The 57671-nt window shown below is 56.4% G+C and carries 56 protein-coding genes and 2 pseudogenes (1 of these 58 cut by a window edge); 24 read left to right on the plus strand and 34 right to left on the minus strand.

All coding sequences use genetic code 11. The features are described from left to right. Positions 1-170, minus strand: partial view of a hypothetical protein gene (locus tag U5A67_RS29090; RefSeq protein ID WP_321817004.1) — the beginning only. 295 nt of this gene lie to the left of the window's left edge; only the first 170 of its 465 coding nucleotides appear in the window; it begins with the start codon at positions 168-170; the stop codon falls past the left edge of the window. Positions 171-446: 276 nt separating this feature from the next. Here U5A67_RS29090 and U5A67_RS29095 point away from each other — a divergent pair, with 276 nt between their 5' ends. Next, complete coding sequence (locus U5A67_RS29095) at positions 447-2480, plus strand: AAA family ATPase (RefSeq protein WP_321817005.1); 2034 nt, start codon at positions 447-449, stop codon at positions 2478-2480. A gap of 109 nt (positions 2481-2589) precedes the next feature. After that, complete coding sequence (locus tag U5A67_RS29100; RefSeq protein WP_321817006.1) at positions 2590-3330, plus strand: hypothetical protein; 741 nt, start codon at positions 2590-2592, stop codon at positions 3328-3330. A 5-nt stretch (positions 3331-3335) separates the two neighbouring features. Here U5A67_RS29100 and U5A67_RS29105 read toward each other — a convergent pair whose 3' ends face one another. Further along, complete coding sequence (locus tag U5A67_RS29105) at positions 3336-4010, minus strand: thioredoxin domain-containing protein (RefSeq protein WP_321817007.1); 675 nt, start codon at positions 4008-4010, stop codon at positions 3336-3338. Positions 4011-5024: 1014 nt separating this feature from the next. Here U5A67_RS29105 and U5A67_RS29110 point away from each other — a divergent pair. After that, a complete protein-coding gene (locus U5A67_RS29110; protein WP_321817008.1) occupies positions 5025-5498 on the plus strand; it encodes a hypothetical protein in 474 nt (157 codons plus the stop codon). Between the two features lie 436 nt (positions 5499-5934). Here the strand turns inward: U5A67_RS29110 and U5A67_RS29115 are convergent, their stop codons facing one another. Further along, positions 5935-6618 (minus strand): sigma-70 family RNA polymerase sigma factor, encoded by a 684-nt coding sequence (locus U5A67_RS29115; protein ID WP_321817009.1) that lies wholly within the window; start codon positions 6616-6618, stop codon positions 5935-5937. Positions 6619-7269: 651 nt separating this feature from the next. Between U5A67_RS29115 and U5A67_RS29120 the strand changes: the two genes are divergently transcribed. Next, complete coding sequence (locus U5A67_RS29120; RefSeq protein ID WP_321817010.1) at positions 7270-7620, plus strand: hypothetical protein; 351 nt, start codon at positions 7270-7272, stop codon at positions 7618-7620. 55 nt (positions 7621-7675) lie between these two features. Here the strand turns inward: U5A67_RS29120 and U5A67_RS29125 are convergent, their stop codons facing one another. From U5A67_RS29125 to U5A67_RS29135, 3 genes are all read right to left on the minus strand, one after another. Further along, the gene (locus U5A67_RS29125) at positions 7676-8122 is read right to left on the minus strand and encodes a hypothetical protein (protein WP_321817011.1); all 447 of its coding nucleotides are present in this window, start codon (positions 8120-8122) and stop codon (positions 7676-7678) included. A gap of 29 nt (positions 8123-8151) precedes the next feature. Further along, positions 8152-8361, minus strand: a complete 210-nt coding sequence (locus U5A67_RS29130) for a hypothetical protein (protein WP_321817012.1) — start codon at positions 8359-8361, stop codon at positions 8152-8154. 481 nt (positions 8362-8842) lie between these two features. Next, complete coding sequence (locus U5A67_RS29135; protein ID WP_321959764.1) at positions 8843-9070, minus strand: hypothetical protein; 228 nt, start codon at positions 9068-9070, stop codon at positions 8843-8845. 1302 nt (positions 9071-10372) lie between these two features. On the opposite strand from U5A67_RS29135, the gene rnc reads away from it, so the two are divergent. Beyond that, entirely contained in the window at positions 10373-11080 is a 708-nt protein-coding gene (gene rnc / locus U5A67_RS29140; RefSeq protein ID WP_321817013.1) for a ribonuclease III, read from the plus strand. Positions 11081-11332: 252 nt separating this feature from the next. Here rnc and U5A67_RS29145 read toward each other — a convergent pair whose 3' ends face one another. From U5A67_RS29145 to U5A67_RS29155, 3 genes are all read right to left on the minus strand, one after another. Further along, positions 11333-11764 carry a hypothetical protein gene (locus U5A67_RS29145; protein ID WP_321817014.1) on the minus strand — a complete coding sequence of 144 codons (432 nt, stop codon included), beginning with the start codon at positions 11762-11764 and terminating at the stop codon, positions 11333-11335. Positions 11765-12967: 1203 nt separating this feature from the next. Then, positions 12968-13411, minus strand: coding sequence for a DUF3828 domain-containing protein (locus tag U5A67_RS29150; protein WP_321817015.1), 444 nt, complete (start codon positions 13409-13411; stop codon positions 12968-12970). Between the two features lie 347 nt (positions 13412-13758). Next, a protein-coding gene (locus U5A67_RS29155; RefSeq protein ID WP_321817016.1) for an IS5 family transposase occupies positions 13759-14564 on the minus strand; the annotation gives its coding sequence in 2 pieces (ribosomal slippage) (positions 13759-14234 and positions 14234-14564; 807 coding nt in all). Between the two features lie 414 nt (positions 14565-14978). Between U5A67_RS29155 and U5A67_RS29160 the strand changes: the two genes are divergently transcribed. Continuing rightward, positions 14979-15335: a hypothetical protein gene (locus U5A67_RS29160; protein WP_321817017.1), complete on the plus strand. Its 357-nt coding sequence runs from the start codon at positions 14979-14981 to the stop codon at positions 15333-15335. A gap of 36 nt (positions 15336-15371) precedes the next feature. Here the strand turns inward: U5A67_RS29160 and U5A67_RS29165 are convergent, their stop codons facing one another. Together U5A67_RS29165 and U5A67_RS29170 are read right to left on the minus strand one after the other, a co-directional pair. Next, the gene (locus U5A67_RS29165; protein ID WP_321817018.1) at positions 15372-15752 is read right to left on the minus strand and encodes a hypothetical protein; all 381 of its coding nucleotides are present in this window, start codon (positions 15750-15752) and stop codon (positions 15372-15374) included. A 298-nt stretch (positions 15753-16050) separates the two neighbouring features. Beyond that, positions 16051-16527: a hypothetical protein gene (locus U5A67_RS29170; protein ID WP_321817019.1), complete on the minus strand. Its 477-nt coding sequence runs from the start codon at positions 16525-16527 to the stop codon at positions 16051-16053. Positions 16528-16748: 221 nt separating this feature from the next. Between U5A67_RS29170 and U5A67_RS29175 the strand changes: the two genes are divergently transcribed. After that, a complete protein-coding gene (locus U5A67_RS29175; protein ID WP_415767960.1) occupies positions 16749-17513 on the plus strand; it encodes a PLP-dependent aminotransferase family protein in 765 nt (254 codons plus the stop codon). 617 nt (positions 17514-18130) lie between these two features. Here U5A67_RS29175 and U5A67_RS29180 read toward each other — a convergent pair. The 5 genes from U5A67_RS29180 to U5A67_RS29200 form a co-directional block, all read right to left on the minus strand. Beyond that, on the minus strand, positions 18131-18412 hold the full coding sequence (locus tag U5A67_RS29180) for a PAAR domain-containing protein (protein WP_321817020.1): 282 nt from the start codon (positions 18410-18412) through the stop codon (positions 18131-18133). Between the two features lie 46 nt (positions 18413-18458). Next, complete coding sequence (locus tag U5A67_RS29185) at positions 18459-20573, minus strand: DUF2235 domain-containing protein (RefSeq protein ID WP_321817021.1); 2115 nt, start codon at positions 20571-20573, stop codon at positions 18459-18461. Beyond that, complete coding sequence (locus U5A67_RS29190; RefSeq protein WP_321817022.1) at positions 20570-21265, minus strand: DUF3304 domain-containing protein; 696 nt, start codon at positions 21263-21265, stop codon at positions 20570-20572. Before U5A67_RS29190 ends, U5A67_RS29185 begins: the two co-directional genes overlap by 4 nt. A gap of 94 nt (positions 21266-21359) precedes the next feature. After that, entirely contained in the window at positions 21360-22259 is a 900-nt protein-coding gene (locus U5A67_RS29195) for a DUF4123 domain-containing protein (protein ID WP_321817023.1), read from the minus strand. Between the two features lie 15 nt (positions 22260-22274). Then, positions 22275-24788 carry a type VI secretion system Vgr family protein gene (locus U5A67_RS29200; protein WP_321817024.1) on the minus strand — a complete coding sequence of 838 codons (2514 nt, stop codon included), beginning with the start codon at positions 24786-24788 and terminating at the stop codon, positions 22275-22277. A gap of 560 nt (positions 24789-25348) precedes the next feature. On the opposite strand from U5A67_RS29200, the gene U5A67_RS29205 reads away from it, so the two are divergent. The 3 genes and pseudogenes from U5A67_RS29205 (at position 25349) to U5A67_RS29215 (ending at position 26222) form a co-directional block, all read left to right on the plus strand. Then, positions 25349-25501 (plus strand): aminotransferase class I/II-fold pyridoxal phosphate-dependent enzyme, encoded by a 153-nt coding sequence (locus U5A67_RS29205; protein WP_321817115.1) that lies wholly within the window; start codon positions 25349-25351, stop codon positions 25499-25501. Positions 25502-25762: 261 nt separating this feature from the next. Continuing rightward, positions 25763-25966: pseudogene (locus U5A67_RS29210) on the plus strand (IS5/IS1182 family transposase); the annotation flags it as partial. A gap of 4 nt (positions 25967-25970) precedes the next feature. Continuing rightward, positions 25971-26222, plus strand: a complete 252-nt coding sequence (locus tag U5A67_RS29215) for a hypothetical protein (RefSeq protein WP_321959766.1) — start codon at positions 25971-25973, stop codon at positions 26220-26222. An 821-nt stretch (positions 26223-27043) separates the two neighbouring features. Here the strand turns inward: U5A67_RS29215 and U5A67_RS29220 are convergent. The 7 genes from U5A67_RS29220 to U5A67_RS29250 all read right to left on the minus strand — a co-directional run bounded on the left by U5A67_RS29220 (position 27044) and on the right by U5A67_RS29250 (position 34240). After that, positions 27044-27592 (minus strand): hypothetical protein, encoded by a 549-nt coding sequence (locus tag U5A67_RS29220; protein ID WP_321817025.1) that lies wholly within the window; start codon positions 27590-27592, stop codon positions 27044-27046. A 1443-nt stretch (positions 27593-29035) separates the two neighbouring features. Further along, positions 29036-30163, minus strand: coding sequence for a hypothetical protein (locus U5A67_RS29225; RefSeq protein ID WP_321817027.1), 1128 nt, complete (start codon positions 30161-30163; stop codon positions 29036-29038). 195 nt (positions 30164-30358) lie between these two features. Beyond that, positions 30359-31078 (minus strand): hypothetical protein, encoded by a 720-nt coding sequence (locus tag U5A67_RS29230; RefSeq protein WP_321817028.1) that lies wholly within the window; start codon positions 31076-31078, stop codon positions 30359-30361. Positions 31079-31180: 102 nt separating this feature from the next. Further along, complete coding sequence (locus tag U5A67_RS29235; protein ID WP_321817029.1) at positions 31181-31624, minus strand: hypothetical protein; 444 nt, start codon at positions 31622-31624, stop codon at positions 31181-31183. A 507-nt stretch (positions 31625-32131) separates the two neighbouring features. Continuing rightward, on the minus strand, positions 32132-33064 hold the full coding sequence (locus tag U5A67_RS29240) for a hypothetical protein (RefSeq protein WP_321817030.1): 933 nt from the start codon (positions 33062-33064) through the stop codon (positions 32132-32134). Positions 33065-33180: 116 nt separating this feature from the next. Beyond that, positions 33181-33744, minus strand: a complete 564-nt coding sequence (locus U5A67_RS29245) for a hypothetical protein (RefSeq protein ID WP_321959767.1) — start codon at positions 33742-33744, stop codon at positions 33181-33183. A gap of 97 nt (positions 33745-33841) precedes the next feature. After that, complete coding sequence (locus U5A67_RS29250) at positions 33842-34240, minus strand: hypothetical protein (RefSeq protein ID WP_321817032.1); 399 nt, start codon at positions 34238-34240, stop codon at positions 33842-33844. A 93-nt stretch (positions 34241-34333) separates the two neighbouring features. Here U5A67_RS29250 and U5A67_RS29255 point away from each other — a divergent pair, with 93 nt between their 5' ends. Both U5A67_RS29255 and U5A67_RS29260 read left to right on the plus strand, forming a co-directional pair. Beyond that, positions 34334-35212, plus strand: a complete 879-nt coding sequence (locus U5A67_RS29255) for a LysR substrate-binding domain-containing protein (protein ID WP_321817033.1) — start codon at positions 34334-34336, stop codon at positions 35210-35212. 175 nt (positions 35213-35387) lie between these two features. After that, positions 35388-35543: pseudogene (locus U5A67_RS29260) on the plus strand (EamA family transporter); the annotation flags it as partial. Between the two features lie 189 nt (positions 35544-35732). Here U5A67_RS29260 and U5A67_RS29265 read toward each other — a convergent pair. Next, entirely contained in the window at positions 35733-35939 is a 207-nt protein-coding gene (locus U5A67_RS29265) for a hypothetical protein (RefSeq protein ID WP_321817034.1), read from the minus strand. 320 nt (positions 35940-36259) lie between these two features. Here U5A67_RS29265 and U5A67_RS29270 point away from each other — a divergent pair, with 320 nt between their 5' ends. The 3 genes from U5A67_RS29270 to U5A67_RS29280 all read left to right on the plus strand — a co-directional run bounded on the left by U5A67_RS29270 (position 36260) and on the right by U5A67_RS29280 (position 39554). Then, positions 36260-36787: a hypothetical protein gene (locus tag U5A67_RS29270; RefSeq protein WP_321959768.1), complete on the plus strand. Its 528-nt coding sequence runs from the start codon at positions 36260-36262 to the stop codon at positions 36785-36787. Positions 36788-36931: 144 nt separating this feature from the next. Then, the gene (locus U5A67_RS29275; RefSeq protein WP_321817036.1) at positions 36932-37933 is read left to right on the plus strand and encodes a DUF1571 domain-containing protein; all 1002 of its coding nucleotides are present in this window, start codon (positions 36932-36934) and stop codon (positions 37931-37933) included. Positions 37934-38516: 583 nt separating this feature from the next. Next, positions 38517-39554 (plus strand): hypothetical protein, encoded by a 1038-nt coding sequence (locus tag U5A67_RS29280; RefSeq protein ID WP_321959769.1) that lies wholly within the window; start codon positions 38517-38519, stop codon positions 39552-39554. 172 nt (positions 39555-39726) lie between these two features. On the opposite strand, the gene U5A67_RS29285 is transcribed toward U5A67_RS29280, so the two are convergent. Genes U5A67_RS29285 through U5A67_RS29310 form a run of 6 tightly spaced genes read right to left on the minus strand, consistent with a single transcriptional unit; the run spans position 39727 to position 45718 of the window. Further along, entirely contained in the window at positions 39727-40614 is an 888-nt protein-coding gene (locus U5A67_RS29285) for an EamA family transporter (RefSeq protein WP_321817038.1), read from the minus strand. Between the two features lie 47 nt (positions 40615-40661). Beyond that, complete coding sequence (locus U5A67_RS29290; protein ID WP_321817039.1) at positions 40662-41912, minus strand: ATP-grasp domain-containing protein; 1251 nt, start codon at positions 41910-41912, stop codon at positions 40662-40664. 12 nt (positions 41913-41924) lie between these two features. Beyond that, positions 41925-43271 carry a biotin carboxylase gene (locus tag U5A67_RS29295; protein WP_321817040.1) on the minus strand — a complete coding sequence of 449 codons (1347 nt, stop codon included), beginning with the start codon at positions 43269-43271 and terminating at the stop codon, positions 41925-41927. After that, positions 43268-44617 (minus strand): ATP-grasp domain-containing protein, encoded by a 1350-nt coding sequence (locus U5A67_RS29300; protein WP_321817041.1) that lies wholly within the window; start codon positions 44615-44617, stop codon positions 43268-43270. Before U5A67_RS29300 ends, U5A67_RS29295 begins: the two co-directional genes overlap by 4 nt. An 18-nt stretch (positions 44618-44635) precedes the next feature. After that, complete coding sequence (locus tag U5A67_RS29305) at positions 44636-45388, minus strand: hypothetical protein (RefSeq protein WP_321817042.1); 753 nt, start codon at positions 45386-45388, stop codon at positions 44636-44638. Between the two features lie 42 nt (positions 45389-45430). Further along, positions 45431-45718: a 2Fe-2S iron-sulfur cluster-binding protein gene (locus tag U5A67_RS29310; protein WP_321817043.1), complete on the minus strand. Its 288-nt coding sequence runs from the start codon at positions 45716-45718 to the stop codon at positions 45431-45433. Between the two features lie 330 nt (positions 45719-46048). On the opposite strand from U5A67_RS29310, the gene U5A67_RS29315 reads away from it, so the two are divergent. Next, positions 46049-47461 (plus strand): PLP-dependent aminotransferase family protein, encoded by a 1413-nt coding sequence (locus U5A67_RS29315; protein ID WP_321817044.1) that lies wholly within the window; start codon positions 46049-46051, stop codon positions 47459-47461. A gap of 1128 nt (positions 47462-48589) precedes the next feature. Here U5A67_RS29315 and U5A67_RS29320 read toward each other — a convergent pair. Both U5A67_RS29320 and U5A67_RS29325 read right to left on the minus strand, forming a co-directional pair. Then, complete coding sequence (locus U5A67_RS29320) at positions 48590-48841, minus strand: PAAR domain-containing protein (RefSeq protein WP_321817045.1); 252 nt, start codon at positions 48839-48841, stop codon at positions 48590-48592. Between the two features lie 56 nt (positions 48842-48897). Continuing rightward, positions 48898-49563, minus strand: coding sequence for a hypothetical protein (locus U5A67_RS29325; RefSeq protein ID WP_321817046.1), 666 nt, complete (start codon positions 49561-49563; stop codon positions 48898-48900). Between the two features lie 180 nt (positions 49564-49743). Here U5A67_RS29325 and U5A67_RS29330 point away from each other — a divergent pair, with 180 nt between their 5' ends. After that, a complete protein-coding gene (locus U5A67_RS29330; RefSeq protein ID WP_321817047.1) occupies positions 49744-49947 on the plus strand; it encodes a hypothetical protein in 204 nt (67 codons plus the stop codon). 239 nt (positions 49948-50186) lie between these two features. On the opposite strand, the gene U5A67_RS29335 is transcribed toward U5A67_RS29330, so the two are convergent. Further along, a complete protein-coding gene (locus U5A67_RS29335; protein WP_321817048.1) occupies positions 50187-50714 on the minus strand; it encodes a hypothetical protein in 528 nt (175 codons plus the stop codon). Positions 50715-51026: 312 nt separating this feature from the next. Between U5A67_RS29335 and U5A67_RS29340 the strand changes: the two genes are divergently transcribed. Continuing rightward, positions 51027-51539 (plus strand): hypothetical protein, encoded by a 513-nt coding sequence (locus U5A67_RS29340; protein ID WP_321817049.1) that lies wholly within the window; start codon positions 51027-51029, stop codon positions 51537-51539. Between the two features lie 320 nt (positions 51540-51859). Here the strand turns inward: U5A67_RS29340 and U5A67_RS29345 are convergent, their stop codons facing one another. After that, positions 51860-52183: an LPD1 domain-containing protein gene (locus U5A67_RS29345; protein WP_321817050.1), complete on the minus strand. Its 324-nt coding sequence runs from the start codon at positions 52181-52183 to the stop codon at positions 51860-51862. A 473-nt stretch (positions 52184-52656) separates the two neighbouring features. On the opposite strand from U5A67_RS29345, the gene U5A67_RS29350 reads away from it, so the two are divergent. The 6 genes from U5A67_RS29350 (at position 52657) to U5A67_RS29375 (ending at position 56790) form a co-directional block, all read left to right on the plus strand. After that, the gene (locus U5A67_RS29350) at positions 52657-53364 is read left to right on the plus strand and encodes a hypothetical protein (protein WP_321817051.1); all 708 of its coding nucleotides are present in this window, start codon (positions 52657-52659) and stop codon (positions 53362-53364) included. A 249-nt stretch (positions 53365-53613) separates the two neighbouring features. Next, the gene (locus tag U5A67_RS29355; RefSeq protein ID WP_321817052.1) at positions 53614-53832 is read left to right on the plus strand and encodes a hypothetical protein; all 219 of its coding nucleotides are present in this window, start codon (positions 53614-53616) and stop codon (positions 53830-53832) included. A 70-nt stretch (positions 53833-53902) separates the two neighbouring features. Continuing rightward, a complete protein-coding gene (locus U5A67_RS29360; RefSeq protein WP_321817053.1) occupies positions 53903-54139 on the plus strand; it encodes a hypothetical protein in 237 nt (78 codons plus the stop codon). Positions 54140-55145: 1006 nt separating this feature from the next. Beyond that, positions 55146-55814, plus strand: a complete 669-nt coding sequence (locus U5A67_RS29365; RefSeq protein ID WP_321817054.1) for a hypothetical protein — start codon at positions 55146-55148, stop codon at positions 55812-55814. A gap of 595 nt (positions 55815-56409) precedes the next feature. Continuing rightward, positions 56410-56592 (plus strand): hypothetical protein, encoded by a 183-nt coding sequence (locus U5A67_RS29370; RefSeq protein ID WP_321817055.1) that lies wholly within the window; start codon positions 56410-56412, stop codon positions 56590-56592. Positions 56593-56637: 45 nt separating this feature from the next. Further along, positions 56638-56790: a hypothetical protein gene (locus tag U5A67_RS29375; protein WP_321817056.1), complete on the plus strand. Its 153-nt coding sequence runs from the start codon at positions 56638-56640 to the stop codon at positions 56788-56790. Positions 56791-57671 lie beyond the last annotated feature (881 nt).

Raw genomic sequence — 57671 nt, forward strand, 5'->3', positions numbered from 1 at the left:
AGCTGCCCGACGTCGAAGGCTAGACCGGGGGCATTGATCGGGTCGCTGAAACGATGCCTCGGCGCCACAAATTTCGTGAGCTGGCCCGGACCAACGACTTCTCTTACTTGAATGACTTTAAGGATTCGCTCGTACGAGCGATTCCCAGTATCAGGAACGGAAATTTCCATTTCGCCCTCTCTTTTTTCACTTGATGCCGCCAACGCGACTGTTTAGAAAGAGGACGCCCATCGCGCAGATGGGGTGACAAATTATACATCGGTCTTTCGCTTTTACGTGTCGAGTAAGGTGCGGAAAAGCGATCCTTCGAAAGGCTCAACGCCCGAATGTTTGGGCAATTTTCGGGTGCATTTGCTTTCGCTAGAATGGCACGACAATTACAGAAGGAAACAGCACGGCAATTGTGCCCTGTGTATTTTTGCGAGGTTATTTTGAGAAATCCGCTTATGCCTATTGTGATGCTCGGGTGGACAATTCGCGCGGTGGGCGTGTTTGTTTGGCTGATAGCCTTCGCTCAACTAATTTACTTACATCACATTACCGGCGCATCCTCAGAGATTGACAAGCTAACGTTTGTGGCCGTCGTTGTGCCGATGCTCTTCGTCTTGCCGGGCTACTTCACTGCATGGAAGTTCTTGCTGGCCTATAGCATGGCCACGGTGGGTGCTTTCATGGTCGTCTTTGTCGCACACGGCCCGTTCCTCGGGATGTTAGGGTACTGGCTTGTCTGGACGCTCCTTCTGTCCGGACACCCGCAAATTTATCCGGTGTTGTTCGGCGATGATGCGGAGGAGCAGGAATCAGGCGCGAAGGGCACTCCAGCGCAGCCCATGGGCGCGGCGGCACAACCTAAAGCGCCAGTTGGCGCCCCGACGCCCGCTGCCGCGAAGACCCAAGCGCCCCAGGGGAACCAGAATCAGCGGCCGCAGCCGCAGCCGCCGACGCCTGCGTATGACTTCGCGGATTGCATGAGCAAGCCCCGGTATAAGTACGCTGACGTTGTGGGGATGGCCGAGACCAAACAGCGATTGCTAGCCGCAGCGAAGGATGTCATCGCCGCCCGCGCCAACCCGCGCAACGGCATTCTTCTGTTCGGCGAGCCGGGCAACGGTAAAACGATGTTCGCAGAAGCCTTGGCAGGCGAGCTGAAGGTCCCATTCTTCGCCATCGCTTACGGAGACATCGGCTCGATGTGGGTCGGGGAGCCTGTGCAGAAGATCAAGGCAGCGTTCGCTGCGGCACGCCGTATAGGATTCGGTGTGTTCTTCATCGACGAATTCGACTCTTTCATCAAGGAACGAAGCGGTCCGGGCTCGCACCACATGGATCGGGACTTGACGAACACGATGCTGACCGAGATCGTCAACCTTCGCGGCACAAAGATCGTGCTCGTCGCCGCGACGAACCACCTCGACGATCTTGACGGCGCAGGTATCCGCGAAAAGCGGTTTGATTTCAAGGTCGAAGTCCCGGCCCCGGATCAGGAAGCCCGTCAGGCAATCCTGCGCCGCGCCATCGGCAACAGCGTCGGTTACGAGGCGGCAGATACCGAGGTCGTCGCAACACTGGCGGCGCGTTGGGCCGGGTATAGTGCCGCGCGACTGACGGCGGTTGGCGAGCAGATCGGGGATATGCGTCGTAGTGGCGAGTTCGCTGGCAAGCTGACGTTTGAGATTGGCATGCGCGCTTTGCGGTTGATTCAGGGACGCAAGGGCAAGCTCCCCGAGACGGTGAAGGCCATCGACGAGATCTTGATGCCAGACATGTCGCGCAACGCGCTCAAGGATCTCGCGTTCAAGATGAGCAACGTCTACTCGCTCGAGCAAATCGGTGGACGCCTGCCCACGGGCCTTATCTTCACCGGCCCTCCGGGCACGGGCAAGACTCAGGCGGCCATGGCGTTGGCAAAGCAGGCCGACTGGGCCTTCCTCAAGATCACCGGTGCGGAAATCGCGGCGCGTCCGGAGGCATGGGACAAGCTGTATCGCACGGCATGCGACATTCGCCCGGTCGTGATGTTCCTTGACGAAGCAGACGGCATTCTGCGCGATCGCCAGTACTCGGGATACGGCATGCTGACCGAGAAAATCCTGACCACGATCGACGGCGCCGGCGGCCGTGTACGCGACGTCCTGTTCGTCGCGGCAACGAACCACTTCGATCGCGTCGACACTGCTGCAGTCCGAGGCGGACGCTTCGAAGAGAAGATAGTTTTTGATGTACCGAAGGCCGAGGACATGCAGACGTATATTCGCGCAAAGCTTGCCTCTCTTTCCGGCTGGGCAGTCGGCGTTTCCGTGGAATCAAGGCTCTTCAGCAATCTCCAGGGTGCCTCGGTCGCTGATGCTGACGCAGTAATTCAGAAGGCTATTGATGCAGCTGCCGTGCGGCGACTTCGTGACAATACAAATGATATTCGCGCCGAGGACGTCGACCAGGCTGCGAGCTCGGTCCTTCGCGCTCCTGGCGGCAGCGCGTAGAGGCATCCCGGCCCGCATAATCAGTCAGGGCATTTCCTTCACTTTCACAAACGTTTTAGCTATGAGCACAGCGAACAAAGAATCAGAGCCCACAACCGGCGGGCGAGCCGTGATCACCCTCGACACACTTTTGCCTCAGATCTTGAAGCGTCTCTACAACCCAAAGAATCCTAACGAGACTCACAAGGAGGCCGATGTTCGTGCCGTGTTGCGAAAAATGCAAGTCAATATCAGTGGCAGGGACCTTAGCCTGCTCATGCTGAAATTGCGCCGCATTCCCATTGAGCCGAGCGCTGAGATGGTGGACGCGGTGGCGGCTCGACTCGGCGGCCGTGACCGTAAGCCACGGTTCGTCCGTCAAGCGGTCAAAGAACTTGGGTTGAAGCTGAGCTACCGCGAAATGATCGGCCTGATCTGCAGGGTCAAGGAGGTTCGTATTCCTTCTTCGCAGATCAGCCATCAAGTGATTGACGCGGTCAGCGATAAAATGGACGCGGCTCCCGTTTCTCGCGACCGCGTGGTCGCTGCCCTGTCTTCGCTTGGACTCAGGGTGAAGCGGGATGAACAGATGAACCTTACGCGAGTGTTGCGCGATGCCCAGGCTGGCAACACCGTTCGCGTGACAACAGAAACGCTCAACTTCGCCCGATTTCTTTCCAAGAAAACCGGCGCGAACGTGGAAACAGTAGTTCGTCGTGCCCTGATTGACAGTGCATTTGGCATGCTTGACCGGGGGAACCTACGGTTCGACGCCCGCGGCCGGGATAGTCGGTCACTGACGGGCCTGCGCATGGCGCTTCAAACCATCGCCCCCGAGGCCCAGGATCGAGAAATTGACACGCGCGCTTGACAGGCTCAGCGCGGCGCGGCGCGCAACGCTTTGTCGAGAACATGGGTCATGCTCTCCATCCCACCGGCGGTTGCCGGTGTGACAATCCATCGGTCGTGAACCGCAAGCGCGGGGACGGCAGAAAGGTCCAAGGCCCGAAAAGCTGCGTCTCCCCCGGCGATTCGGGTCTCCATGTCCGGTGAGTGAAAGGCCGCCAGCAGGACTGCGGGCGATAGCCCCTCCTTAGCGGCCCATGAGACAATCTCGGCATCCGATGCGGGAAAATCAGGCGAACGTGCGACGGTCTGAAACACATCTTCCTGCACCCTGGGTATCGCACCCATGCTCTCTAGTGCGTAGAAAAGCGCGGCTTCACGCTTAAGCTCTGGGCGCCCACCAGTAACCGGGATGCGTGTAAGTGCGTTTCTACCATCCTGTGCGCCAGCGTTCTTCGCCCAGGCTTCAAGCGAGGGCTCGAAGCTTCGGCAATGCGGGCAGCTATAGTAAAAAAAATCTTCGATAGCCTGTGCCGACTGCGCATCGGCAGTTCTCAGCGCAGTTCGATGGACTGGAGCAAAGCCATCCTCCGTTTGACCGTAATCGCCACGCGGTATTAGCCATGTTGTGACCCCGGCAGCGATGAGCACCGCAATCGTTGCGCCTACAACGGGAATTGTCCAGCCAATGGTTTTCGAACTCAACTCAAGCCTCAGGAGCGATTGACGACTGCCGATTCTGCCCCACACCAGACGCTCACTTCACCACGAAAGGCGGCGCGGTAACGCATAGTTTCGACCTACGTGCCCTTCGCGTGCATACAAATCGAAACGCCCGCCGCAAGCCCCGTGAAGAGCCCCGTGGCTTAAGCTTGATGGCTCGGATGAGATAACTCTCAGGGGAGCCGCTGCTAAGCGCGTGTAGGTTCGCGAAAGGCGAGCCACAAGCCCCCCGCCGCGTCGATTGAGGGCGCTTGGTTTTACAATACGGCGGTCGTGTGGGAGTTGCGTACGCGGGGGCAAGCGTGCGGGGCAAATCTCGGAACGCTTGATTTCTGCACCGGCGCTGGACGAGAAGTTCCAACCTGGACAGTTGCGCGATGTCCGTTATGGTTCAAACTCGACTGCGTATGGCACCCTTGTGGCACCGCCTCTGGCAATGGCGCATCGCCACGCGCGTTCGCGGCGTGGTGGATCGATGGACTTCATCTGGAGGAACTGACGTGATTGTTCGAATATTGGGCGGCCTGCGATCGCTCTGCGCTGCTCGACAGCGCTCCCCTCGACCGGCGCGGAGCCTCGCCGTGCGAATAGCGGTCGTCGCAGTGACAACTGCCATCGTAGCGGGGGCGCTTGTGACGTCACTCGCTGTGTTCTGGCGCGCAACCGGCACCCCCACAGAGCTCGACGCGTGGTTCGCGGGATGGCGGGACCTCACCCTCATTGTGGTCGCTGCCAGCCTCCTGCTCCTTGCGTTCGGTTCGATTCGTCTCGTACGTGGCGTCCTCGGACCATCCACGCGTCGCCGGCGCGATCGGTAGGTCATTACAGGACGCAGCCCTGCGATTCCGAGAAGCCAGTTTATGAAAGTCCTAAATTGCTATGACTTTGGCGGGAAACGCCATTTTGTGCGTTTAGGGGGTGAAACATCCCGCGCTGATGCCGTATCTCTTTATAAAGGCTGCGCAAATGGCACAGTTGGCTACGAGGTAAATTTTGATGTACAAAGACGCGTTTGAATTGCCGCACGACCACCATTCGGACGGTTTGCGATCGCTTGCCCTAAAACTCCTACTTCCCGTCCCCGGGTCGAGCGAAGATGGTTTGCAAGAGCGTGTCACCCTCATTCTCGTGAGCGAGCACCGCCTTGACTCTGAGCGCGTCGCCGCGACGCTGCGCGCGGCGTATGTGAAACACGGGCACGTGCGGACAAAGGCGCCGGCGAACGCTCCGATCCTGAGCGAGAGAATGCAGCGCTGGTCGTGGCGCATGGCGGTTGACGGCGTGCGTTCCGCTCAAGCGCGGGCGTTGCATACAGCTCAAACGGAAGTCTGGTTGAACGACGACGAGGGGACGAACCGCCCCGTGCTGTGCCAGATATTCGCTCGTGATGCGCGCAAAATCCCCGAGTTACTCAACGCGGCCAACGCCCTGACTTCCATAGCCACGGACGGTCGCAGCAACTTGCTTTAATGACATCCCGGAGAGGGAGGCTCCATGGAAGCGCGTATAAAAGCGACCTCTAGCGGTGCCGAAGCAGCGTTGTGCGTGGATCTTAACCGGGCAACTTACTGAGGTCAGCGAAACCTTCTATCCGATGCAAAATGCGCCACCCTGAAGCAACAGTTAGCACGATTGATAAAGCTGGTTTTGCAAGTTAAGTGATCGCGAATGAATTTGTTTGCAAAGCAAACGTTTGCGCATGATCGTTTGATGATTTTTTGCCTGAGGGCGAGATATCCCCGTATCGGGTGCGGGGTGGGTCCTGGGTGGGTCCGGGGTGGGTGCGGCTGCAGCGAAGTGCACGCCGGCGGGGTCGAGTAGACGGTAGATCGCGCCAGAGTCGGCCCGCGCCTTAGGTCAAACCGAATGCCTCAATGTGGATGACGAGACCCGGTAGGGAAAACAGCTAATCCGTCAGAAGTTCCTGTCGCAGCTTTTCGATTCCGCGCTTATGAAGTTCCGTGGCCCTGCTATCACTGACATTGAGTCGCGCGGCAATTTCCCGATTCTTCAAACCCTCGAAATACCGGAGTTTGATTACCTCGAGATCCCTTTTGGGAAGCAGGGAAAGCGCTTCGACAAGTCTTTCGAGCTGCTCCTGCGCGAGGAAGGTATCGAGCGCGCTTTCGGTGAACTCTGTCAGCCCTTCTTCCTCGATCGCTTCGCTTGAAAAGATGACGACGTCACGGTGCAGGCAATCGAGCATGGAGTACATCTCACCGATGGCGAGGCCCATCTGTTCGGCCAGCTCAAGGGTCGTCGGCCTGTTGCCTGTCCGAGCGGTGACAGCATGCGCAGCCGCACTGACTTTGGCTGCGTTCACCCGCTGGCTGCGCACCCGCGGGTCGTCTCTTCGAATATCGTCGATGATTGCACCGCGAATGCGCATCATGGCGCGCGGAATGAAGGTCTCGACGTTCATGGTTTTGTTGTCTCGCGCGTACTGGATGAGCTCCGTCCACGCCGTTTGCGTCCGGTCGCTGGCTGCCTCGCTGCGTAGGCCACAGATGCGCATCACTTCACGAGATATCTTGTCGGCAAACAACGCGTAGATGCCGTCTCGGCCCAAAGTTCCAACTGTTTGATTCATGTTCTGTTCGTGGTCCGCTATTGTCATTGTTTGACGTCTTGCCGTAAGTGGCCCGCCGAACTCGGCTGCTTGTTGACTTGCCAAACCGCTAAAACACGCACTGGGCTTTACCCCATGCGACCTCCACCTGCTGGCCCAATCCGATGCAGTGGGCCGACACCCCGGTCACAGGCGAATATCTCTCAAGGTTCCCATACTATCAATTCTTGTCCAATCGCAAACGATTGTCACGCAAAAAATGAGTGAATTTACGACCACTTTTGATTTTATGTGCTGATCGAAAACGCGCACAATGAGGCGAAAATTCACTAAATTTTCTCTAAAGACCATATGCGACAACGAAAAAAAAACACTCCGCAGACCGTGCACCATCATCACTATTACGGTGGGCGGCGACGCCCCCGTACCCGGGTAGCCAGGCTATTGATCACAGTTTGCATCGTGCTCCTGGCATACCGATCGTTCAGCCACATCATTGCTGGATCGAGTGCCCACTTTCACACGTACTAAGGTATTTCAATGACTAAATGGACCGAGTCTCCCCTGCGACAAAACGACATTCTGCGCTCAGGATGCGGTCACGATCACGGGCGTATGGCGCCGATTTCATGGGGTAGTCTGGTGTTTTGGGGGTTGGTTGCACGACGGGCTATGGCACTCGGACGCAACGTAGTCGTTACCGGCTCTGCTGATTCCGGTGCCAACGTTGTGTTGGCCTTCTTGCGCGGAAAAACGCTCGGCCCGAGCGGGAGTGAACGTCAATCCGAAGGGCGTTATGCACCGTCTTTCGAGGAAATTCAGGGCAATGCGCCGCTCAAGATCGTGGGCCCGCGTAGCTTTGACGCGCAGGCTTTTCGATCGATCATGTTGCACCTCGGGGAGCAAGGGCGGCCATTTGCACTTGCAACCGTTAGTCGCCACAGCGAATGGCTGCGGCGTGAGTTGGATGTGTACGCAACCGGTCTGAACGCACGCGGTATCTTCTGGCTTACGTTGAAGTAATTAAGGAACACTCCCTGTGCTTTAACGTCATGCGGGCCCCGTGCTCGCAGTAGATCTATCGATGGGCCATCGGGCACGGTGGCATCAAATTCCGCGCCCGGCGCATCGTCCAATATATTTCGCCTGCACCTGATACAAAATACGAAGCGAAGGCATAGTAAACCGCGTGACGAATGGAAGATTTCATTGCGTAAGCAATGAAATACTTTGCGGGCTCATTTAATACGAATCGCTGCAAATAATTACTACTTATTTCAACCGGGTGTGCCACGAGAAGCGCGGCATGCAGCATCACGCTGCCTAAATCGAGCAAGGAAAGTAAGGCAAATACAATCGCGGCTGCAATGCTCGTCTGACATGCAAAGCTCAGCAGCCGGATCTTCCCGCGGATACCACGGAAGTAGATTTTCAGTTCCCAAAGCGCCTTTTGCGCGGATGATTGCCAATGAAACTTTGGTAGCCCGCTTCTCGATTGGTGTGGGTTTGTCAGTGGGTTGTCCATGTTGGTTTTCGGATTTAGCGGATAGAAAGCTAGTCGGAGTTCGGCGATACCAAGGTCTTCAGGAAATCACCGGCCCCATCAACGACGGTGGCCATCGCGCGGTTCAGGCGCTGACCGACGGTCGCGACCACCCCGCCGTCTCCTGACGTGTTAGATGCCGTGATCACCTCTTTCCACGTCAGCGAAGCGCTGCAAATCACCATCCCATTGACTCCGTAGGTCGCGGCCTCGCCGGGCACCTTGCACGCAGCTCCTGGGGACGCGGAAGGCAATTCGTGGGCTGCTACGCAGCCTGTGGCGGCTACCAAGGCTGCACCGCAGACCGCAGCATGAAGTCGGCCATATCGTGTAAGCAAGTTTCCTCCGCTGTGTAGGCCCTGCACGAATAGGGCATGAAAACCAGAATGATCGTCTGGCCGTCGCTTCGCATCGCCCCGAAAATGCCACTTGTATATGGCACTTTTCGATTAGCCCATTTAACTTTCGATTCACTTACTGCCGAATTTCCCCCTAAATCGGCCATCACTGAATCTATTTCTATCGCAGAAACAAGCATTTAAATCGACGGGCGTGCTTGCTTCGGTCTAGCACGCGAAAAAAAAGCTGTGCGCTGGGGGGGCGCACAGCCAAAAAAAGAGAGGTCCACGAAAATACACGGCACGCCCTCAAATTCGGTTGGGCTTGCCAGTGATCATCTTGCCATTCAAATTTCAGTGTTAGTCAGCGGAAAGCATCGTGCGGTTTCCCTTTATTCAGTCGCAACGCGTTTGCACTCTCAATTTCCCGCTGTAGCCGCGGGATATGAACCATTCCGTTGAGGGCTTTCCATGGCGCGATCAAGCCGTCTGCTTTTTTACCCTCCTCTCTCTGTGCATCAGCTTCTTCCGAAGCGCGGTCGAGGAAAGAGTGGTGTGTGACGGTCTGCGCGTGTTGATTTCCACTGTTCATTACTCTGGGCAGCCTTTCTCCAGCGAGCCTCCCGAGAGGCACGAACAGGGAACCACTGGTTGTTTGCCGCTCCAGACGGCGTGCCAACGCGCGCACGAACGCAGGAGCGTGCATGCGAGAGACAGCTTCGGCGACGACAGTCCCGTCAACAAGCGCTACGCAGATCCACAGTGACGATCACTCGGGCTGCATCGTTGGCACAGCGGTCCTGAATCGCAGTTTGCAATTAAAGCAGCTAGCGAAGCTTGATTGGAAAGACTTCCATTCGAGTTGTGAAGCTCATACATTTACAAAGGAATACCAATGAATATGACGATTGATTATTTTGTCCCGTTACATCAAGTTTGTCTGCGAATTGACGGTCACTCCGAAAATCGACGCGCGTTGGCTCGCGAGGTCGCCTTACGGTGGGGGGTGCGTCGTCCAGGGGATCGAGCGGCCTTTGACTGGGGCGCCTTGCCCAGCGCTGCCGCGCGTGGAGCCGCTTTCTCGTTGGGCACGCCGCGTGGTACGTTAGCCGTGTTACAGGGAGCCGATAGCGGGCTCTGGCTTATGCGACGCGAGGTCCGTGACCGGAGAGTCGAGGGGCGCGTCTGGCGTCACGAAATCTTCGTGTCTGACGACAGTCGTTCTGACATAGTCGGGGTTCGTACAAGCGTCGCGTTCGGCAAGAACACAGTCGCGCCAGACGCAGCTCCTTTTGTTGTCGCTTCGCTCGTTCGAAATTGTGTTCTGCGGGATGGGGCGGTGCGGTTGGACACACGCCCGACCATACCTGCAGCTGACGAGACCGCAGCGTTGCTCGAACTTATAGGCTCGCGTGACCGACTGCTGCCCGTTTTGGTGTTCAGCCATGCAGTGGATGGAGACGCGTCGCTCGACGTGAAAGCGTTGGCGCAAAGGCTCGCCGGTTTCGCCCACGTCATGGTTGCCGGCCCTGCCGCGGTGCGCACTGCTGTTGAGTTCAGGGAAGCACACTGTAAGGAGCACTTGCCGGCGGTCACGTTGTTCTGGCCATGCACGGCGGCGTGGTCTGGTGCCTCTCTCGTGCGGTGGTCAGGAGCGGATGTGCGGGCCGAAGGGTTTTTCCTGAGACTAGGGACGGGAGTTCTTCGAGCCTCATGCGGCACCGCGTCGAACTGGTTTGGCGCGCTCGCAGATCGCGTATTGGAATGAGCTGGCGGGCGTGGTGCGTCGAACGGGCCTTACCACAAGTTTGCGGCCGCGCCAGCTTGAAAATTTGCGTTCCCCTGCCCACATTCCGCGGTGGCGGCTGCGGACACGGACTTATACTCAGTCGCCATGAGACCTACGGCACTCGAACAGCTTCTGGACTATACGTTCAGCGATCGCTCGCTTTTCGAGCTGGCATTGACCCATCAATCTGCATCGTCGGATAGAAACAACGAGCGACTTGAATTCCTCGGCGACTCTATCCTGGGCGGCTCGGTCGCTGCCCTGCTCTACGAACGCTTCCCGCTACTTTCTGAAGGCTGGCTATCGCGGATTCGCTCGAATCTCGTGCGTGAATCGACTCTCCATGCGATTGCGGTTGCGCTAAAGCTCGGCGACTCTTTGCGCATGAGCGACGCGGAAGTCAGCGCGGGCGGCCTCGCACGACCGGCACTCCTTGCTGACGCCTTCGAGGCGCTGCTCGGCGGAGTGTTTCTCGATGGCGGGTTTCCTCCGGCCGAGCGCCTCGTGCGACGCGTCTATACGCCGATCCTCGACACGATCGACATCCGTCACTTCGGCAAGGACCCCAAGTCCCGCCTCCAGGAGGTGCTGCAAGGCCAGCGCCTTCGCGTGCCCAATTACCGTGTCCTCGCAGTCAGTGGTGCCGGCCACCATCTCCGCTTTGATTCTGAATGCGTGGTCGAGGCCTTGCGGTTGCGCACGATCGGCTCAGGATTGTCGCGCCGGGCCGCCGAGCGCGAAGCAGCTCAGCGGATGCTCGCCGTTCTTGAAGGGCGAACGGCCACTCCTGCGAGCAATAAAGCGCGGGCATAGCCGGCTTAGCCTATCCATGCCGCACGAGTGGATCTAAACGGAAAGGCGCATGGTTACGCTGCGGCCTTTCCTCTCCAACTGGTTGGGTATTGCCGAGTATCGCCGCGGCAGGCTTTGAGCGTCCTCCGAAGTGGCTGTGCTCAAATGCACCACAAGCAGCGATAGATGGCACGCGCACATTCCCTCGTATGCGCGCGAGCCACGACAAGACGCGTCGCATCCAGCCAAGCTGTGCCTTTTCAGAAGCGCTGCTTAGCGCACGAAGCGACGGTCGAGCAGCCAACGACTCGGCTGCCCGTCGCCGCTATAGTGGATCTCGCCCTGCAGGCACCCACCATCGTCGAAGTACTGCTCCCGGTTGCCGTAGTGCACGCGCTTGCTCGGCACGACCGAGAAAGCCGCAGGTGTGACTTCAACCAGCGGTCGCACGGGTAGACCTTCCGCCAGCACCTCACGCGCCCAAGCGTCGAGGTTCGCAAGGCTAGCGGCGTCGCGGCCGACCGCGCTTGTGAGATCGAGCGCGCACAAGAGCCCCTGCGAAACGTGTCCTGCCCCGCCGATGCGTTCGCGGACCTCTGCGCTGGTAGGCTCCGAGTTTTGAAAAAAGATAAGACTGCGCGGCTTTACACCCGCATCAGTCGGTACAGCAACAACCCACAACCTCTTCGATTCGTATTCGCACATTTTGGTTCTCCGTGGACTCGTAGTCTCGTCGGACTACTCGTGGGGCCTGCGCCCCGTGAAGGCTGGTGCCTTGACGGGAAGTCAGCGCTGAAGAACGTGCGCGAAAAAGATTTGCCATACGACATGCGCTTAACAGCGCTGCATGTGTATGGGCATTGCGATGAATGCGTTGATGTGCCTTGCGAAAAGCGACGGAGAAACGTCGTCGACCTACGCAGGAGCAGACTTTTGATTTGATGCCGAACTAACGGCGTGTCCGGATCATACTGGCAATAATCGATCTCCGACAAGCCACCGGAATATTTCCATTTATTTCACATCTCGCCGCAACAGTGCCGACGATCGCAACAGAACAGAAGATCCGGCTGAGTTGCAATGGGCAGGCAATCCTTGCCGTGCTACCCAAACAAGCACCGCACTGCATCGGACGCCAAACCTTGCGGCCGAACCGGAAGGACCGCTGTTGCGGCAGATCCGCAGCTGCGGTGGTCACGCCCTGCTTGGTGGGTTGCGCTATTGCGTGAAGGGCGCTAATCGCTAGGCAGGAGCCGACAAACATCAGACACGGGCGTTCTTATGACTTGGCGCGCTGTTTTTGGTGCTCTCCTCGTTATTTTCGAGGGCACCTCCAAAACATTTGAGACTCGAGCCGTAAACGTATGGATCGCCCTACTCCTTAAACACCATGTCGTTAGCTACCCCACTCCTGCAAGTCGTTCCTGCTCTTCCCCGCGGCAAGCTCTGGCGCTGTGGAGAGTGCCTCAGTATCACGCTGCCCCGCACAGGGCCTAGCGAGGAGTTGTCAATGGACGGCCAGCATATCCGTGCGTGGCAGAGCTGCTGCTGCAAAGCGCCCCTGGCGACAACGGGGTACGACGGCGCGTTGACGATCTGGGGTGGCTCCGAAAGAATCGCTGCCAGCCGTTGATCCGCAAGGCAGTTATAGCGGTGCTGGCACTTCTGCGCGCTTCATCGCGCTGCCCGGTTGGCGAACCTTGCGAATGCAGTCGTGTTGTACGATTCGCACCTGAATGATTTGATTGATTCCGTTGTCAACGGTTGGACGGAATCGATTCAAGTCGGCGCTCCTTTCGTCCAAGAGGTTTTTCCAAATCAAGGGGCTTTCTGCTATTGCCGACAAGAAGTAGCTGAATGAAAAAAGCCGTGCAACATCGCACGGCTTTTCTATTCAGCGACGGACGATCAGCGGTAATCGAACGTGCTTGCAACCTTCGTGATTTTCCACACGCCCGCAATCTTGCGCATGAAGACGACAACGCCGGATTGGCTCTTCGAACCGAACATAACGGGCACAACCGCAACGTCACCAATCATCGTGACCTGGCGCGGCGCAATGTGGCTCAACCAGTCCTGGTCGTCTTCGTCTTGCACCTTCAGGAAGTAATCGACGTCTTCCGGCAGGCGGTTGTGTTTGTAGTCACTGCGAAGTTTCGTGATCGTATCCTTGGCGACGTAATCCAGGATGCCCGGCTTGAGCAACGGGAAGGTCAGGTCTGCGCCGGTCTTCAGATACCACGTGTAGAACTCGCTCGCGCGTGATTCCGGGGTATCGGATGCGCCTGCTGCGAAGGCGTTGTGCGCGAAGGCAAGCACGCAGAAGGCAAAAATCGAGAGAAGACGCTTCATAGATCAGTCGTGACGGTAGATTTTGTACGGCGGGTGCGCGGTGCGGTACGCCTGGCCGGGATAGAACCCCTCAGGCCCAGGATGCGTTTGGCGGAAGTCTGAAATCCAGATATTCCCATTGAATATTGCCATGTGGCCAGCAGGGTGTCCGCTGATTGCTTGTATCACAGCAACATCGCCCTTGATCGGTGCGCCCGTAGCTTCGTAAAAGCCCGCCGCAAGAAGGTTAGGGCCGTAATTCCTCGCCAGTTCGGTAGCCGTGACAACTACACCACCGAATTGAATCGCGCGCCGAACGTATTTTGCGCAATGTCCCGTACTGGCAGGTGCTGCGTGATTAAGACCGGCTAACACAAGTCATCCACGAATCGAGAACAGATGATTGCAGCGGCGAGTTTCAGGAACGCGAGATGGATGTCGAGTCGACGTTCGAAGCGGATGCGAAGCTTGCCGAAACCGGCAAACCAGGCATGCGTGCGCTCGACGACCCACCGATGACGCCCAAGGCGCTCCTTGCTCTCAATGCCCTTACGAGCAATACGTGCCGCAATTCCTCGCCTGTGCAAATCCTGTCGACAGCGACGGATGTCGTATGCCTTATCGGCGTGCAGCTTGTCCGGTCGTTTGCGAGGCCGGCCATTCAGGCCTGGCAGCGCAGGAATTGCATCCAGCGTTGGCTCGAAGGCAATCGAGTCGTGCCGATTGGCGCCCGTCACGGTAATCGCCAGCGGAAGTCCCCTGGCATCTACGATGATGTGTCGTTTGCTGCCCAGTTTGCCCCGGTCCGTCGGGTTGGGCCCTGTTTGCGCGCCCCCCGGGGGCTAGGTACGCTGGCACCATCGATACTGGCTCTCGTCCAATCTATCTGGTCATGCTCGCGCATCTTGACGAGCAGCGCCACGTGCAGCCGCTCCCACACGCCTTCGGCCTGCCAGTCACGTAGGCGACGCCAGCAGGTCATGCCGCTACCAAAGCCCAACTCCTGCGGCAGGTCTTCCCATGCAATACCTGTGTGCAGGACATACAGAATGCCGTTCAATGCTGCGCGGTCTTCGACTGTGCGCCGACGACCGCCTTTGGGCGACGGCGTAAATACCGGAAGCAAAGGTTCCAGTGCTGCCCACAGTTCATTGCTGATTTTTCTTCGTGCCATGCCGCCAGGATACGGCTCTCATGCGCACATGTCCAGGTTGTGTTAGCCGGTCTAAACGCGTAAGCCGCAGCAGTAGCGCCACTGTATGCCATTTGAATAATCCCAATAAAACAGAGTGGCGTCTATGTAGCAGATTTTTGCAAACGTTGATTCGGCTGTGTGCAATACCAAGAATTCCTTCGATCGCAATTTAACCGCCCGTCCCGGGGTTATATGTACCTGTCTGTGGATCGAAGGTTCCGCCACCGGGGACGCTCGGGTAAAACGCGCCCGTTAGCGGATTCACTGAACCGCCAGGGACGCCAGGATAAAACTCTCCACTTTGCGCGTTAAGCGTGGGGTGACGGCAGCTCCAGCTTGCGTCTTTACTGTCCGGAGCGACAATGAGGCGTTTCCCTCATCGGAGTTCCGTCTATGCGCCGCTCTGCAGTTGAGACCTTGCACGATCGGGTCGCGCCCGGTCGCTACGCGTCGCGCGTGCGCTCGACCCTCGTGTCGAAGAAGAAGTACCACGTTCAAATCGACGACGAGCTTCGGTTCGTGATCGAAGGTGATGACGAGTGGCCTGCCCAGTGGCAACTGTTCGCCGCGGTCGACGGCGTACGTGCAGGCCGCTATCTGACGCTCGAGTCAGAGTATTGGGATGTCATGGAGCAGCTCGAGCGAGGATGCTTCTGGTTGCCACCGGCCGAAGTTGTGCCTAAATCGCGAACGGCGAGCGTCGAGTCGCGTGTGACCCGCCATCCTCTGCCGCAGTACCTCTCTGATTAATGCGGCTCCTCCAGCGAACACTGGGTCGGCTCTGCGTCACCCAGAACGCGCTGTAAGCCGCCATACGCTCCTCGAGTGTGGTTCGACGGGCGTGATCTGGTTCAGGCGTGCTTCAGCCTCTTTGCGGTTCATTCCATACGGCAGGCGGGCATCCTGACTGTCCACGGCATCCTGCAAGCATTCGCGTACCGCCGCCTGCTCCTTTACCCGGTCTTCGAGTTGGCACGTAAGCGCCAGGCCGGCGAGCAGCGCGCGGTCCCGGTCAGGCATTTGCATCAGGTCGGGCCAAACCAGTTCAAGGCGCTCGCGAGCCGCGATGCCGTCATTCGTTCCGGAAAACCGGCCGAGAAAAGGTGCGGCGCCCACGATGAGGCTGACGCCAATAAACATTGCGATGCTGCGGCGGGTGTTGCCCATCTTGTTTCCTGCATTTCTCAAGCGCATGCGCGATTGAGCAAGGTGTTGTCAATAACGGCGCGTGCTTCCATCGTTGTAAAGCTGTATCCATTGAGGATCTGAGCGAGTCTGTCGTTTGACGGCTCGTCCAAACTCACGCACTCGAACAGGATTCACTGCGGAGTGCCTTGCCGAACCTATAGGTTCGGAAGCCCACTCGCCATCCAGCAGGATGGTATGGGGCAAGGTTGCGGCTGGAGTATCACGTAGGCAGGAGCACTTGGAGCCGGCCTGACGTGGCAGCTCGACGTTTCGTCGATTAGCCCACCATCTCCCGGCTTTCCCGATGGTCATATACAGGCCGAAGTTTCATGTTCGGGTTCAGCGTATGAATCGTGTGGATGCCGTCTTCATCGAGAGTGTTGATAGACATCGTGTAGTCACCGTTTGAGAGCGCGCGCCCGGCTGTGCCGCCTGCGCGCTGCCGATCGAACGTGTCGTACGACAGATGCAAGGCATTGCGATACGCTCCGCTGACGAACACATAGCCTCGAACGCCATGTGGCGGCAGTTCGCTGTCGAGCGTCAACCCCAGCTCGCGAAGCCACGTCAAAAGATTCTCCCGCTTGTTAAAGGCGGTGTGTGCGTAAACAGGCCCCTGCCGAACGAGGTACCAATAGCCCATGGTTCGACCGTGGCCAAGCGGATCAAGGGTTACGACATTGAGGTTTTCGTGGAGTCTAACGACTGGCAGCAGCACGTCGCTCGGGACAAAGGACTCTTGATTTCGGTTCATGGGATTTTCTCCTTGTAGCCTCAAAGGCCATTTGATCAAGGGGAACCCGCATGGGATTTCCGGTCAGCATGGACGGGAAATCCGAATTGATGCCACAAGGGCGCTGAAAACTTAGAAGGATGCCGATTGAACGGCTGCAGCGAATATAGCACGGCCGTGGCACTGCCTCCAGCCCGCTGCGGTTGAGATGGGCTGTCCACTATCATTTCAATCTGTTTGGCTTGCTCAAACTTCAGGGCATTCAACTAGTCGGCGTTCCTCGCCTGCACACTGGACCTGACGTCGATGCGATGCAGACATTGCTTGCGATACATCGACCAAAATTATTCTTTGTTAATACAGTGTTTCAGAACACCACTGCTACTAACATAGCGCCGCAGGTTGCATTTCGAATTTTACAACTAGCGCAACAGCACGATTTCTCTATTGTAGAAGATGATGTTTATGCAGACTTGCAACCGACTCCGACGCAACGGCTTTCTACATTGGATCAGCTCAATCGCGTAATCTATGTAAGTGGTTTTTCGAAGACACTTTCTTCTTCGCTACGGCTCGGATATGTCGCAGCACATGCTGATCAAATTCGTGATCTGATCGACGTGAAAACGTTAACGAGTATGGGCGGCACCAGATTAGCCGAAAATGTCGTCGCGACTCTTCTCGAACGGGGTGTCTATCGTAGGCACATGGAAAAACTGCGGCATAAAGTAAGCGACGCCTTGATGCGTACAGTCGACCAATTGCGGAGATCGGGCTGGGAAACGTACGAAGAACCATGCGGTGGAATGTTCGTCTGGGCCCGAGTGCCGCACATCGATAACTCCGCACGCCTTGTCGAACATGCAGCCAGGTTCGGAATCAACATTGCTCCAGGCGCCCATTATCGACCTAACAACCAGCCAAGCCCTTGGTTGCGTTTCAACGCGGCGTATATGCGTGAAGGGCAAACACCCACCTTTCTCGATAGTGCGGCCAACTTAGCCTGAAGGCAAGGTCCGTGAAGGTCAACAATCGATGGCGAAAGCTTTTAGTTCACAATTACCCACGGCCGCTGGGTCGTCGCCACATAAACATATGTCAAGAGAATGCGTGGCCGGAGAGCCTTGGGCCCAGTCTGAAACTACTGGCTCATTTACGTCTCGGTGCGTATGACCGGTGCCGCCAATCTGCAATCGAACTTCAGGCCCGGCCCTGCGCACGCGCTTGTGTCGGAGCCATTCCGTCCCAGAGACGTTGACTGTGGTCTGATGAATCATTCTACCCAGGCGGTAAGCCAAAGAGCATGAGTCAGTAGTCGACCACAGGCCGCCGTTCGACGATCAGGGGGACACCGTCACAGCGCATCGGACTGTGAAACTAACAAATTCACGTCGCGCCAAGCCAACCATTCCTTGTCGCTTTTAAGCGTGAAACGCGTTCAAGGGGCGAATCTGGGATGCTCAACACAAGCAACTGCTGCCGCTTCGATACACGGTCGCGTAATAACCTGATGCTCCGCCTCTTTTTATTTGTCAAGTTGCTTGTGCAGCCACGCTGAGCGCGTCAGTCGATTCTCGACCGCTTTACCGATTCGCACCGGGCAATCGCCCCGGTTCAGCACAGATCAATCGCCGATCTCCGCGGAAACACTGCCAATCAACGTGCAACCGCATTCGGTCCGATGGCCGTGTAGCGCCACACGCTTACCATCGATCGTAAAAGTTGGATGCGCTTCGATGATTTTGTTGACGCCATGCGGCCGCCCATCCGGATACTTTTGGGGACAATCAACCGCGTCATCCAGTCGCGCGATGTGCTTGCCGTCGATCGTATGAATTTCCGAACCCGAAATGACCCGGCCGCCATGAGACGTCTGATCGCCAACTACAATGATTTTCGATGGCATATTGCGCAAATCCCGCTCGCTATGCGTGCACGAGGCACTTAAAGACTCACACAAAACCCAGATTCTCGACACGTCGATCATCGCCATCGAACAACATGCGCCCCCAGAAAAAACCGCCTGGCACGTATTCACGGAAGTACGGCACGCGGAACCACGCACGACTGTCATGAATAAACTCATCGTAAAGCTGTATGACGATAGGCGCCTTTCTTAGCTTCTCGACAGCTGCATCCGAGGTATTTTCGGTCAAGAAATCCTTCATCACCGATCGCGGCTTGATGACAGCGTCGTTATAAATTGAAAACGGTGTCACCGCGCTGAACCGTGTAAGGAGATCCGGGTTTCTCATATACACCACTTCGGTCTCCGGCTTGTGTTTCGGCGTCGCCGGTGCCTTCACTGCGTAAGGCAAATCTGTCTGATGGTTGACTTCGGTACGCCAGCGTGGTGCCTTCGATAGATCAAGCCAAGTCAGCAAGAGACGGAACTCTTCGGCGGCCTCCAGCAAATCCGTCTTGTCGTTAGAAACCAGGTCGTCAGGGCCGTTGCCGGGCTTGGCCGACGATGGACTGGCGCCCGCCGCCTTTTCGGCATTAGCGTCCTTTTCTCGAGCGATTTTTGCGTCGTACGCCTTGAGGCTGGTTTGATAGCCGTCGATTTCCTTGCCAAGATCAGATGACGGAGAGACTGACGCAAATGGGTTCTCCACCGAGCTCATGCTTGCACCATTCATCTGCGCGACGACTTCGGAACGCTCACTCTTAAGCTGCTTGATCTTCTCGTCGCTGTCATTCAGACGATCGGCGTCCTCGCGCACCTGCTCGCGGCTCTTGCCGCTTTCGGGGGCGTTTTTGAAGAAAGACTGCTCCGTCACGTAGTCAGGCGTGCCAATGCGAGCGCGCAGCGTTCGCCATGAAAGCATCTGCCCCATTCCAAAACGCATGGCCTGCTCAACCGTCTGGATAGCTGGAACGGATTCCAGCCAGCCGTTAAACGTCTTGATCAGACCGCCAGACAAGTCGAATAACTGCGTGGTCGACTTGAGCATTTCCTGAGGTCCGCCAGGAAACTGCATGGGAACGCCCGCGCGCAGCGCTTCGATATACATGTCGTGCAACGTGATCTGACTAAGCTTTGCGGAATCGCCCGCGAAAGCTTTACCTTGCTCGCGGGGGCCGTAACCTCCTCCCACATCAGAGTGAACACCGGGATACGCAACTTCCAGCAGCCGGTCCTCTTGCCCTGGATAGACGCCTTTTATGCGGATCATATCCAGAGGGAAACTCATTCGCTGTTCGTGTATCGAGAAAAAATGCACGCAACGTCGAACCGAAGCAGGAACGTTCAGTTGTCCATCTGACGTCCATTCCCAATGGCCGTCGAGCTTGCTCAACGGAAGCACGGTTCGGGTCGAATCCGGCGGGCCAACCGATGCGACCGTATCAAAAAGTCCGAGGAAATTGACCTCATAGTCGAATTCGCCCGCGATCTTCCCGCCCGGCGACCAGACATTTACAAAGCGCGAAACGAATGCGCGCGCTTCTGCCGCTCCGCGAGAAAAGCCAAATACATTGATCCACACCTTGCGGATAGTCTGATTACGGCGCGACTCGTCGCGCGCCTGCTTATGCGCGGCTCTTAAGGCTGCGAGGCGAATGGGAAGATGATTCGGTGCAGACTTATCGCCTGTGAGTGCACGGCATGCAACGCAAGAATCCGCATCGGTCATGAATCGGCCGATTGGTGCATTGGTTATCGCGTTGTAGATTGCGTTGAGTACGCGCGTGTAACCCCACGCTACGCGCATGGAGAAACCCGCCGCAAAGCCTTTACCCATAGTCGAGTACTCGTCCTCACCAATTTGCGGAAAAGGTGTGCCGACGCCGTTAATGTAGAAGCGGTACATGCCAAATCCGTTCACGTCTGCCGCCGCATCGAACAAGCGCGCGATGTTGGTCTGACTTTGTCCGTTCGCGTCCCGCCAATGATTATCGGTCGCGTCGTTGTTATTCGTGCCGTCGAAGAAAATACTAATATGAAGCGTCTTCGGGCAATCCATTTTTGGAGGCAAGATTTTTGGAAGTCCCTCGCCCCAGGCATCCTTTGCGTCGCCAAGACGACCGGCTTCCGGCATCCGTTTCGGCCATTGAATTACGCTCATTTTCCTCCCTCCTTCACGGATGGCGTCTCCGCCCTATCGACAGTTTCCTGCAACCGCCGATCATAGGCAGCGGCAGCTTTATCACGCTCGCGCAGCGCTTGCATTTGCGCATTCGCCTTTGCATCTAGCACGCCCTGAACGATATACCGATCACTACGGGCAGGCTTGTCCAAAGGACTGCCGTCGTCCACGCGCACGCGAACCCGGTCGTCCTCAAGAAACTGCACGATGAAGTTATATTGCTTCGGCCCGTAGGGCGGTACTTTCGCCGTGGCTTCGAGCCATTGGTCGCCGCTACGGTCGTCGTCGTAAGGGTGAGTGTCTCGCCTCCAGCGAACATGCACCGTCATGCCGTCATGCCACTTCTGCGGAACGTAAACGCAGCACATATCAGAACCGCCACCGCTCGGCTCGCCGGTCTTGCTGACCGGTGCGAGATTCGGGCCGCCCCCGCTTCTTCCTTCGGCATCCGTGATGGAAAAAGTCGCGACGCCATACGATGCGTAATTCAATCCGCTCACTGACGCCGGATTTTCCCCGGTATTAACGACCGGCACCGATGACGTCGCGGCATCCGTCTGCGCCACATCCGGATGACAGCCCACCAACAGCAGTCCCAACGCGAGCGCGGCCAGCGATCGCAAGGGAACGCTTGCATCCTGCACGCCGCAGCGCACCAGAACATCCTTCATGAATTGAATCAATTTACTTCCTCGATCAGTTTTCTGACTGGCATTGGGCCGGTGTAATCTGACGCGCGATCCATAACGGCGCGTACGGCTTCGGCTAGCCAGCTACGCAGGTGGATTCGGCCTGCGCCGCCATGCGCTCCCGTGTTGCCTGCGCGCGCTTGAGTTCGTCCCACACGCTGGATGGAAGGCGTCCTATCACCGCCAGATAGGCTTCGCCAGTTTCCCTGCGCTCCTGTAGCGCGGCGCGAACGGCAGGCTCGTCGTCGAATTCGAGGCCGTAAATACAGGTATGACGACAGAAGTTCAGACGATCCACGGCGTCCGCGATTCCCCATTCGTTCGCGCGCGTGTAGCGGGCGAGAAAATCGGTGTAGCGCGTGTGATACAAAGCGTCATCAGGCATCACACCGATCTGGATCAGCGACGCCAGTAATTCATCGGCTTCCGTGTGTGCGCCCAGCGCGTCGAGATCCGCCTGATGGAACTCGATCATGACTGATTTACAGATGCGGCCAGGCTCCTCGGCTTCATTGTCGATTGTGCACCACGACTCGTGGTGACCGCGATAACGCCACCGATCGAAAGGCGCAATGAACATCCCCGCGATCTGTTCGCCCCATACGCTCAAGATCGCGCTTGTGTTGCGCGGATCGAAATATCGAACCAGGCCTCTCATGCCATCGCCAATATCGGCAAACAGAAAGGCGCGCAAATGCGTCGAGACATCATCGATATCGTAGCTGCTCCACACGAGCGATAAGCATGGTGAATACAGATCGATATGATCCAGCTCGTCAAACCACGACGCGTCGCGATCGTCGACTCGCGCGAGAAAAACCGATGCCGGTCCCAGTGCCTCCTCCGGCAAACCCTCGAAGACCGATTTGAATTCCGCTCCCGATTCTTCAAGCAGAACGTGAATACGCCCAGGACTCGCGGCCCCGTCGATCAGCGCGAATAACTGCGAACCGGGACGGCTTTCATGCGATGTCATATTCAATACCTCATGTTATACAGGGACAATCGCGGCGCCGCTTTTAGCCGCTTTGAGCATGCATTCGATACACACCGGCTTGGGCGAAAGATCCACTGGCTGCACTTTCGGTCCGGGCAGACTGTGCGATGACGCGTACGCCACGAAGTTTCCAGGCGTGCCGTGCTCGATACCGTTGGCGTCGAATTTTACATAGCTGCCGCCACCGTTGATCTGGACCTCGTGCTGGGCGCTGATTGTGACCTTGTCGGCTGTCACCGTCACATTGAGTTTCGCGAGCACGTTGATGCTATCCTTCAGCGCTTTCAGGTCGATGTCGCCGCCCGCTGCCACGAGCCGCATTCCGGCTTCATAGACGAACATGCGCAAGGCTCGCCGGGCACTCGCGAACAGGCCCCCGCCTGCGCTGATCGAAACGTGATTGCCGCTAGTAATCGCCGCCGTCTGCCCGCCGCTGAGGTGAATCTGGTCCGGTGTGCTCGCCGCGATGCCTGCAGGACTGGCAATCACGAGTTGCGGCTCCGTAAACTGTTTGAGCGGGCCACCGCCCGCGATCGCTTTGGCCTGCGTCTCGAGCGCCGAAGCAATCTCGTTCTGCTCGCCGTCCTGGGCCTCGGCCGATTTCGCGGCTTGCGCAAGGCCATTTGCTGTGTCGTGCGCCTGCGTGAGTTGCTGCGTTACCTCGTCCACGCTGAACGCATCGCCGCTGGCGCCCGAGCGTTCGTGAGTCGTGAGCAGCAGACCTTTCGCGCCACGCACGGCCGCGTTGCCGTCCGTGCGCAATTCCACCCCCTCGCCGCGCTTGTCCTGGCGGCCGTCCGGCTCTCGCACCCGTGTGAGATAGCCCATATGGAGGCCACTTTCGAGGTGATCGCTACGTAGTTGCGTCTGCACCTGCCCTGGCGTGTCGTCCTTGAGCCAGACGTTATTCTGCTGTCCGCCGAGCTCCTTGCTGACAAAGCCGGACAGTGCCTGTTGCGCTGGCAGACTCCACTGCGCGCGGTTGATGCCATTGCCCAGCCGCCCCGTCACCACCGGACGATCCGGGTCGCCGTCGATAAACGAAACAGCAACTTCGTCGCCGATGCGGGGCAACTGCAGGCCGCCGAAACCGCCACTTGACCAGGGCTGAACGACACGAAGCCAACATGAGCTTTGCTGGTCCGCGCGAGCGAGCCTGTCCCAGTGAAACTGCACTTTGACGCGCGCGAGTTCGTCCGTATATATCTCTTCTCCTGCAGGACCAACAACCGTTGCCGTCTGCAAGCGCATTTCCGGTTTGTGGTGTTCAAGCGGGCTGCGGAATGGCACCGTTTTGCGCTGCGCCTCAAACTCCGTCAAATAAAAACCTGCCGAACCATCCGGGTGAGTAACCGTCGATATGCCACGCGCGCCATGCATCTCCCGTGCAGCGTCCAATCGATTCTTCAGGCTGTGCGGAAAATCAGCCGTACTCTGTGAAGTCGGCAGATTATTTTCGATCAGCCACTCTACGTCGATCACGGCGAACTCGCGTTGACCAGCCGCGTCGCGACTGTGCGCGGGATGATCGTCGAGTTCGAACCAGCGGCCGGCGTCCAGGCCACGGATCGCGCCGCTGCCATGAAAGCGCTTCGCGCTCGACTCCCATTCCTCCATACGAATCTTCGACAGATGATCGCCGCGATCCTGCTCGTAATACGTGTAGGCGCCGGTGTACTCGTAGACTTCCGTTTGCTCCGGCAACGCGCCCTGATTGGGCAGCGTCAGCACACTCGTGCCCTTCGGGTTGAATAACGAGGAAGGGTTCTTATAATCGTAAGTACGAGTTGTCAGCGTCGAGCTTCGAAGCGTACGCGTGCCGCTCCATTGGACCAGCGCGTCGGTTTCGCTGCTCGCGCCAGCGCGATAAAAATCGACCGTCTGCGGCGCGAGCGCAGGTAACACCTCAATCCGGTCGGTGATGTTCAGCGTATGCGATTTTCCGTCGTCAGCCTGCATCCAGAAGCCAAAAAGCCCTTCTGATTCCATGAGCCGATGCACGAAGGTCCAGTCGTCCTCATATTGCGTGCAATAAGAGCGTGACGGAAGCGGCTTGGAAAGGGCGAATTTGAACATGCCCATGGCTTGGGGATGTGCATTGAATACATCGCTCAGAATATCGTCAGCACTCTTTTCCTGCCAGATGCGGGCGTCACTACGAAACTTGAGAAAATGCATCCATGAAGCGAAACCCAACTGATAACTTGTCACTCCGCCATCTGATCCAAGCCGTCGCGCCGTATGCACATATCCATTGTGAGGGCGGTACGATTTATCGGATTGCTGTAACCACAGCGTGACCGGTTGCGCAATCAACCGTTTCAATTCGATATCGCTGGAAGTCGAAACAACGTCGAGCGTAAACTCGAACTGTCTCCCAACCCGCGAGCGCCCCCAGGCCCTCACTGGCAGTAATACACTGCTGCCCGGCAGCGTGTCCAGTTTCAGCAAACGATCATGTTGCGCCAAACCCGACGTAATTGCTGTATAGATATCGCCCACTCCCATCTAATTCCCCTCGCCTGCCTGCTCGCAGTTATCAGCCAGACCTGCCCGGTCATTGCGTTCGGGACTGCCCGAACAGGATAGTTATTCCGGTCCCGAAACTCATCTGCGTAGTTTTACCACTGCTTCTGAAACTCGGAGCGAGGAAGAGCACAATGGAAAAAATCGAAATACTGCCGCTGATCACCCGGAAATAAATACCACAATTACACCTTCACAGTCATTCTTACCTAAGCACCGATCATTCCAAAAACAAAACGAAACAATTCACCAATTCTACGCAATATGTCTAACTGGAGACAAGCGAATGGCTCACGACAATTGGCAAAGCAGGTGAGAAAAAATCGAAGATGCGAAACGCATCAATTCCCGGGAAAAGTGGTTTACGGCGTGTGGTGGAGTTGACGGGCAAACACAATGATTGAACAGTTGATGAGGGTAATGATGGAATGCAAATGCCGTGTGTGTTGGAGGAGGTGCCGCCCTCCGGGCGCGTGAGCGTAGAGCATGTGGTGAATGTGCAGGCGCTTGGCGCAGTCCTCAACTAGCATCCGCACGTTCTGATTCTCTCCGACGAGATCTACGAGCACATCCTCTTCGATCGCCGTCGCTTTGTGTCCTTCGGCTACGCCTGCCCGGCGTTGCGTGAGCGCAGCCTGATTGCCAACGGCGTATCCAAGGCCTATGCGATGACCGGCTGGCGAAGACCGCATTAAAAATGTCACCGTTGCGACATTAAATCTGTCACAACGCGGCTGACGGCCGGCCGCCAGTGCCGACGCGCTCGCACTTGGAAGCAGCGTGGCACTGTCATTCGCCAGCGTCCGCCAACTACCGGTGTCGACCGTGTGCTGCCGACCACCGCCGTCGACACGCGAAGCATGCGATATGCGATTTGCATCGGGCAGTAACCGGCCGAGGCTGTGTGAAAACGCACTCATCGCCAACTGAATCAATTCATTGAGACTGGGTGACTCATGAAGCGATTCGTCGAAGGCGATGACCGCAAACAGGTCGCACTACTTCCCGAATGCGTCGATGACTACATCGGACAGGACAATCCGGTGAGGGTAGTAGATGCCTTCGTCGACGAGCTGGATCTTTCGGAACTTGGCTTCAACGGTACTACACCGGCGCTCACGGGCCGCCCGTCCTACCACCTAGGCGCGATGCTCAGGTTGCGGCATGATTCTACAGCAGTGCTATGACGAAGCAGACGTTGCAATTCAGAAACACATTGATGCCCAGCTAGCAAAGAACCGTTCCACTTCCTGTACTGGATTGATAAAAAAATACACTGAAGGCTCAACTAGTATAGAAAATGACGTGGCGAACGATGCAAGCTCACAGCCAGGTTGGCTCGGCCAAGAATTGAAGCTCAATTTGCTGCAAGATCAACTTGAAGCAATCAACCTAATTGACACGATGTGTAAGTAAAATTTCAAATATTGCGCGAGGCAATTCGATCAAAAATCCGGCGATTTCGTGCCTCCGAAATGCCTCCGTCTGATAGGCGCGATCAGAAGTAGGACTTCCTGAAAAGGGAGTTCTACGCAATGAAGAAATCGAATTTTACAGATAGCTAGATCATCGATGGGCTCAAGTTCGCGGAAGCTGGGTTATTGGAGGCGGAGATTTTCGATGAGTTGGGCGTCTGCACAGCGACGTTCTACACCTACCGCAGCAAATACGATGTCATGGACGTTTCGCTCATGGTGCCAAGAAGGAACTGGAGGCAGAGAATGCATGACTGCGCAAGGTATACCTCGAAGATCAGATCAAGATCTCAGATCACGGCGGAACCGAGGCGAAAAAGACTGAGTCTATGTTCTTGCCGCGAAATGGCCCGCGACGCACCAGCACACCTGGGCGTATCCATCGGGCTTGCGTGCAGGGCATTTGGTATTTTTATTTAAAATGAAATATTTATCGCTTCTATTCCTAATTTTTTCGATCCCAGCATACAGCGATGTCACTCAGGAATCATATTGTTTCTCGCCTGTGAAAGGGCGGTCCGCCAGAATAGAGCTAAGAACGTATTTTGACGCAGATTCCGGTTGGCAAGGTGCCTTCGTAAAGTATGAGAAGTTGAAGGAGCCGATTGCTCTTGTTTTTGTTGATTCAATAGAGGACGGAACGCAGAACGGCCGCCCCGCGGATCGCACAACGAAATGGGTAGAGGTCGTACATGGTGTCGTCTCCGGTGAATACGAGATGGAAAACCAAGGTGGAAATATTGGCTCGCTGACTTACAAGAATTATAAAAGCCAAAAATCTTTCGGCTTTATATTCGATATGGGCGCCCAGCGAACCCACGGTCTAGGCTGTGACTGGTGACCACGCGAGATCACATTTGAGATCTGGAGCGGCGTGCCGCTTGCGGGGCTGATGAAATCGGCAGCAAGCCCGAGCGCGTGCGCGCTGTCGAGAGTGTTGATAGACATCGTGTAATCACCGTTTGAGAGCGCGCGCCCGACTGTGCCGCGTGCGCGCTGCCGATTGAACGTGTCGTACGACAGATGCGAGGCATTGCGATACACTCCGCTGACGAACACGTAGTCTCGAACGCCATGTGGCGGCAGTTCGCTGTCGAGCGTCAACCCCAGCTCGCGAAGCCACGTCAAAAGATTCTCTCGCTTGTTAAAGGCGGTGTGTGCGTAAACAGGCCCCTGCCGAACGAGGTACCAATAGCCCATGGTTCGACCGTGGCCAAGCGGATCAAGGGTTACGACATTGAGGTTTTCGTGCAGTCTAACGACTGGCAGCGGCACGTCGCTCCGGACAAAGGACTCTTGATTTCGGTTCATGGGATTTTCTCCTTGTAGCCTAAAAGGCCAGTTGATCAAGGGGAACCCGCATGGGCTTTCCGGTCAGCATGGACGGGAAAACCGAATCGATGCCACAAGGGCGCTGAAAAAGTTAGAAGGATGCCGATTGAACGGCTGCAGCGAATATAGCAAGGCCGTGGCACTGCCTCCAGCCCGCTGCGGTTGAGATGGGCTGCCCACTATCGTCTTTACTTGAGTCCTGGCGGGCTTGCCGCGCCGACGGCGGCGTTATACGATACCTGCAGCCGTTGAATCGGCAACGCGTGCAACAACGGCCGCCAGCATAGAAACAGTCAGCCATATCGCGTCCCGCTGAGCGGCATGCTTCAGCCGGGCTAATTGCCCCCTCCTTTTCGATTCCTGATCGCAGGAAAAAAGGAGAAACCATGGCAATCTGGAACAACGAGTTTTACGGAAATCACAGCGGTCATCGATATTCGCGTCGTCGTCCCGCCACGAAATACTATCCAGGTAACACTGGCCCGAAAGCCTCCGCCGGCGACACCGTAGTCGCTATGGCACCGAATGGGAAGAAGGTTATGGCAACGGTCTTACGCGGCCCCGACACAAGCGGGACCTACGAGCTCCGTGTCCTGGCATTCGACCAAGAGGTTGCAGGCGCGTCCACGTTGAGGTGTCTTTCGGACGCTCTCCATGTGACTCGCAAAGGGTCTGTGCGCGTGCGCTAGTCGGCGCAGGCGCAGCAATCACGGGATGGGCCTTCAGGCCCATCCGCGTTACATCCCCATACACGAGGTTGCGGCCCAGAGCAGCAACCCCTTCTTCTGTCTTAGAGCGGCTAACACAACTTGGACATGAGGCCATGAAAGTCATATCCTGGCGGCATGGCCAGACGAAAATCAGCGCTTCTATTCTTTGTGCTAATCGGTAAGCATCGCGCAACCGGACACGCCGGCCACCGATACCAGCGCCGCAACCCGAATCACTTTCCTGGCCATCAGTCAGCACGTCGGAATGCATTTTAGCGACGCGCAACCCGCCATGGCTGCCACGATTGCCAGCAGCAACATCAGACTGAATATTCGCTTCATCATCACGTCACCCTCCGTGGTATTCGTTATCGCTTCGCTGTGTCAACATGCTGCGGTGCCTACACGTCAACATAATACGTCGTTTGCGACGGCACAAGACGCGGATGCGGTGCGCACAGACAGACACACAGATCATGGCTCAGCGCCGCCTGCCGGCTGTCTGGTCCTGTCGTGGAAATACGCGCGCCCGGCGTGCACGCTCACCGCACCCGCACTCAACGACGATGTTTGTGCAAAGTACAGAACCTGATTGTGCCCAAAACGAAAAATGCCCGCCGCCCTCCCATGAAGAGAGAGGTACGACGGGCGTAGAATCGCAAAGTGCCTCGCGCAACGCAGAGCCGCTCAGGGCCTCTGCGACGCGCAAGTATTAACGGTTCATTGATTCCAGAGCGACCGATTCGTCTGATGCACCCATCGAATCGAATTCGAAGAACGTAGCCTCGGAGCCTAGCGCCACGGCCTCTGCGTCGATCTGATCGGGCGTCAGGATTACGTCAGAGATCACCACAAGGCCGCCGCCCAAGTAACTGCCATCGTCGCACTCGGAAAAAATGTCGCCGAGCGATAGCGACGACAAGTCCTTCCCGTCGTCGTGCAGCACCGTGAACTGAATCACTGTCTTTCGAACCGAAGTCCGCACGTCAAGGACAGGCACCGACGCGCGAAGCTCCGACGCGGTCACACAGATGTAATCGCCGGGCGTATTGTCCGGCGGGCACAGCGTGACGATAGTGCTAGACGTTTCGATCTTTCCCGATACGGTCTCTACTCGATGCAACAGATACCAACCGTCAGCGTGCGGCGCAGCGTCTGCCAAGAATACCCGCTGGCCTACTTCGAAACTGCCACTTGCGTCGGCTTCCAGTACGCCTCCGTCGATCCGATCCTGATGCACCGTCTCCGAAGGCGCCATGTCAAGCTCGTAGTGGCGTCGATAGCTTTCGCCAACGACCTCCGAGCCCACTTGCCGCCCGACACCGGCGAGGCACTCCCCGAAACACATAAATTCCTGTCCAACGGACGAGGAAATAACAGACCCCTCGTCGTTGATCGCGCGCGCTGTACGGTTGTCGCGGCTCATCGCCAGACATGTTCCAGAATGGACGGTGCAAGCCGATACGCATTTGCGTGCATCGAGCAACATCTGCTCAGTGACTTGGGACAAGTGTTCCACGCAGAAAAACGCACACGCTTGCTCCGACACCGCGACATAGAATGGTCCGTCGTGTCCTAGCGATTCGCTGTCGACAAGGTCGTCGGTGTCGTAGTCGTAGTCGTAGTCGTCGTTGCTAAGGCCTTGAATCCCGCAAAGGGACAACGCGAGGACTTTCTCCGTGACGTCAATTTCCCTCCGGCCGTCAACGTCGATCGCATAGCCATTTTGCCATGCCTGAGGCTGGAAAATGGCCACGATGCGCTTGCATGTGACATCCCCGTGGACGTCGCCGGGGGCCTGCGTATCTGCCGCCCAGTTGTGTTCGATATTGTTTTTCATGATGTGCTCCTGGTCCCGCGAAAGATGCGGTGTTAAAAAGGAGCAAGCGGGATCGCTTGGATGAGGTTGACTCATCCAAGCGTTCGACCAAGGACTGTTACCGAACTAACGGCGCACGTCAGTGCACAGCGCCGTGGCGTGAAGGCCCGCCAGCCCCTCGAGTGAGGAGCGTGGCGGGTGTTCCTGGTTAATGAATCAAGTACGTAAAGACGGATTCTCCACGCACTCGTAATGCTGATTGAACTCGCCCGAGAGGCCAGTGCACGTCACTCGATGAGATCCCGACGGCAAGGTCTCAAGTACTTTCGCGACTTCGGTCTCGCCGCCAAAACCTAGACCGGTTGAACCTTGAGGAATGCCTGCTGCAGATGCATCAGGCCCGCGATGTTGCGAATGAACAGGCCATTCAGCCTGCAACATCGACAGCTCCATTTCCTGATCGCATGCCATAGAGCGGACCCACTCCCAGTACCCGAGTACGCACGCGCAGTTATTGACAAAGTCGAGCCACACATGACGCGGAAATTGCGCGCATGAGCCACACGGGTCTCCGCCGCATTGCACGATCACGGCCGCGACCTCTACAGTGCGAACGTTGGATACGAGGGCTGCACGCGCCGCCGCTGCAGATTCGATCGAGAGAATGTCGTACTCGCTCGCGTAGGCGTGCTCGCCGTTGGCATACCAAGGCCCGGCACCGAGGCGCTCGCCATCAAACAACGCCTCATAAGCATTGGCCCAGTCGGGCAACGGAGCTCCCTCAAGCAGTTTCACGCGAGTGCGAGTGCCGTTGCGAAGTGTGACTGGAACGTAGCTGTTATAGCGACACTCATCACGCAGTGCCCGCATGAAATCATTAAGTTTTTGCGGATCACGAGTGAGAAGCGCTTCGTTGTGCAATTTAAACTGTTCCAATTTGCTTCTCCATAACAAGCGAGAGGCGTCCCCATCGGGGAGCGCGTCCCCTTGGGTTGAAATTTCAGTTAAGCGTCGGTAAAAACATGCCAGAGACCACGCTCATCGACACAATTTCGATATAGCGAGAGCGGTATCAGCTTCGCCAAGGACGATGCCCAACGCGTCGCTCGACTCGATGACAAGCTCGCGAGCCTGATCCTCCGAGTCAACCGAGCACTCAAACTTTTTGCTTCGACGTTGGATGTCCTCCACGACCGAGTTCACCGCAACGTGGTCGATCCCACCTTCCAAATTGGCATAGCCGGTCAACGTGTACGTATCGGTCCATTCAGCACCGCACTCGCCACAGCAGAGCGTCTGCGACGCCGATCCTTCTTCGATATTCACGAAACCTCCGCTGACGTCCGAACTGCCACAGGACGGACAACGGACACCGCGAAAAGCGGTGTACTGCGCATTTGTCATCGGGCCTGCTGCCGGTGTCCACCGAGGAGCGGCTTCAATGGTGATCTGCGCGCTGGTTTCGATAGTCTGGTTGTTCATTGATTTTCTCCAGAATTGATGCCCAAAGGTGGGCGGAAGGGACTGGAGAAGCGCATGACTTCTGGGCAACGCCCACTCAGTGTCGTTTCGAAAACGCGGAAGCGCCAACGAAGACACGCAAGTAGTGAAACGCAGGCCAGAAAGCGCGGTCAGTTTTATGAATCTTGGGGCGAGGTGCTTTTCGCCGGCGTAGCGCGACAGGCGCACACCAGAGCGGCAGCCGGATTTCAGTTATGCCGGACCATGACCCATACGGTAAAGGTGATCACCAGCGCTGGCGGCACGCTTTCGATTGCTAGAACATCCTCGATAGCGCGCTGGATTTCAGGCTCGCGTTCGGCCGTCGGGGTACGGAACGTGGTGGCAGGCAAAAAAACAGAAAAATCTGCTTTGGGTCAACGCCGTTGACGTGCTTGATGGAGGCCGCCACGAAGTGGCAAGTTGCTGTACAGCGCTAAAGCGCTGCATGGTGGTGAGGATGCCGATCGAACGGCGTGCTTCATTCTATCAGTCGGCGAGGCCCATCGCAACGGTAAGTCGATGCACTGGCCCGAGTGAGCCAGTCCAGGCATCGCGATCGCTCTCGGTAACCTCGCGGGCCACAATCACACTATGCCCAGCCTTGCCGGCTTTGCCGCCTTTAGCGACAACGTCCCCAAAGGACGTGTCGCCACCATCTTCGCCTGCCTTACCGCCTTCACCGATCTTAATTGGGATCGTCATTCCCGGCGTGACATCCATCGTGAATACTTTGTGCTCGCCGCGTCCGCCACCTTCTCCCCCCTTTGATCCCGGACCGAACGCACCGGCTCCACCACCACCTGCTCCGGGAGCGGTCCCGGGCGAGGCAGAAAAATTGTAAGTATTTCCGCCAGGACCGCCCGTGCCACCTTGCGCATCTCCCATCGCCCCACCACCCCCTCCGCCAGCTCCAGGAGCCATGCGGCCGCTGCCGCCCAAACTGATGTACGTTGCCGATGGTGCGCCATCATCGATTGACAGGTACTGCTTCCTTACTGCGGCCATACTCGGCTTGTCGAGAATTGCGGTGATCCGCTCAAGATGGAATAGGCTAAGCGTCAAGGGTTGTGCCTCGCGTTCAAGCTGCGAGCGCTCGCTCAACCGCAATTCTTGGTTCGTCACGAAAGCGATACCTTTTGCGCCGCCGCGCTTGACTTTCTCAACATCACTGGCGAACTTCGCCGAGATCTCCGCAAAGGACTTCTCCCCTCGCGGGAAAAACACAGCCATCACCCAAGGCTCACCGTTGAATTCGCAACACGCCTCACGCCCCCCATCCTTCCCACCCAGCGGGTGGCTAGGATCGATGCCTCGAAATCCCTCCTCCGTCAGAATTTGCGCGGACAGGCGCTCGGACGGTGCTTGCCCATTGGTCCACTCCCGCAAGCGATGCCATGTCTCGTCCCACCGATTCGTCACGTTCGTCTCCTGTCAATCGCGCTTCCGAGTATCGCAGACTCACCCCGTCGATCAAGGTCGCAACTGTCGAACTGAACGCTAACTATCCCTTGGAAGCAGCCGTGACGGCCGGGCGCTCAGTCGAGCGGCTTGATGGCGATAAGCTTCGCGTAATAGCTTTCAGCTAGTTTCTTGCCAGCAGCGGTTTCCGGCACGCAAAGGCGCGAGCGGAAGGATTTTTTGTCGTTGCCGACAGCCATGAAACTGCACATGAGTTTCAGGGAATAGCTGCCCTCCTTTCTGTTCTGCCACGCCGGCAGCGCCTGGACGAAAAACTCGCCCGATCCGGCATAGCCGGTCAAGCCGTTGAACGAGACAGGCCGGGCGGGAGCGAGATGCAGCGTCTTGATCGTGACGCGTGCATCTGCGACGTCCTCGCTGATGAAATAATGCGCACCGTTCTCTTCGATGAAATACGTATCGTCGTCAAGCAAGGTTTGAATGCTCCGGGAATCGGAGAAGCCGAGATAATCGAGGCGTGCATAATTCTTCTTGTCCTGAACAACGTAGGTGCAGCCGTCGTCCACTTGCAATTTCATGCCGCCATCGTCCGGTATCGCAAAGCCGCAGGCGGAAGACGCCAGCGCGGACGCCGAAAAGCCAAACGCGCCGAGAAATGCGATCAATTTTGATGCTGCCATTCTAGTCCTCGAGTGGTTGATCGTCATCTGGTAGGCCGCTAGGGAAGTCGGAAAGGTATGAATACGCATGCTTGAAATACCTTCGGCGATTTGCTGTTCAAACCGGTTCACTTAATCTTTTCTGTTTTGCGCGATCTGCCTGACTCATTCCGTCGTAGCCCCAATCAGTTGATGCAATTTCCGTCACGACAATATAAGTTGCCGGGTCGAGATCCGGGAACGTCCGACGAAGGCGTGCCATCGCACTCGCGATAAAGACGCGCTTTTCATGCTCCGAATTTGTCCCGGCCGTCACGCGAACTTCGAGATGCGCCGCGATATTCCGGCGACTGCCGCCAATCGTCCAGAAACACGTAGAAGGAACATCGATCAGCACGGAAGTCAGTTCATGCCGCTTTCCAAGTTCGCTGGCGATCAGATCCGTCAGGTCACGAGATAAGCGCTCGGCCTCAGCCGATGAAGGGGCGATCGAAAGCGTCAGTTTCGCAAAGGGCATTTCCGGACTCCAAGGTTGTTGAAGTCCGAATCGTATTTGAGAAAAGTCAAAGTATACTTGCGATCTTTACGGCTTCTGAATTGAGCTTTTCTCATGCTTGCAGATTTGCCCTCCCCTTTGCTGCGCACTTTCGTCGCCGTTGTGGAATGCGGCTCTCTGGCCTCCGCAGCCAGACGTATCGCCCGCAGCGAGTCAGCGGTGAGCCTGCAAATCTCGCGGCTTGAAGATATCGTCAGACAGCCATTGTTCGATCGGGACGGGCGGGCACTTCGCCTGAACGGCTACGGCGGACGTCTGCTCGCCCACGCCCGCGCGATCCTCGGGCGCATCGACGCCGCACGCACAGAACTCGCGCCAGACGCACGAGCACCGGTCCGGATCGGCATCGTTCAGGATTTTGTGGCTGGCGTTCTACGCCCGACACTCGCCGATCTCCGCACAGAGTCCCCTGACGCAGCGTTTTCAATCGTGATCGGCAATTCGGCCGAGTTATTGCAGGCGATGAGCGAGGAGCGCATCGACGTCGCCTTGTGTGCCGGCGAACCGTTCGGCGCCGACGTTGTGGTCCGCCTCCCGATGCAATGGTTTGGCGAGGCGACTTTGTTGCAGAATGAGGTGGTACCCCTGATCGGCATCGCACCTCCCTGCCCGTTTCTCCAGGCAGCGCAGCGGGCGCTGGATGATGCCGGTCGCCCATGGCGCATGGCGCTTACGACGCCCAGCCTCGACGGGCTACGCGCGGCCACTGAGGCCGGCCTAGGCGTCGCGTGTCGCACGGAAGCGGGATTCGGGCTTCCCTCGCTGTACGCCTCTGGCCTGCCTCAATTGCCTGAAGTCGCCTATTCCATCGTGGCGCGTCGCAGGCACGATGCGTCCACGGGATTAGCAACGCTTCGTATGACCTTGCACCTACGGTCCTGGGCAGAAGGTGGTGCAGCCTTGCAAACGGCAAGAACACTCAACGGTGTGTGAGCATTACACGATTGCTTACGTTGAGTATTGTGCAGCCCCATTACCCAGCACGCAGTTACCGCGAGCATCAGAGCGAGGACGGGCACCAGCCCGCGACGTCTCGCGCAGGCCGGATCGCAGCGGATCATGAAGCGCCTCCATCTGGCCGGATATGCCGGAAGGCAGCCAGCACGGCGAGATCACGCATCGCCATCGCCACAACGAACATCACCAGCACGAGCATGATTTTACGTACGACAGCGATGAGCCTCACACCCATCCGCACGTGCGTCTCCCGATTACTCATTCGCATGCGCACTTCCCGGATGTACATCACCGGCACCAGCACTAGCCGTGCGCAACGTGCATCCGGCGGGGGCAGAACTACGCCCGTGCCCGTGTCATTAATCGCGAACAAGTCATCCCGGCGCAAGCGCGCTGGGTAGCTTGCCTGCAGCACCGGGTGTGGCCGCTCTGTGACCCACCGTTACCCGACCAGCCCGCCAGAATCAGCATTGCTGAAGTCAGCTGGTATATGCGATCAAGAAAGCCGCGTGGGATCAGTCACGTCATACCCCATCCTGACGAAACGACGTTCACCAATGGCGGCACTCCACGCAATCACCCAGCGTCTCGCGAGCGTGCGCTCCGGTCCAAGTTCGGCTGCGATCATCCGCTGCATCGCCAGGCGTAGCCGCAGCATGGCGTAGCGGCGCTGGCGCGCCACGGTATCAGCCTGGATCCTCATACTCCGGCCCTCCCGCACGTTCGCTCTGGGTGAACACTTCCATTGCCTTTCGCCTCGCCCACTGTGAACGGCGAGCCATGTGGCCCGGTTCGCTTTCAGTAACACTACAGCGTTCAGGCCGCCTCGCCCGCGTAACAGCACGGAGAGGACGGTACGCGCCAAAACAGACAAGGATCCACACTGCACAAGATCGAAGCGAAACCTTGCTGACCATTTGGAATAGACCTCACTCCCAGGCCGTTTACCCGTTGAGCCTGTTGTGCCATGCCGCGGACAATCCCGTCGTTCACTCGCACAGGGCGATTCCAGCTGGCGACACCATGCGTTACCAGCGGCGACAGGCCGGCGTCGTGGCGCCGGACTTTTATCGGCAATGGATCATGAGCAAGGTTCTTCGTGCGACGCCACTGATCATCACCGTTGGGCTCGCTCTATCAGTTTCAGCGCACGCCTACGATGAGGCGGCGACGCAAGACAGTGGTACCTGCCGCGCTGTGATCGAGAGCGCGGAGATCGACGGCGTGATGCAGGAAATCGCGGGCCGGGCGTGCCTGCAAAGTGACGGGACGTGGCAGATCGTTCGGGACGTCGATGGGACGACGCTCTGGTATCCCGTCGCAAGCTATCCGTACACCTACGTCGACCCATGGTGGTGGGATCCACCAATTTTTCTGGGCGTGGGAATCAGCTTTGTTTTCGTAGACCGTTTTCACCACTTCCACCACCTCGATCACTTTGCACATTTTTCGCAAGGCGGGCACGGGCGGGTCGGAGGACAGATGCCGTCTGGCGGCTTTCATCACAGCGCGTTTGTCCATAACGGGATGGGTGAAGGACGGCGGCGCTAAATACAGTCAGACGAATACGCGCGGCATTGCACCAAGATGGCAGGCCGGAATAGCGATTGCCGCCCGTATCCGCATTTATGGTCAGGCATGTCTGCAGGGGCCGAGCCGTCACCACACCGTTTCAATCTTTCAGGGTGATCCGACATGCCTAATCTTCGTGATCGCCAACTGTTTGCCCAACCGCACGAAGGAATGCGCCCCGGTCGTGCATTGACACCGATCTGGGGAATCGCGCTGCTCTTGCTCGCACTGTCCCTTGCCGCCCCTTCAAGCATTGCCGATCAATCCCCAAACACTTCAGCATTCCAAACAGTTGCGACGAGCGAATGCAGTGCAATCCTGGAACATCCAGCGCTGATCACGCAACCGGATCGATTCAGATGCCTGACTGCACACGATCAGGCGATTGCCCTGCAAGCCGATATTGAGGGCCGCGCCCTGCTACCGTTATCAGACGGACAAATTCTGTCGCTCATGGCGGCGATGAAGCCTGATGCCTTCGTCGAGTACGCGCGATCCGGCATGATCCAGAACAACACCTACGAATACAGAATGCGCCGCCAGGAGCGTGTATCTGGCCACTGGCCGGAGCGTGCGGATCACATTGACATCCGCTACGAGGATACTCCCCGAAAGGTCTACGCCAGATGGCTTCCCGATGGGCAGCACGCTGGCCAGGAAATCCTCTACGATGAGACGCGCGCTGCGGATACCCTCCTGGGGCATCCTGGCGGCCCATTGCGAATCATCTCGGCCGAAATCCCGATCGATAGCATCTTTGCGCGCGCCCAGTCGCGCCATAGCGTACGAGATTTCGGACTGCAATTCGTCACGCGCACGATTGAGCACGATGCCCGCAGCTTTCGTGAAGAAGGACTATCCGAAAAGCCCGCACATGTGGAAATAATCACGATGAATAGCATCAGGTTGCTCGCGTGGACTTGGTCCGCACCATCGGGTCCACCCAACCACTATGCGAAAAACGTCCAGCTACTGTTCGATCTTGTGCATCCCTGGCCATCTGACGAGATTGCGTGGGATGGTCGCGGAGAGTTGCTGGAACGCATTCACTTCGAAGACATCGAGCCGCGAAGGTGGGATGCGGCATCGTTCAGTCGTCACAACCCTGATTTTGGTTTCGATTGAGCACGGAATCGGGCCCACACGGCATTTCACGGCGAGTTTCGCAGGGCTGTCAATAAAGCAGATTTACGTTATGCCGAGGGCGACCAGCTCGCTCACGCCTGACACCGTGGCTCGTTCGCTTGCGCCCCCACTTCGTGTTGGGCGAATCTCCGTGGTATCTGCAAGAGAGATTCTCCGTGAGACGAAACTTTGAACTCGACTTATCGTTACACCGATCGAGAAGAGTCCCGTTCACAGATGATTGGGATCCGGTCGATAGAAGCAGGGTGGCCGGCGACAACCTGCCGTTCAGCGCGCGGACGGACTTGCCGTGGGAACGACCGCACTACTCGGCTAACGGCCATTGCTCGTGTGGTGAAACGAATGGCTCAGATGGGTCGCTTTATGCCTTATGCATGATAGTCCGCGCCCGTAGCGACCGCCGGGCTCGGACGTCGGACGCTCGCCGGCCAGAAAGGGAAACTCGACGCTGGAGTCTACATCGGCGACAATCAACACCTTGGCGCGGGTAGTTCAATCGTGGCATCACGATCCGCTGCTTCGCCAGCTTGCCTTCAACGCTTGGGTTAAAGCGGACGTTGGCATGTCGAGGTTCTCGAGCGAATTCAATCAGACCGCCATGGAAAACCAGCGCACTGCTTTCATACTCTCGGCCCTAGACCCAGACCTTGACTGTCCATGGCTGCAGATTCGGTTTCAAACCGCCGACTTCGAAAAACTTTGTCAGTGCGCTCGAATCGACCTGCAACACGATCCGGAACTTGATCGCGATTATCTACTTACGCCAACAGAGGTCGTAACCGTATGTAAAGCGTTTGGGATTGAATTCGAGCATGGTTCACGAGAAGCATTTCTTCACAAGCACACGGGGCACGGCGATGATATCCCTTACCTGATACATACCGGCTATGAACTCGCATTGATGGTACAAGGACGAAAACCTTATGCGTTTATCGAATTTGATAGCGCGAATGTGCGTTCTGTCACCAGAAAGGCAAGATTTGATTCTTATGTTGCGAGAGGCGTGTTGCGTTCTCACGAAGAAATCTTTGACGCGGGAGGACAGCCAGGGCGTCGCATCGGACGAACGCTTTACGCGGTCGCAGGCGAAGAATGGCGAATCCCCGCCGCCGAACTCATCCGTCTGAATATCAACTCAGAGGGCGACGGTTTTGAGAATATGGTGCGTCTTCAAGGCGCACTGCTTGGCTACGAGCGCTGGCAGAATGACTGGTGGATCGATCACTTGGCCAAAAATGGATTGACCCTTTACGGTGCCCCGCTGATTTGCAAAATTGACCGTGCGCAGCATGATTGGCTCGCTCACGCAGGATTCCGAGCGCTTCCGCCATTTGTCGCATCAACCTTTACGCTTCACTCCCCCCAATCGCTGGATGACCAAACAATGAAGCGGGCAATGGAAGATGATCCACGCATCGAGGCGTTTGTCCAGTTCAATGTCGGGCTAAGACACATCATGCACGCGGCCGATTTCCAGACCGCAGGTCCCTATGAGATTCCGACGTCACTGATTCCAACGATTAACCAAAATCTTGTACGCACCGTGCGAGTCCTGCTCCAACGGCCATCTCTTCCCGACTTTATCGGAAGTTCAGTCTGATGGGTTTGCGTCCGCTTGATAGTCAAAAAGGCCAAGCCTCCTTGCAGATGGAAGAGACGCTTAGTTCGCCGTAAGCAGACACCCACACTCTGTAGTTATCGGCTCCACATGACTTCCTCTCCGACTCCCAAAGCGCCCCGAGAAGGAGCCGCATCTCTACGAGCGTCTACGATCAGGCCTCCGCGCGCCGAAGGATCATGCCGCTTATTTGCTTTCCGTACAGACCGATAGCCAAACCCAGCACGACAAGAACCGTGGCAGCAATCTTCGGTGTACCAATATGCTCTCCGAAGACCAGTATTGAACCCACCATACCGAAAATCGGCACAAGCAGTGACAGCGGCGCGACACGAGATACAGGGTAGGTTTTCAAGAGCTTGTTCCACGCCCAATAGCCAAACAAGGTCGTTGGATAGACTTGAAACAGTATCGAGAAAATTGCCGTCCAGTTTAGACGGGAAAAAGTGTCGACGTAGATCTGCGTTCCATGCTGAAACATCGCAATTGCGAAAAGCGGAATAGGCGAAAACAGGCTTGACCATACAAGGAAAGCCAGAACGTCTTTCGTGCCTGCACGCTTGATGATAATGTTGCTCAGGCTCCATGACAGCGCACCAATTACGACAAGTGCGACTCCGAGCGTGCTAACTGAGCCGTCGGTAATAGTGATGATGGCTGCCAAGCCCGCAAGAGCAACGACAATACCCGCGTACTGATATCGCGAGATCGACTCCTTGAAAACAATAGAACCGAGAAGTATCGTGAAGAATGCACTAAATTGCAAAACAAGCGACGCAATACCAGCAGACAAGCCCGCTTGAATTCCCAAATTTACTATACCCCATAGTCCTACACCGAACAGCAAGCCGTAGCTGGCTAGATATCCGACACTCACCTTCGGTCGTCGAAGTATGAAAACAGCGGGAATTGCACAGAGTGAAAAGCGTATGCCTGCGAGCAAGAACGGATCGACCGAGGCCAATCCGAGCTTAATCACAGAGAAATTTGCACCCCAGATCACCGTGACGAAGATCGCAAGAAAGATGTCTTTGGTTTTCACGATATCCCTTGTGGATAGAAAAATCGATAATTTAACGACTCTGCACGTCACGCAGCTTTCGACCAGGGAGAGGCTCCACAATCTTGCGCGGCGGAAAATAGCCCCTTTAGCCATGAGTTCGTGTCGGCTGCAGTCGGCAGAGCGACAATGCCGGCCAACGGGGCCTCGCCCGCCGAATATGTGACCTGGTGCTTTAATGCGCTGCCCGATGGCAGTTCAACCCAACGAACAACTGCCGGGTCGGACCGATATCGCTCGACGCCTTTCATGCCCTCATACTCCGTATTCGCGCGGATGTGTCCAGGAAACACAAACCACCCGTGCCACGCGGCAGCTGTCTGTGTCGTCGGAAGCGTGAACGTTGGGCCACCTCCCACCAAAATGCGGAGTTCCTCGGATGGCAGATGAACGCCGGTCGCTAGCTCGAAGGTCGCAACCACATCCGCGCCGCCAACCCGATTGCCAACCTCAAGGAAAACAAGACCATCTGACGAATCAATCGCTTCAAGATGAAAACTGCCGTTCCGGATACCTACAGCCGCAAGGACCTTCGACGTCCAGTCGCGGGCGTCTTGTGACAGTGGAAAATGAAGTGACCCAAGCGGTTCGCCGTTCGCATAGCCGAGGCAGGTTCCGACATAGTGACTCGCGGTCGTCGTCAGCAGCTTGCCATCTGCGACAAGACCATCGAAATGGAGAATATCCCCTGTCACAAATTCTTCGAGCTGATACTGGTCCAGCGCAGGAGTACTACTATCCAGTCGACTGACTCCAGTCGTCCGGTCGTCGACGCCATGCAGTGCATCGTCAAGCGACTGAAAAACGACAACGTCCTCGCTTGAAGCACCACTATGTGGCTTCAATACCGTCGGACCGTGCCACCCAGCCACATACTTGCGCTGAACGAGATCCTGTAGCGTGGCAAAACGCGGCACACGCAAGCCGGCATTCGCCACTGCACGCTTCATCAAAACCTTATTCCGAACGAGTTGAACCTCCTCCACCGAAGGTCCTGGTACATCAAATGCTTCTCGAAGTCTCGCTGCATCGAGTAACTCGTATTCCGACAACGAGATAATCCGATCAAAACGATCATGGGTCGATCCAAACCAATCCATAGTTTCGTCGTATGCGCTGCGTTCACCCGTACGTCGCAGCGCACGGCAACGTAGATCCATCGGCAGCGTATCCAGTATTTCCTGTTTGCCGAGATACGTGACATCGTGTGCGTTATGGTCGATGCCTCGCGCGTATTCAATGCGCCCATAAGGCACGCGATGAAGAATTAAGATGTTCATCGTGGACTCCTCTCAAACTGTCTCTGCGACTTGCTCTTTGTATCCGAACTGCTTGCGCTCGATCGCTTCAGTCAACACGGAAAGCCATTCTTCCCGAAGCACCTTAACGAGATGCCGCAACTCGACAATGCCACTGTCAATGGCAATACAAACCTGTGCAGCAAAATCGGAGTTTTCACGAGGTACAGCGGGAATCTGACGTGCCTCGGGCGACAGCCACGCGTACTCGAGGACGTCAATCAGACCAGTCGCGATACCACAGACCGCTTCCGCCCGGTGTACGGCCAAGCGCAGCAATGCATGCGCTTCGTCCTCCGTAGGTGGCACGTAGCGGCCATCTGTCGGCACTCCCAGCATCACCGTCGCGGCTTCCGTCGACGTATGCTCGACTGGCTCGCTGCGGGCGTTGCCGAACGCCACATCGACCCATTTTCGATAGAAGTCGATACGATATACCGCCTGCGCAAGCGCCCAGATTTTCATACCTGCGGGTCGACGATTAGGTTCGACGACGGCTGCTCGTAGCCCGTCGTCACTCAACCGGATCTCGTTGTGAAACGGGCCATCGCGTTGTCCGACAATTAAATTGGCAAGGCGACCAGCCCGAGTCAGCGTGCTGCGCTCGATGTCGGTGAGTCGTGCAGGAAGTATCTGCGCAACCTCGACAGGGTAGCGACCATCTGCGCTGACTTTTTCAGTGATGAATTCCGTCGCCCCCACCCCGTCAAACGAAAACTCTCGGTGAAACGGAATCAACTGCTCGGCGAGCGCACCATTTCGCAGGTACGGAGCGACAAGCGAAAAAGCATGCGACAAGTCGTCACTATCGCGCACGATAACGACTCCCCGGTTATTACCTTCGCATGCTGGCTTAAGCACCAGGCCGCCCGGATACCTCTCTGCAAAGCAACGAAGGTCGTCCACTCCCGAGACATTCGTGCTTTGCGGAACCATAATCGACTGAGCTTCCAGCAGTTCGCGAATCCTCGATTCCGACTCCCGATACACGCTTTTACTGAATGCGGCGGCAGCAAACTTAGCCGAATCGACCGGCAAACCCAGATGTTCCAGCAGCGCAGCGCCTCGTTGCACTGCGTTATCCGAAAAAACCACCCCTGCGCGAATGCGTCCGGAAAACGAGGCAAGCTGAACCAGTGCAGTTTCCACGAACCCATCAGCTAGTGGGTCGAGGTCAATAACGTGATCCGCAATCTCGTAGTCTCGGGTACCAGGCTGCGGTCGGATCAATATCGTCCCAGCGTCGTATCCGGACCGTGCGTGACACGCAATTCGTTCGACATCAGCTACCCGCGCGAGATTGTAGTCGACGATAAGAAGAAGGCGCTCGTGCTCTCTCATGCAACTGTGTCCTCACGAAATTTTTCCGTTACGTATTGCACGCAGATGGTGCTAACCGATGATTCGATCAGATGCGGCAATTCACGATCGCGTTGTTCGCGCGGCAGATTCCAGAGAATTTGACCGAGAAACACTTCTCGCGCGGATGTCTCGATTACGTCACCAGCTTTCAGTAGGACGTGCGTAATTGTCGGGGCGGGATCGGTTGATTCGACCTGAATCGACTCGATTCGCCCCGGCGATGCGAAATACACTCGAAAGAAAGTCGAAAGATCTGTTGGTGGCACTCCGTCGTGCGAGTACGACAATTCGGAGATCAGCCGTAGGTAGTCAGTTGACGGCATTCCGCCGGACTGAGATACGAGCTGGTCCAGCCAAAGTTCAAGCACGCTGGCTGTCTGATTAAGCGCCTTCACGCTCTGCGATATCAGACTACCGCCAACACGTGGATTGATTTCGATTAGCTCCCAGCGCCTCCCATTGAAGCGTGCTTCGATGTGGAAACATCCCCAATCTAGTTTCAGGCACGCAGATATCGCATCGATCCAGGCAATCCCAGCCGCGATTTCGTCGCTCGTCAACAACGTCGGCGGACTCGTACAGCTATTTTCAAGAACCGTCCCGCCGTCTTCCGTCAGTTGACACTTCTCGTGAATCCCGGCCACGAACCGCTTACCGTTGACCGCCAATACCTCAAAGCTATATTCCGTGCCGTCAACAAAGGATTCGGCGAGGAATTCAGGCTGCCCGCCAAGCACGGCCGTATAAACAGTGTCGTGTCGAGCCTGCTTTACGATGGCTTCCAGGGTTGACCAATCCGTTTCAGTCGTAAGGCGAAACGCTCCATAAGATGCGATGCCATGAATGGGCTTAACGAAATAGGATTTTCCATCCCGCTTGACATCGTCGAGCACACTGGCCGTCAGCGCCAGCGCGTCAACGTTCGACAGTCCCGCTTGTCTAAGCTTGCGTCGTACAACCAGCTTGTTACGCAACTGATAGAGTCGCTCCCAAGGAAGATCCGATATGCCCTGCAATGCGTTGGCATAGGCCATCAGCGCGCGATAACCCTCCCAGACACTGATGCATCCTCGGATTGATAAATTCTGTTCTCGCAGAGAAGCAAGCGCAGATTCCACTTCACTCGTTCCGAGATCATGCGTCGCACCGACAAACGTCTCGTCCGCGAGCGTTCGCAATGTGTCAATCCGCTGCTGCCCATGTTCTGGAAGCGGGACAGAAGTCAAGATCCAAACTGCAAGCCCCCTTGCACGACAAGCGGCTACGAGATCCTCCACGAAGGAAAATCCACAGTGACTTAGAATGAGAACGCCATCGGATTTCATCGGACCTTCCTCTCAGAATCAGGCCGCAGCCTTGAGCGTCGTACCGATTTTGTCCTCGTATAGCTCCTTGAAATAGAGAGCCAATACGGTTTGATGCTCGGCCAGATAGCGCTTCAGCGCGTCGATGTCATCGTCGTTGCGCATCAGATGACGAATCGCCGCCCACACTTCGCCCGGGTGGTCATCGTTGATATCCGTATGCGAATGCGAGATCTGGCCGCCGATGTTCTTCTCGCCGATCGACTCCTTCAGAGCTTCGAGCTTGCGAGGTTCCAGCTTGACGTTGACGTACTCAACCAGGTAGGAATACGCCACGACACCGAGGGGCCCTTCGTGATCAAGCAGATAGGAGAAATACCCCGCAAGCAGCTTTGTCGACAGATAAGGCTCCGTACCGAGAAACACCTCGCGCGAAACGCCCGCACGATCGAGATCCTGAATGAACAATTCATCGTGCAGCATTTCTTCGCGCTCATAGTTCGCCCAGATCTGGGCGGCTTCTGGACTGCGCTTGGCGATCTCAACCAGCGCCTTCGACTCGGCCACACGAAGCAGTCGAATACGCCATGCCGTTTCGATCAGATGTCGTTGGTAATAGGCTGAATCCACTGTCTTACCTTCCAGATGGGCAGCATGAGGTACCGTCTCATACCATTGCTCGATTTGTTGATCGATGATCCCGTCGATTTCTGATCGTAGTACTGCTGAACGTGCGGCGTTGATAAACGGAACACGGTTTTCATAGCCTACGTTCTTCACACGATTGATCATTTCATTTTCCTAATGTTGATTGAACATCTGCTTCCGCTACGGTTACATAGCCCGAATTTTCACATCGCCATTCAGCCGGCACTGGCAAGCCAGCCTGAACTCGACACCAGGAAATCCAAGCGCCTCGAGAAAGCGTTGCTCCTCAGCTCCTTTGCCACTCAGATTTGCCACTCCTTCCTCGACCCTGATGACACACGCTCCACACGCCCCCGCTTTACAGCCGAACGTAATGACCTCTTCACCGTACAACTCGAATTCCAATTCAGTAAGAGAACTACCTACCGGAAGCAACGCTTCCAATCCTTTTGGATTGATTACAACTTTATGCATACCCCCTCCAGCAAATATCTCCGATTCCTATATGTATATTCGATAGTAATCTTTGTATTTTTTCTCGCTATAACGCATCACGTTGCGCGCGAGGTCGAATTACACCACCAAGAATATACATTTCCGTATCAAATATATTCATATAGCATGAGAAACTCGATAAAACATTCACGAAATATGCAACAGGCAAATTATTACCTTATATTTTATAAATATATTCAAAGAGCTACGTGAAGGATCATTGTTTCGTCAAACGAAGCCGCAGGGAATAAACACTTTATCGACTGTCACCACGAAGTGTCAGTTAGAATGCACTGAACACTTCTGAAAATGGTCAATATGAAGATTGCGCTTGATCCGCTGAAACCTATATCGTTTAAAGAGCAAATCGTTTGCCAGATCGAGGACATGATTCGCTTGAGGCGAGCACCGGTCGGTACAAGACTTCCGTCGATTCGCCAACTTGCTGCCGCAAACAAAGTCAGCCGTTTCCCGGTCATGGAGGCATACGATCTTCTCGTGTCCCGGGGTTTGATCGAGCCACGGCATGGCTCGGGCTTTTATGTCACGAACTGTGTCGACACCCTTGAGCATTGGCCTCGCGGAGCAGATCCTGAAGTGGCCCGCGCTGAGTCCGGACAGATCCTGCGTCAGTTCAATGCGCAAGGAAGCACACCGCCTCTTTCGAGCGGCTTTATTCCGCCCGCGTGGCGCGATGTCGAAGGTATTGCACAGTCAGTGCGACAAGTTTCGCGAACAGATATCGCAAGCCTTGTCGACTACGCAGTGCCGCAGGGGGATTTGACGCTAAGAAAGCAGATCTCGCGTCGGCTTTCCCAATTCGAGATCAGTGCTCCATCTGAGCAGATTCTTGTCACACACAGCGCGAGTCACGCACTCGATCTCGTCACACGTATGATGCTTCGCCCAGGTGATACGGTATTCGTTGAAGATCCCGGTTATTTCAATCTGTTTGGCTTGCTCAAACTTCAGGGCATTCAACTAGTCGGCGTTCCGCGCCTGCACACTGGACCTGACGTCGATGCGATGCAGACATTGCTTGCGATACATCGACCAAAATTATTCTTTGTTAATACAGTGTTTCAGAACCCCACTGCTACTAACATAGCGCCGCAGGTTGCATTTCGAATTTTACAACTAGCGCAACAGCACGACTTCTCTATTGTAGAAGATGATGTTTACGCAGACTTGCAACCGACTCCGACGCAACGGCTTGCTACGTTGGATCAGCTCAATCGCGTAATCTATGTAAGTGGTTTTTCGAAGACCCTTTCTTCTTCGCTACGGCTCGGATATGTCGCAGCACATGCTGATCTAATTCGTGATCTGATCGACGTGAAAACGTTAACGAGTATGGGCGGCACCAGATTAGCCGAAAATGTCGTCGCGACTCTTCTCGAACGGGGTGTCTATCGTAGGCACATGGAAAAACTGCGGCATAAAGTAAGCGACGCCTTGATGCGTACAGTCGACCAATTGCGGAGATCGGGCTGGGAAACGTACGAAGAACCATGCGGTGGAATGTTCGTCTGGGCCCGAGTGCCGCACATCGATAACTCCGCACACCTTGTCGAACATGCAGCCAGGTTTGGAATCAACATTGCTCCAGGCGCCCATTATCGACCTAACAACCAGCCAAGCCCTTGGTTGCGTTTCAATGCGGCGTATATGCGTGAAGGGCAAACACCCGCCTTTCTCGATAGTGCGGCCAACTTAGCCTGAAGGCAAGGTCCGTGGAGGTCAACAATCGATGGCGAAAGCTTTTAGTTCACAGTTACCCACGGCCGCTGGATCGTCGCCACGTAAACATGTGTCAAGAGAATGCGTGGCCCGAGAGCCTTGGGCCCGGTCTGAAACTACTGGCTCATTTACGTCTCGGTGCGTATGACCGGTGCCGCCAATCCGCAATCGAACGTCAGGCCCGGTCCTGAGCACGCGCTTGTGTCGGAGGCATTCCGTCCCAGAGACGTTGACCGTGGTCTGATCAATCATTCTGCCCAGGCGGTAAGCCAAAGAGCATGAGTTAGTAGTCGACCAAAGGCCGCCGTTCGACGAGCAGCCGAACTTGCCGCTGGAACGACTGCACTACTCCACTAACAGCCATTGCGCGCGTGCAGCGACGAACGACCGTGATAGGTCGCACTCGGCCGGTCGCCCTGCGCCGATGAGTCCGTGGCTCATGCGAAACGCATCGGGCAGTAGCCGGCCACAACCTGTCGTTCAGTGAGCGGACGGAACTGTCGTTGGAACGACCGCACTACTCCGATCACTGCCTCTCGCGATTCGCCCAATTGCACGAATGCAGCGCCGTCTCAAACCAACACGTTAGCAAACGCGTAAGAGTGACAAGGATGGCACAAGTATCTGCGCGCAAAAAAAGTTAGCAAAGCCGCTGAAAGCCTTACCCAGTGACAGTGTTGACTCTAGCCTTCGCCCGGTGAATTGGATTGTGCACCGCAAGTTGCCCTCTGCAATGACCAATAGTCGCCTGTGCGCTACTGCGGTCGCGCCCCAATAGCGCCAGCCCTTTTGAGTGGCGAATATTACGAAAGACGCACGGAGCAGCGTCCATAAACACCAACGGCGCCAAGTTTCGGCGGCCCGATGCGAGCACTGCGCAGTGTTCCACTCTTTTCAGAGTGAAAGGCTGAGCACGGCCATGAACAGGACAGTCCTGATGCACTTCCACCGGACAATTTCCCAAACATTAAAGGGCTCGCTTCTACCTACTTCCCACGGCCTCCACAAAGTAAGCCGGCCACCCCAAAAAGAACGAGCCAAGGCCGGCCTAAGCGCGACGCGCATACCCGTCGGTCGCAAATCACCCTGCGAAACACTCACACTCTACGATCATGTAAAGCTCGAAATCAGGCGACAGCCACAACTCCCGCGATGGCCGTCACGTGCAACAGGTACGCCGTGATCCTTGATATTCGAATCGCCCTCTTCAATCACATTGGGATCGACGTGAGGGTGCTTTGGGCATCTGATCCTGTCGCCCTTTCGAGCCACACCGTTGCCTTGGATCCTCATGACCTCAGACGAGGTTATGACCTCGCCATCATGATCCGTCGTATCGCCCAACCGAATGATGTTTAGCATTGTTTTATACGAAGATTCCGCCCGATATTTTGAAAAAACGCAGTTCGAAACAAAATTTAAAAATGCTTCGCAAGCTCAGAACACTCACTAACAGGCACGATTTTTCCTATTTGCCCAACATAATTAATGCATAGCGGTCTGCGTGTGCTTGCGATAATCCGCTTACCGGTGCACTGCGCGTTGTCATCCACGCTGTCTCCTCTGTCAACACATACGCTCCCAGACTGCATAAATTGGATCGATCTAAGCCTTTTGATCGTGCCATCCGAGAATCCATACACTTCTCTCCAGACACCGTCGGCTTGATCAAAGTCAAAAGAGTACTTGAGTCCTCCGAGATCGTCCGCTCCGACCGGAAGATAGCCCGCGAAGCTGGCCACGCCTTGCTGAAGTGCATAGACATTCATCTGCGCGTTAACGCCAGTTTTACCCGGATTTATCATCACAAGAATCGTTTCGCCCCCCGTTGACTGGCTCCTAGTCCATACAGCCCCATTACAGCTCTCTAAATTATCTAACTTTTGCTCTATCACCACAGTGCCCGCTTCACCCTGCTCGTCGCCAGAGATCACCTTGATTTCAGAATCCAGTCCGCACGAGAATGTAAACTCCTTTCCACCCGAGTTGACCTTTAAAATCTGGGACGCCTGCACCGGCGCCCCAGAAGTTTCATTCGCCACCCCAAAAAACAATAAAAAATAGAAAAAAATCTTCAGCATCAAGATACGACTCCTTTAATTCTTTTAGTTTCCGACAACCGCTCCTGGAAATGTGCCGCGGGGGGGGGGAAATCTCCTGCAGTTGTAGCGCTGTCGCCTCTAATTTTGTCTGTCATGGTTATTGCATCAACCTTTACGCTTCACTCCCCCCAATCGCTGGATGACCAAACAATGGAGCGGGAAATGGAAGAAGATCCACGCATCGAGGCGTTTGTCCAGTTCAATGTCGGGCTAAGACACATCATGCATGCGGCCGATTTCCAGACCGCAGGTTCCTATGAGATTCCGACGTCACTGATTCCAACGATTAATCAAAATCTTGTACGCACCGTGCGAGTCCTGATCCAACGGCCATCTCTTCCCGACTTTATCGGAAGTTCAGTCTGATGGGTGAACTCGCGCGCCGACGCTGTTTACCCGTAAAACACGATCACTTCATCTGCCTGCGCCTTTGGTCGAAAGCAATTGAGCGGCTAACTGTGTGTCACCGGTCAGCCATCCTACGCGTTTTTATACGGCCTCAGCCACAAGCGGTCATCGAATTGCGAACTCGAAAGCCGACGTTCGAGGCTTGCAGCACAGCACAGAATGCTTCCTCCCACTCGGATACGGCAAAAAACTGAGCACTAGGGCGAAGCTCGTTGAGTCGGATATTTCTCCCATCCTGCATCTTTGATATTGAGAAACTGCGCGATAGAAACGCGAAGTTCATTAACTCTCGACTCTTGTTCGCCACGCGAAAGTGCAAATTCCTGTGCAGACATATAAGTCGTCTGAACCTCGATTGTGTCCCAAGAGTTTTCAACTCCGAGTTCCAGCGTTATGCCCTGTATGGTCCAACGCGATCGAATCCAGCGTACCGCATCGATATCGATCAGCTTCGCGTGTACTCGGACATCTACGATCCATCGCTCGATGCGCATTGACCGTGGATGGCTTGTGAACACACATACTTCACTTGAAAGCAGTCCCAGCAGCCAAACCACGCTACATATTGCGGCAGCAACAATGGTCGCCGTGAGGCCAAGAAGATGACCTTTTCGGAGCGCGAAAATCACCAGGAAACAAACCATTAACACGACAACCACAAACAACGTTTTTCCCGATGCGCGCGGGATCGTTAGCGTCTTGTCTTTAGTATCGTCATCGTCCATGGTCGTCGCCCCCGTTGGTAAAATTCACTGCTCTTTCGGCTTGATATCTGGACGATATTAACATTCTCTCTTTAGCCCTATTGCATAGGCTTTCAAAGCGACGCCATGAACTGCGTGGATCCACGGCTCATATGGCCATCAAGGGCAGCTGGCAAACGACGTGAGAGTCCGTTCCGGAGGCGTCACGAGTCAAAACGCATAGGACAGCATGCGACCAGGAATCGCCGTTCGACAATATGTCGATTCTCATCGACAATCGAGGCGAGGCTTAGCCCAACCACCTATCGACAACCAAGAAAGCTTCTAGACCTTATGCGGCCGGGAACGAAACAACTGTTAGCTTTCGCGCTGATTTCGGCGACGCTTATTGGTGTGAAGTTTGGAATCTACACGCGTAGCCATGTTGTTAATGTACTCTTGCTCTTCTCTTGCCTTGCCGCCTACACATTTATCGCTCTTTGTGCCTTCGCGCTCAAACCGCCGTTACTTGGCGCGGCTTTGGGAACCCTGCTGTCGCTCCCTATCGCTGCATCAATTCTGGCATCGCCTCTAATACTGCTCGCTGGTATTTGGGCACTCAACGATTTCGCTGCCGGGCCAGATGCGGCAATCCCAATGGCAAACGGCCTGCTCTGCGTCGAGTATTCTTCGGGCACAGCAGTTACCGAAGCAACGCAGACTTTCGAACTCAATCGACCAGTTTTAGGTCTGTTTTGGGTTCGCCTTGCGATAGAAAGTGGTCCGATTCTAGAGGGCTATCCCTTCCAAGAAGGCTGTGCTTCGGTTTACGAAAAGTGGCGGTCAAGCGTCAAATCGAGCATGTAAAATCAGTCGAAACTGCTCCAGATTAATTTCATGGTATTGCGGCGTATCGTAGGGCCGCTTTAGCGAACGACCAACGTCTGTTCAGGGCGGCGGATTCAACCGGTCGCCGTTCAGACTTCACCGACTTGTCCAGGTCCATCCGGACCTCACGGGCTTTGCCGCGTGCGGCTAGCGTAGAGTTGTCCAAACCATATTATCGAAAACTCGATGGCCTTGCGTGGCGAGTCGTTTAGTCCGGCGATGCAATGACCGAGTCTACGCCTGCGCGCAGGAGGGAACCGTCGCCCTCCCCTTAGGGAAAAACGACGGGAACTACATAGTCAAGATTTCAGATGTTTTCGAACCGCCGCAGCAAGGTGATCGAATGCCGCGTTGATACGCAGACGTTCCTCGCCTTCCGGGTAGGGCTTCCATTCGGTGCCGGAGATCGGGTCGACGTAGTAACTGTTGTCCGCGTACGTAGACAAGTAGTCGTTGCGTCGTCCCTGGTCCGCCAGCCTATCCTCGATCCACGACTGAAAAGCTCGTGCAGCCATCTCTTCGACGATCGAGTAATACTCCTTGCCTTTTCCATCGAGCTTCACCACTTCAGCTTTGAACGATGACATCGTCGGACCGCTGCGGACCTCTACCTCGCCGCCCATGGGGGCGCCCCCGTAGTAGGCAATTGCGATACGGCGCCAGGAAAGGCCATCTCTTTCGCGCACTCCCGCGCGAGCCACTCGGGCGAACGCCTGCGCAGCTTAATCGAAACTGGTATCGCGCGCAGGCGTTGCAGCACGGCGTACCTGTCGAGCGCGTGGTTGCGATCCGGAATCGCCGACGCCCATCCCGTGGAGCTCGATGTGCGAATTTCCATAACGACCGCCGCGCCGCGCGTTAAGCTTTGCTTGTCTGCGCTGCTCATCAAATTTCGCGTAGACTCGACTCACAACGTTTCACTTGAGGTTTCAGTTTGAGTATCAAAGCAGATACGCGCCGCCGGGTTCTGCGTCGCTATAGCCACGTAATCAGTGAGCTTCGCCTTGGGCGCCTCGCACGCGAACAAGCCCGTACGCTCGCTCACCTGTCTCCGTCGGATCTTGAAGCCGCTGTTCGCGGTGGTCACGCTGTGGTCTTGAGCTACACCGACCAGGAGTGCGGCTACCTGGGCTTGTATGTCCCGCCCCGCGACAAGATCATCGTTTGTGCGGTCACGCTGGACCCCACCGCTTTCGAAGACGATCAGCCTGTCATCGCCGAGTTGCTTGAGACCGACGAGTTTGAACACAAAGGCGGCGCAATCGATATCGAGGTGCAACGACGCATCGTCGGCCGACAGTTGGATCCCGTTGGTATGCGGGCGTGGGAAGCGCGCCATCTCGACGCAAGCTACAAGTGGCCACGGCCACGCGTGCTCATCTATTTCGAAGAACGCGGCAAAACGTACACGCGTTACGCCCGCCGGCCACCTGTATGCCGGGAGTGGCTCGCGACATACGACCTTGAGAACATGCTTGGACACCCAGGTGTCTGGGACTGGTTTGGGAAAGTTCTTGTTAACGCGCACATTGACCCAGAGTCGATCGTCAGTCTTCGCGTAGTGGACGAAAAGAAAGTACGGCTCGACATTAATGCGCCGAGCCAGCCCTGTCCTGGCTGCAAATACACTGGCTTCGCGTCGGATCGTGACGTCGATGAGGAAGAGGAGCTCGCCGATGATGACACCGACGCCGAGAGCGGCGCGGGGCGAATTTTCGGCTGGCTCTCTGGAATGCTGAAAGGCCGCGAGGCAATGGTGAGGAAATCCGGGAGCGCAGGTGAGACTTTGCAGGAGCATGACTGACCTTCGCACATTCTCGTGACAAACTATGCGCGCCCCCGTAGCAAGGCCCGCATGGTGCATTTCGAGCCGCCGCCGGCCTGTCAAACGGGCGCAACCCAAGCACCACCGAAATATCGCCTATAGAGCATGTGCTCTGACCACTTCTTCGAAGCCGAACTGAAGGCTAGCTCGCCCGGGGTCTACCCGATAAAGGCCTCATCGGCGCGCGCTCATCCACGGGACCTGCTCACGCACTGGGTCCCTCCCGGTATGCGCGTCCAGGTTCACTACCGCTCCCTTCCGGGTGGTCTGGGTTACTTTTGCGATGACGCGGAGCAACGCGGCATCGCGCGGACCGAGCCCAGTTTTATTGATGAGAGCCCGTGTTGGATCAACGAAGCGGCCTTTGACGCCTTCGACGAAGCGCTACTTGAAGGCGAAGATCCGATCGAGTTCAACGGAAGCCCGCTTGCCGATTTGCGAACCTGAGAACGCCACTTGCATCCCCTTGACCCAACGTTATAGTCAAGGCACTTAAACACACATGAGGAACCTCAAAATGAAACAGATCAAGATTGCACTTATCGCGGCCGCTCTCGCCCTGCCGCTCGCCAACGCTCACGCGGCAGGCTGTCTTAAAGGCGCGGCTGCCGGTGCAGTTGTCGGCCACGTTGCCGGCCACCACGCTGTTCTTGGCGCCGTAGCGGGCTGCGCGATCGGCCATCACATGGCCAAGAAAGAGCGTGAACAACGCCTGGCAGCAGCACGTGCTGACGGTTACCACCAGGCCTACTGATCACCATCCGGGTCGCCCGACGGCGGGCACCTGACTCTGGGCCCGCCGCACAGTTGTCTCCCCTGTACCCAATCACTGCGATTTCTCCAAGCCATCCACGACGCTCATGCCGGGTGGTGTGGCAGGGGCGAGCCCTTGTGCTGCTCCCGGTGCCGATCAATCAAGCGGTGCAAATGGCTACCCGCTGCCTCAACCGCCGCTCCTACGGCGAACTACGCGTCCCAGTTCCTCGACCTGTCAGGCACATACGACTTCCTCAGGCAGCACCTCTGCCTCGCCAGTGAGGAGTCGCCCAAGTGATAGTGGCGCTGGCACGTATTCGAGCGATAGCCGGCCGCGTGGCTTGCGCCCCACCCGACGACCAGCCGATGGTCAGCGAATCACAAGGGGCAATCCCCGACGTAAGTCCGTCCCGAAGACGCGAAATCGGAAGGTTTTTGCCACCGCTTCGATGGAACAAGCGCTGAGCTAAAAAATGACAGCGCAGATTGCGCCAATGTCACCGGAGCCGCACCTGCTGCGGCAAGTTGAAGACTCTTCGCGTTCTTTCTGGTCGTGTGGTAGCGCCGGACGCCACGCAAGCGCCGAACAACGAGTCTGAGGAAGGAACACTCATTTGACGGTTCCGGCTCATTCGCGCGAGCACGATGTGGCGAGCCCTCATATCTCGAAAATCCAATCACCGAGCCTGTTTTTCGCCGTCTTACTCGTGCACGGCTACTCTACACTTCACCCGCAACAACCCTTCGGCCGCGAACTCGCGCCTTCGGCGGCGGGTTGAGATTGATTTGGCCGTGGAGCGGAGCGCTCTTTGGGGCGATTTGCATCTCATTTTTCGCCTGTATCTTGATCTATACGTAGACGTTGCAGAGAAGCCGGGAGAAAACACCGTCGAGTCAAACGACAAAACGGAACTCAAAGGTCCTCTGCAGGTTACCGTCACGTAATCCTATTAACAGGTGGCAGTAGGAAAACTGCCAGACAGAGCAAACTTAAGGAATTGGAAATGGCCAAGGCAATCAAATCAGTAGTCCTCATCGGTGCTTCGATGGCTTTTGCGATTTGCGCGCAGGCAGCGAACGCCAGCCCGATTGAAGTGTACGGCGGCGTCGGGACGGACGGCATTGGCCTGGGTGCAGGCTACGGCATCTCGAGCCACTTCGGCGCCCGTGCGGAAGTTGACGGCTTTCACCTCGCACACAACTTCTCGGCAGGCGACCTGCACTATGACGCGAGCCTTACCCTGATTCACGGAGGCCTTTTTGCTGACTTCTTCCCGGCGCCTTCGGTCTTCCCCGTACGACTGACCGCGGGCGTCCTGGTGGGCGGCGATAATCTTTCGGGCGACGCAACCAGTACCAGCGGCACCTATTCGTTCAACGGGACGACCGTCGATACGAATGGCGAGTCGGTACACGCGAAGCTCAAATACCCGACGCTGCGCCCCTATCTCGGTATCGGTTTCGGCCACAACCCGAACAAGCGCGGCCTGTCGATGGCATTCGACGCTGGCGTCGCGTATGGCAAGCCCAAGGTTAGCTTTGACGTGCCGGCCGATATTGTGTCGGCCGCTGGCCAGGAGAACGTGAACGCTGAGGAATCTCAACTGCAGTCGAAGGCCAACAAGCTGCGCTTCTACCCGATCGTCAAGGTCTCAGTAACTTACCGCTTTTGAGTAGGCTTCCACACCGGTATCGCATTTAGAAACATGTAGCCTGTGGCCCGTAGCCCTTGTGGTTTCGGGCCTTTTTTACTTTTCCTTTCCTGCGCAACTTAGGGGGCATTCGCAACCGCACTGCACACTATCTCCAAGCGCCCGTCTTTATTGCTCGACCGGCAATCATCGATCGGCGCCTTCCGTGCAGTCCCGGCTCGCCTCTACGAGGCAGCGTCGATGTGCGGCTTGAAAGATTTGCCCTCGAGCAGGTCTTCGCAGCACCAAAAACAATGGCAACGTCGCGGCGCGCCAACGTGCCGTCCCCCCAGCGCTCGTTTGCACTTAGTTCCGCTCCTGATACATTCATACAGTAAAGCAAATGCAGCAGAGTCCTAATGTCACGTCTCGCGCTCTCGTACACGCGTAGTCTCCGCGGCCGCAATTTCGTGGTCGGGGAAATTCATGTGCCAATTCGGTCGCCTCGATGCGCCTTGCGCAAGACACAGGCGTCTGCTTTCAGGGCTGCATTTGACTTCCGCTCATCGAACTCTCCCGCGCCGCTGACACGAAGCCTCGTGAGGCGGCCATCGCTCAACTACATATCCATCGAACTATGAACGCACGCCAACTCACCGCCCTCTGGCAACACCACACGGTTTCGCACAACGTGCAGCTGCAGGCTGCGCCTAGCATCGCCACGCTCTTCGGAATGGATGAAGTAGAAATCGACTACGCCCGAGGCCGGCTTGTGCTACCCGACGCAGGCACTGTTGAAGTCGCCGACCTTGATAAATAAGCAGGTCAGATCGACTGGGTCGCGTTAGTCGACAAGGATGAGTGCATGTGGGTGGTGCTGGGGACCGGCTCCCCCTTCGACTCGAAGGAGAACCTGCCGACCGTCGACGGTGTTGTGATGGCGATGCCAGCAGAGGTGCGCCGACGCATGCCCGGCACGCTGCCCGGCATCCCGGTTTTCCTCCCCAACGCAGCCTGATCCGGAGCGCGCGTGACGCCCTTCCCTTGCTCAGCCGGCCCGCCTGAAGATATGGTCCTGGCCCGATACAAGGACCGTATCGTGCGGGTGCTCGGTGTAACGCCGGGGAAGAGACTCAAGATCCAGTGGCTGACGGAAGACGGTGAGATACGCGAAAGCGCCGTGAAACCCCATAACCTACGTCAGATGCAGCCTCAACTCTTCTAACGGCCCTCCATCACAGTCTAATATTTCCGTTGCCACCGGGATGGCGCTTGCCGACGCCAGAAGTCATCAGGAGCTACGGTCTGTCGCTGCGGGGACGTACATCGCAACAGATCTCAATGGCTCTGAGGGAACCACCGGTGCTGGCTTCGGGCTTGGAATGGATCGCCGAGCCGTCGTGGGCACCGTATCGACCGAGTCGAATCTCATCTCGCTCGTTCGAACTAACACGCAGACGCTCACCGTGAAGGGCGGCTTCACCGATCGCGTCGGCGATCCACTATTCATCGTAACGATGAAGGATGGCACCCAGTTTTTATGTCCCGCCACGGAAAAGAATTGCCGGAGATTATCGAGGTAGCGGATTAACCGAGAGCCAGGAAAAAGCCTCTATCTGGGTCGCCTTTCATCGTCAACCTTGCTTGCGCACCTGTTAATCTTTTTCGGCTGCAGCTAAGTCAGCAACACATCGAACCATACACGCATAGATCAACCGGACGTGCATTTTCACGGCGTTGGCCGCGGTCGGGGCGGCTATGACGGTCATGGCCGCACGCCCATGCTTCACCGTCTTCGCCGCAGCAGGTAGTTGTTGAGTTTCTGGCCAGGGAGACGGGTATCGAGGCGAGATTACTGACCGCCACCAACGCGGTAGCACAGCCGGAAGTGAGCCATGC

Origin of the sequence: Paraburkholderia sp. J69-1 (genome assembly GCF_905220255.1) — a bacterium.
Classification (GTDB): domain Bacteria; phylum Pseudomonadota; class Gammaproteobacteria; order Burkholderiales; family Burkholderiaceae; genus Paraburkholderia.

What these genes read in the sequence shown, in the direction of transcription:
- U5A67_RS29250 (WP_321817032.1), bottom strand. Translation starts at nt 34,240, where the DNA reads ATGCCCTTTGCGAAACTGACGCTTTCGATCGCCCCTTCATCGGCTGAG.
- U5A67_RS29310 (WP_321817043.1), bottom strand. Translation starts at nt 45,718, where the DNA reads ATGCATAAAGTTGTAATCAATCCAAAAGGATTGGAAGCGTTGCTTCCG.
- U5A67_RS29245 (WP_321959767.1), bottom strand. Translation starts at nt 33,744, where the DNA reads ATGGCAGCATCAAAATTGATCGCATTTCTCGGCGCGTTTGGCTTTTCG.
- U5A67_RS29305 (WP_321817042.1), bottom strand. Translation starts at nt 45,388, where the DNA reads ATGATCAATCGTGTGAAGAACGTAGGCTATGAAAACCGTGTTCCGTTT.
- U5A67_RS29095 (WP_321817005.1), top strand. Translation starts at nt 447, where the DNA reads ATGCCTATTGTGATGCTCGGGTGGACAATTCGCGCGGTGGGCGTGTTT.
- U5A67_RS29355 (WP_321817052.1), top strand. Translation starts at nt 53,614, where the DNA reads ATGCGCGTCCAGGTTCACTACCGCTCCCTTCCGGGTGGTCTGGGTTAC.
- U5A67_RS29170 (WP_321817019.1), bottom strand. Translation starts at nt 16,527, where the DNA reads ATGAACCGAAATCAAGAGTCCTTTGTCCCGAGCGACGTGCTGCTGCCA.
- U5A67_RS29235 (WP_321817029.1), bottom strand. Translation starts at nt 31,624, where the DNA reads ATGAACAACCAGACTATCGAAACCAGCGCGCAGATCACCATTGAAGCC.
- U5A67_RS29215 (WP_321959766.1), top strand. Translation starts at nt 25,971, where the DNA reads ATGATTCTACAGCAGTGCTATGACGAAGCAGACGTTGCAATTCAGAAA.
- U5A67_RS29145 (WP_321817014.1), bottom strand. Translation starts at nt 11,764, where the DNA reads ATGTGCGAATACGAATCGAAGAGGTTGTGGGTTGTTGCTGTACCGACT.
- U5A67_RS29280 (WP_321959769.1), top strand. Translation starts at nt 38,517, where the DNA reads ATGTCGAGGTTCTCGAGCGAATTCAATCAGACCGCCATGGAAAACCAG.
- U5A67_RS29375 (WP_321817056.1), top strand. Translation starts at nt 56,638, where the DNA reads ATGTGGGTGGTGCTGGGGACCGGCTCCCCCTTCGACTCGAAGGAGAAC.
- U5A67_RS29315 (WP_321817044.1), top strand. Translation starts at nt 46,049, where the DNA reads ATGGTCAATATGAAGATTGCGCTTGATCCGCTGAAACCTATATCGTTT.
- U5A67_RS29185 (WP_321817021.1), bottom strand. Translation starts at nt 20,573, where the DNA reads ATGAGCGTAATTCAATGGCCGAAACGGATGCCGGAAGCCGGTCGTCTT.
- U5A67_RS29200 (WP_321817024.1), bottom strand. Translation starts at nt 24,788, where the DNA reads ATGGGAGTGGGCGATATCTATACAGCAATTACGTCGGGTTTGGCGCAA.
- U5A67_RS29135 (WP_321959764.1), bottom strand. Translation starts at nt 9,070, where the DNA reads ATGAACAGTGGAAATCAACACGCGCAGACCGTCACACACCACTCTTTC.
- U5A67_RS29265 (WP_321817034.1), bottom strand. Translation starts at nt 35,939, where the DNA reads ATGAGGATCCAGGCTGATACCGTGGCGCGCCAGCGCCGCTACGCCATG.
- U5A67_RS29370 (WP_321817055.1), top strand. Translation starts at nt 56,410, where the DNA reads ATGAACGCACGCCAACTCACCGCCCTCTGGCAACACCACACGGTTTCG.
- U5A67_RS29300 (WP_321817041.1), bottom strand. Translation starts at nt 44,617, where the DNA reads ATGAAATCCGATGGCGTTCTCATTCTAAGTCACTGTGGATTTTCCTTC.
- U5A67_RS29255 (WP_321817033.1), top strand. Translation starts at nt 34,334, where the DNA reads ATGCTTGCAGATTTGCCCTCCCCTTTGCTGCGCACTTTCGTCGCCGTT.
- U5A67_RS29195 (WP_321817023.1), bottom strand. Translation starts at nt 22,259, where the DNA reads ATGACATCGCATGAAAGCCGTCCCGGTTCGCAGTTATTCGCGCTGATC.
- U5A67_RS29165 (WP_321817018.1), bottom strand. Translation starts at nt 15,752, where the DNA reads ATGGGCAACACCCGCCGCAGCATCGCAATGTTTATTGGCGTCAGCCTC.
- U5A67_RS29160 (WP_321817017.1), top strand. Translation starts at nt 14,979, where the DNA reads ATGCGCCGCTCTGCAGTTGAGACCTTGCACGATCGGGTCGCGCCCGGT.
- U5A67_RS29335 (WP_321817048.1), bottom strand. Translation starts at nt 50,714, where the DNA reads ATGGACGATGACGATACTAAAGACAAGACGCTAACGATCCCGCGCGCA.
- U5A67_RS29340 (WP_321817049.1), top strand. Translation starts at nt 51,027, where the DNA reads ATGCGGCCGGGAACGAAACAACTGTTAGCTTTCGCGCTGATTTCGGCG.
- U5A67_RS29150 (WP_321817015.1), bottom strand. Translation starts at nt 13,411, where the DNA reads ATGAAGCGTCTTCTCTCGATTTTTGCCTTCTGCGTGCTTGCCTTCGCG.
- U5A67_RS29190 (WP_321817022.1), bottom strand. Translation starts at nt 21,265, where the DNA reads ATGAAGGATGTTCTGGTGCGCTGCGGCGTGCAGGATGCAAGCGTTCCC.
- U5A67_RS29225 (WP_321817027.1), bottom strand. Translation starts at nt 30,163, where the DNA reads ATGAAAAACAATATCGAACACAACTGGGCGGCAGATACGCAGGCCCCC.
- U5A67_RS29330 (WP_321817047.1), top strand. Translation starts at nt 49,744, where the DNA reads ATGGAAGAAGATCCACGCATCGAGGCGTTTGTCCAGTTCAATGTCGGG.
- U5A67_RS29120 (WP_321817010.1), top strand. Translation starts at nt 7,270, where the DNA reads ATGGCACTCGGACGCAACGTAGTCGTTACCGGCTCTGCTGATTCCGGT.
- U5A67_RS29180 (WP_321817020.1), bottom strand. Translation starts at nt 18,412, where the DNA reads ATGCCATCGAAAATCATTGTAGTTGGCGATCAGACGTCTCATGGCGGC.
- rnc (WP_321817013.1), top strand. Translation starts at nt 10,373, where the DNA reads ATGAGACCTACGGCACTCGAACAGCTTCTGGACTATACGTTCAGCGAT.
- U5A67_RS29320 (WP_321817045.1), bottom strand. Translation starts at nt 48,841, where the DNA reads ATGCTAAACATCATTCGGTTGGGCGATACGACGGATCATGATGGCGAG.
- U5A67_RS29360 (WP_321817053.1), top strand. Translation starts at nt 53,903, where the DNA reads ATGAAACAGATCAAGATTGCACTTATCGCGGCCGCTCTCGCCCTGCCG.
- U5A67_RS29220 (WP_321817025.1), bottom strand. Translation starts at nt 27,592, where the DNA reads ATGAACCGAAATCAAGAGTCCTTTGTCCGGAGCGACGTGCCGCTGCCA.
- U5A67_RS29345 (WP_321817050.1), bottom strand. Translation starts at nt 52,183, where the DNA reads ATGGGCGGCGAGGTAGAGGTCCGCAGCGGTCCGACGATGTCATCGTTC.
- U5A67_RS29110 (WP_321817008.1), top strand. Translation starts at nt 5,025, where the DNA reads ATGTACAAAGACGCGTTTGAATTGCCGCACGACCACCATTCGGACGGT.
- U5A67_RS29115 (WP_321817009.1), bottom strand. Translation starts at nt 6,618, where the DNA reads ATGAATCAAACAGTTGGAACTTTGGGCCGAGACGGCATCTACGCGTTG.
- U5A67_RS29290 (WP_321817039.1), bottom strand. Translation starts at nt 41,912, where the DNA reads ATGAACATCTTAATTCTTCATCGCGTGCCTTATGGGCGCATTGAATAC.
- U5A67_RS29295 (WP_321817040.1), bottom strand. Translation starts at nt 43,271, where the DNA reads ATGAGAGAGCACGAGCGCCTTCTTCTTATCGTCGACTACAATCTCGCG.
- U5A67_RS29275 (WP_321817036.1), top strand. Translation starts at nt 36,932, where the DNA reads ATGCCTAATCTTCGTGATCGCCAACTGTTTGCCCAACCGCACGAAGGA.
- U5A67_RS29365 (WP_321817054.1), top strand. Translation starts at nt 55,146, where the DNA reads ATGGCCAAGGCAATCAAATCAGTAGTCCTCATCGGTGCTTCGATGGCT.
- U5A67_RS29125 (WP_321817011.1), bottom strand. Translation starts at nt 8,122, where the DNA reads ATGGACAACCCACTGACAAACCCACACCAATCGAGAAGCGGGCTACCA.
- U5A67_RS29270 (WP_321959768.1), top strand. Translation starts at nt 36,260, where the DNA reads ATGCGTTACCAGCGGCGACAGGCCGGCGTCGTGGCGCCGGACTTTTAT.